Source organism: Iodobacter arcticus (assembly GCF_042664895.1).
GTDB classification, from domain to species: domain Bacteria; phylum Pseudomonadota; class Gammaproteobacteria; order Burkholderiales; family Chitinibacteraceae; genus Iodobacter; species Iodobacter arcticus.
This window is the reverse complement of record NZ_JBHTBQ010000012.1, coordinates 115,344-173,014: the sequence shown is the minus strand read 5'-3', so window position 1 is coordinate 173,014 and position 57,671 is coordinate 115,344. Positions and strand designations below refer to the sequence as shown.

The window sequence follows — 57,671 nt, the reverse complement described above, 5'->3', positions numbered from 1 at the left end:
GCCTGCACCAATTAAGCCGGTGATGACTTCAGGAATCTCATGGAATGTGCCGATAAACATAATAAAGGCAAGCGCACCAATTGCATAAAATGCGCCATGTTCCAGGTATCTGAATTGATCGAGTGTTTCTTTCTCAACAAACATAATGGTGAGTGAACGAACGAACATCGCGCCAATACCCAGACCAATTGCAATAATGAAAATATTATTGGATAGCGCAAATGCACCAATTACACCATCAAAACTAAAACTGGCATCGAGTACTTCTAAATACATAAATGCAGAGAAGCCTGTTCTAACTACAGTTGCTTGGCCGTGGTTTTCTTCACTACTTAATAATGAACCAAAACCATCAACAATAATGTAAGTCACAATCCCGATAATGGACGCTAAAATAAAACTAAGCTGCTCGGCACTATTGAGTTGAGTAGAAAACGCATAGGCAAGAATAAGGCAAAGGCCAATTTCAATACCGCCCATTTTGCCCATTTTAACCAAAGGCGATTCAACAATATGTAGCCAATGAACCTCTTTATCCTGGTCAAAAAAGAACTTCAAAAATACCATCATTAAAAATGCACCACCAAAGCCTGCCACCATGATATGAGATGAGGTTAATGCTGCGGCGTATTGTTCTGGCTGGCTAACGGCCATCATTAAAGCAGCCCAAGGGGTAAGGTGTGCAATCACAGCCACAATCAGTACCGGAAAAATAACCCGCATCCCGAATACGGCAATGAGCATACCCCAGGTCATAAAACGTTTGCGCCAAACAGCATCCATGTCTTTAAGTACGGTTGCATTGACCACTGCATTATCAAAAGAAAGGGACACTTCTAATACAGACAAAATGGCGGCAATAAACATGGCCTTAGGGCCGCCTAACCAGTAGGCAGCGGCTAAACCAAGAAAAGTGACGATGAAGGAGCTTCTAAAAAAGCGCAGATTGGAGAGCATTGATAATCTCGGTGAGTAATATTGATGATCGATCACGCGATTCTAGCAATTGCTTTATGTTTTGGGGTATTTATAATATTTCAAAAAAAATGACTTGTAAGTGATTATACTTAAATTGGGCAAAGTTTAGAGCGTGTTAAGAACCGGACACCCTCTGGCCCTTCTAAAGAAAACATTCCCCCTCGCCCTGTAACAACATCAATTATTAATTGAGTGCGTTGCCAGTAAGTAAATTGTGCTGCGCCTATATAAAACGGCATACCCCCAATTTCGCCCAGTAGTACGTCATTATCTCCAATGATGAGTTCCCCAGCCTGAAAGCACATGGGCGAGCTACCATCACAACAGCCCCCAGATTGATGAAACATCAGCGGCCCATATTTGACTTCCAGCATTTTAATTAAGGAAAGGGCGGCTGGAGTGGCACTCACTTGATTGTTCATGGGGGCGGCACACTCCTAAACCCCTCCCGCAGATGGGGGAGGGGGTAGTTTTGTTTACGTGTTCTTGGCTACGTACTGCTTTGTTTAGAAAAAACCCAGCGCGTCGGGGCTATAGCTCACCAGCAGATTTTTGGTTTGCTGGTAGTGACTGAGCATCATTTTGTGGTTTTCACGGCCAATGCCCGATTGCTTGTAGCCGCCGAAGGCCGCATGGGCGGGGTAGGCGTGGTAGCAGTTGGTCCATACTCGGCCTGCTTGAATTTCGCGTCCCATGCGATAAGCAGCATGCGTGTCCCGCGTCCACAGGCCAGCACCTAGGCCGTAGAGCGAATCGTTGGCGATTTCTAAAGCCTCGTTTTCGTCCTTAAAGGTAGTCACTGACACCACGGGGCCAAAGATTTCTTCTTGGAAAATCCGCATCTTATTATGGCCTTGGAATACAGTCGGCTGGATGTAATAGCCGCCCGCCAATTCGCCCGCAAGCGTTGCGCGAGCGCCGCCTGCTAATACTTTTGCGCCCTCTTGCTTGCCGATATCTAAATAAGCGCTGATTTTTTCCATTTGCTCCATAGAGGATTGCGCGCCCAGCATGGTGCTGGCATCCAGCGGATTGCCCTGCTTAATGGCGGCAACGCGGCTGAGGGCGCGGTCCATAAAGGCGTCATAGATGGACTCATGAATCAATGCACGGCTAGGGCAGGTGCAGACTTCGCCTTGGTTGAGCGCAAACATCACAAAGCCTTCGATGGCCTTATTAAAGAAGGCATCGTCGTGCTTCATGACATCAGGCATAAAGATATTGGGCGATTTGCCACCTAGCTCTAGCGTAACCGGAATCAGGTTTTGCGCCGCGTATTGCATAATCAGACGGCCAGTGGTGGTTTCTCCGGTAAAGGCTATTTTGGAGATGCGCTTGTTAGATGCCAGTGGCTTGCCTGCCTCTAAGCCAAAGCCGTTCACAATATTCAGCACGCCTTTGGGTAGCAAATCGCCGATCACTTCCATCAACACTAAAATGCTCAGTGGTGTTTGTTCGGCAGGCTTGAGTACCACGCAATTACCCGCAGCCAGCGCCGGAGCCAGCTTCCATGTGGCCATCAGTAGTGGGAAATTCCAAGGGATAATCTGCCCAACCACGCCTAGCGGCTCATGAAAATGATAGGCCACGGTATCGTTATCGATCTGGCCGATGCTGCCTTCCTGCGCCCGAATCGCCCCGGCAAAGTAGCGGAAGTGATCGATGGCTAAGGGTAAATCGGCGGCGCGGGTTTCACGAATTGGCTTGCCGTTATCCCAGGTTTCTACCGTGGCCAGCATGTCTAGGTTGGCTTCGATACGATCGGCAATTTTATTCAGAATATTGGCGCGTTCGGTGGTCGATGTTTTGCCCCATGCGTTTTTGGCGGCGTGGGCGGCGTCGAGCGCCATTTCGATATCGGCGGCATCAGAGCGCGGGATTTCGCAAATCACCTTGCCAGTGACTGGGCTGATATTTTCAAAGTATTGCCCAGCCAGCGGAGCATGCCATTCGCCATTGATATAGTTGGCGTAGCGTGTTTTTAATTGCAGTGGAAAACCATACTGGCCTGGAATCAATGCACTCATGCTTATCTCCTGATGCTGTAGTAGATGGTGTGCTCTGCAAGTGGTTTAAAATAGATTGAAAACAATATGAAATAATAGTGAAAGCATGTGTTGGTGTATGTAATATTTTAAATAAATATGCAAAAAAGGCATAAATTATTTTTTTTAAAGTAAATTGAGTAATTTTATTGTGAGTTATAGTGCTAGAGCAGGGCTGCAGGCGCTTATTTGGGGGAATAAGTGTTGGCTGTATGTATGAAGACAAATACAGAGAGGCCATGCCGGTTATGGCCTGAAAACCAAGTGCTTGGCTGCATATGCCTATGTGTCAGATGGCGGCGCTGCTTAGTGAAACCCGATTGCTTTTAGCGGGCTCTTGTTAATACGGTATCACTATTAAAACACTGCACAATGCCTTCCCATTTACCGCCCGTTAAAGTGTGCTCGTCAAAGCCAGTGGCAAACTCGGCAATAAGCCGCCGCCAAAACAATTGTGCCTTATGGTTATCCGGCATTTGGCCTACTTCCCAGCGCCCCTTTAAAGTATTGAATACCTGTATCGCCAGTGATTTTCCCAGACCGATGCGGCGGTATTTTTTCAGGATAAAAAACTGATCCATCCAGTAGCCGTGGCTGCCTACTTTCACTTGCTGATCTACAAGGGCAAAGCCCACATAATGGCCATTTACCAAAGCCACAAAGGCGGTGCATTCGGGGTGGTTCCAGTACCGATCGAGCGCATAGCCATACTCACCCTGCGCGTTTAGATCTTGATCCCATATGTTGGATAAATCATATTGGTAAAGTTCAAGCATCCGTTGTACTGGCAGCTGATCGCTCGCTTGGGCAATACGGATTTGTAATGGTTTTGGATTGATTGCGCTGCTCATTATGCGGCTGTGTTGCTTGTGTGATGAATAATTGGGATCGCTACTTATTCGGATTTAAATACCCGTACTTCTGCGTCACTTGGCACAGGAGCGCTAGGGGCAGGCGTGATATAGCTTGCGGGCGCTACGGCTGGCGGTGGTGGTGTGGGTGAGCTGCTTAAAGCATCGACTGCAGCGCCACCTACGGCGGTCACTCCAGATACACCCGCTTTACCCACATCCCAGGCCACGCCTACTGCGGTGCTGGTTACGCTGACTGCGGCAGCACCAACGGCAACAACGGCGCAGCCGCTCAGGCTAATGGTTAAGGCCATTACAAAGATGAAGGTTTTCATGGTTATATTTCTCTAATTGCGGAGTGGCTGGCGTTTTGTGGCTGATCAATCGGGTGTGTGGTGTTTTCATCGCCCCATTCCCCCGACTTGTTGTGCTAAATAGGTAGCGTAGTTATCGGTCATGCCGCCGATAAAGTCGAGCACGCGGCTATAGCTCTCATAAAGAGGCCATTCTTTTTTTGGCGCGTTGTATTCCATTAAATCGAGAATCCGCTTCATTCTGAAGCTCATCTGCGGGGATACTTTTTGCTGGTAGGCCGCATTGCAAAAGGCGTTGAGCAGGATGTCCAGACAGGTAAACGAGCCTACTTCGATTTCTATTTTGCGTCTTTCATTAAAAATACGATCACGGGCGAGTTGTTTGGCGGCGTTAATGCCATCTCGCATGCCGCTGGGGGTGGCATTGAGTAGATCACCCTGAAATTTGCCTTCCATAATAGCGGTGTAATGCTGCATAAAGGTTTCACTGGCATCCAGCACGCAGCGCTCTATGGCTTTACCGCGTAGCAGCGATATTTTGCGTCTGGCAGAAGGGGCGGCAGCAATTTCCAGCTCGAGCAGATCTTGCTTACCACCGCAAATTTTAATCAAGAGCGGCTCTACTTGCTCGTAAGCCAGCATGCCGATTTCTATGCCGTCTTCTAAATCGAGAATGGCGTAGCAAATATCGTCGGCGGCTTCCATCAAATAGGATAAGGGGTGGCGCGCCCAGCGGTTGTTGCCAAGTTTAGGTAGCCCCAGCTCGGTGGCGATTTCTTCTAAGATATTTTGTTCTGACTGGTAGCAGCTGAATTTGCCGCCGGGCGTGGCATCGCTGGAAGTCCATGGGTATTTAAGGGTCGTGCCCAGCGTGGCGTAGGTTAGGCGCATGCCCCCTTCAAAACGGTGGTTTTCTAGCTGGGTAACCACTCTGAAGCCTTGAGCATTGCCCTCGAAGGTCATTAAATCCAGACGCTCATTGGCGCTAAGGTTTTGTAGCAGATAGGCGTGCTGATCGCGGCAAAACCAATCACGAATTGCGTATTCACCAGCATGGCCAAATGGCGGGTTGCCAATATCATGGGCAAGGCAGGCGGCTTGCACGATGGCGCCAAGATCGTAAGGGGTAATGTGCTGGGGGAGGGTGTATTGCAATCTTTGTCCAACTAAAATCCCCAAGCTGCGGCCTACGCAGCTGACTTCAATCGAGTGGGTAAGCCGGGTATGCACATGATCGTTTTCGGTGAGCGGGTGAACTTGGGTTTTGCGGCCAAGCCGGCGAAATGGCGAAGAAAAAACAATCCGGTCGTGGTCTTTATGAAAATCGCTGCGCCCTGATTCGTGAGGGAGTAAATCATTACGTACCGCGCCAAGTCGCTCAGCGCTGAGCAGCTGTTGCCAGTTCATCATCCATTGATCTCGTAGAAATACTGCTTTAAATGGGGCGGTTGCAAACGCTTATTGCTGCGCTTCAAAAGGCTGTAATGCCCGATAAAATTGCAGCAAATCGTTGGGTGCAAGCGGGTGGCTGAAATAATAGCCCTGGATTAAATTGCAGCCGTAAGCCATAAGTGTTTCAAGTGTTGCATGGTCTTCAACGCCTTCTGCTAACACGCTAAGGCTGAGGGTTTGCGCCAGTTTGATGACGCTTTCAACAATATGTGCATCGGTATCGGACTGAGTAATAGTGCGAATAAAACTTTGATCAATTTTTAGCTCGTCAATGGGCAGACGCTTTAAATAAGAGAGCGATGCATAGCCCGTGCCAAAGTCATCCAAGGCCAGTTTACAGCCCAAAGCTTTCAGTGCATATAAGCTGCTAATGGTGGCTTCAAGCTCGTCGATGGCTGCTGATTCGGTAATCTCAAAAATAACTCGCTCACCGGGGATGTTCCAAAGAATCAGCGCGTTTTCTACTTCCTGGGCCAAACGAGAATCTAGGATATTGGAGGGCGTGAGGTTAATACTTAGGCTGCCAGTCAGCCCTGCCTTGCTTAGCTGGGAAAACTCCCGTAGCGCCGCATGGATCACCCAGCGGGTAAGCTGTGGCATCAGGCCCAGCTGCTCTGCAACCCGCACGGCTTCATCGGGGCGAATATCGCCAAGCTCTGCATCGTGCCAGCGCAGCAAGGCTTCTGTTCCCTTATAAATGGGCTGCGCTGAAGTGGGCTGAACTTGCGGCTGAAAAGCGAGGTAGAAGCGATTCTGGGCTAGCGCTTCACGTAGCGGCTTTTCTAGTTTAGCGAGTAAGCGGCCCTGAATATCACGCTCTGCCTGATAAATGGCGGGTTCTTCATTACTGCATTGTTTGGCGGCGGTTTGCGCGGCAAGCATTAATGGCTTGTAATGCTTACCATGTTCCGGCCACAAGGCAATACCGATACGCGGGCTGATCGCGCTTTCTGTACAGGAATCTGTTAACAGCGTTTGTGCGCGGCTGGCGGCCAGAAGTGCATGCCCTTCACCTGCCAGATTGGGCAAAATAAGCAGCAAGCCACTGTCTAAGGGATAGAGCTTATCTTGCGGGCGCAGCATTTCATGCAGCTGTTGGGTGGCGGTATGCCGTAAAGATTCGATATGGCCAAATTCAATATAGATCAGGGCAATATTGCGCTCGGCTAGAGTATGCGATTTAGCGCTTTCTAAGCCTTGAGCAGGCGAGTTGACCTGCTGAGGCTTCAAGTTTTGAATGTGTTGCCGAGTTTTTTCCAGCTCAGCAAAGCATAAGCGGTTGACCAGTGCTTCAGCTTTGGTGGGCAAGTGCTGCAAAATCAGCGTTCGCCAGCTTAAAAGCAGTAAGGTGGATAAGTTTAAGCCGTGGGGTGTGAGTTGTGGCCACGGGCTGGATGATTCCCCCTGCATCAGCCCCAGAAAGTAATCGCTATAGAGGGCATCGTCGTTAGATTTTTCATGGCAATGGTTTTGTAGCAATACGTCGAGCGTCTGGCTCAAAATATCGATCTGGTTTAGTTTATAGCTTGCGAATACACCGAGGTCATGCTCGGTGGCAGGCGAGTTTTTCATCCTTGAAAATACTCTTGCGGATTAATATTAAAACTACCTTGCGGCCATTCTTTGCGGATGGTGATTTCTTGACCGGCGTTCATTACCGGATTAACCATTAAATCCAGCAGGTTGGGGCGTGCGTGTGGCAGCTTATCCGGGCCTAAGATCAGCAAAATTTTAGGTTTTAGTCTTCTGCTACGATTTTGCCCCGCCACAATGCCAATATCGCCGGTACTGAGCTCGACCAAGGCACCCACAGGAAAAACACCAATGCACTGTGCAAATTGCTCAACCAGCGCGTGGTGAAAATATTTATCACTCCACTTATATAAAAGCTGCAAGGCCACGTGAGAGGTTTTGGTTTCGGCGTGATTGCGGTCGCTGGTCAGGGCGGTAAAGCAATCAACAATGCCTGCCATGCAGGAAAACAGCCCGATACTTTCGCCTTTTAAACCCAGCGGGTAGCCGCTGCCATCGATGCGCTCGTGATGGCGAGCCACCATATCGTAAACATCAAGCGGCACTTCTTTAATTTGATTCAGAATATCCAAGCTATGCCAGACGTGGGTTTTCATCATTAAAAACTCGCCGGGCGAATAGGAGCCATTATGCTGCAGCAGGCTTTCCGGTAATTTCATTTTACCAATATCAAGCATTAATCCGGCAAAGCCAAGCTTATGTAAATCCTCCTGCGGATAACCAAGGTGCCTGCCAAATGCCAGCATATAAATAGCGGTATCAAGCGCATGACCATAGGCGTAATGATCGGCTGCTTTTAATTGGGTCAGCCAAAGTAAGGCGCTGGGGTTGCGAATAATGGAGTCGACCATATTACTCACAACATCATTAATCGCTTCGACACGCGGCTGCAAATCTTTGCTAATCGCCTCCATAGCGGCTTCGATGACATCGCTGGCGAGCCGGTGCACGGCCGTAGCTTGGGGTATTTCCCGTTTAATCGGTGTGCTATCCGCATAAATAATAATTTGCGGCTCGATATAGGGCGTGTCTGTTTTGCTGCTGTTTTTACTTTGTGACCAAAGTGCAAAGCACTGCCGTAATTCTTTAAGCAGAGTGATTTGCTCTTTGATTTCTACTGTCTGATATTGAACATGAGGGATAAGTGGCTGTTGTGTATTTAGCTTTTGCTCACTGAGAAAGCCCCACCGAGCTACGCCTCCTGTTGAACGATCAATATCAATGGTTACAAACTGGCAGTATTCTTGAAGAAGAGCGAGTTGTTCGGGCGTTTCCAACAGAAAGCCTTCAATCAGAAAGGGCGTGTCCAGCCACGGGCGATCTAGTTCGCTGATAAATAAACCAGCTTGCAAAGCTGAGACGGGAAGTCGTGTTTCCAATTGTTTAGGTCTTATTTTACTAAGGGTTTAGGGCTGTCTGACACTTATCCATTCGCTTGAATGTGCAAGCTAGAGCTATTTTAAAAGCCAATTAAAGATGCTCGGCATTTGCCTATGATGCGTAAAATGTACATAGTGTAAGCAAATACTTACTCTTGTTTGAAATGCAGCCACCGAGATGATTGTAAGTGATTTATAGCAGAATGGAGCAGACGAATCGATATTAGGCTATTTTTCTACTCAAGATAAGCTGCATCTAATACGTATGCTTTTATTTTATCTGCTGTGTTAATGCGAGTAGCTAAGGCCGATCCCTTGCTTATTATTCATTTTTTTAAAAGCAGGATAATAATGTTTTAATTTAAGTGTTTATTATTACTACATGCATCATTTACTTTAAGGGCGATAGCGTGCTTATACAATGTAAACTGTAAATGAGTTGATTTAACTACACTTTTTGTTATACCTGCCGCATCAGGTATCTGAATGGCATTTTTAAAGGACATGTGGTTTACTCATTTTAGATTACTAAAGAGTAAAGCATAAGGCTGATTATGTGCAATACAGGGGACATAATGATCGTATTTACTTATGTAATTTCGGTGAATATTTCCCTCAAATATTGCCAAGTCATCATTGGGCAATATTTTTACGGGCTAAGTGCTTGCTTTTAAATCAGACTGCATAATATTGCTAATAGATTTTAAGTTTAAGCGTTAGCTTTGCCGTTAGAAAAACACCCCCTAAGGTAAGTTTTTGTTAAAATGGCGACCGTTTTTTTGTGAGAAGACTATGGCCCTGCTGGAGATCCGTGACGTCGTAAAAACTTTCGGCGATTTCACTGCCGTTAATCATGTGAGCTTGTCGGTGGAAGCCGGTGAATTCTTTACTCTGCTCGGCCCATCGGGCTGTGGCAAAACCACGCTTTTACGCATGCTGGCCGGTTTTGAGCAGCCCGATTCCGGCGCTATTTTGCTCGATGGCAAAGATATGTCCACCGTGCCGCCAGAAAAGCGCCCTGTGCACACCGTTTTTCAGAGCTATGCGCTGTTTCCGCATATGAGCGTGGCCGATAATATTGCCTTTCCTTTGAAAATGGCGAAGGCCTCAGCGGCAGATATTAAAGCGCGTGTGGCAGAAATCTTGGAAGACGTGCGCTTGCAGGAATTCGCCCATCGTTTTCCGCATGAGTTATCCGGCGGCCAGCGTCAGCGTGTAGCCATTGCCCGATCCTTGGTGAATCGCCCACGCCTTTTGCTGCTGGATGAGCCTTTATCGGCGCTGGATGCCAAATTGCGCGAGCAAATGCAGATGGAGCTGATCACCCTGCAAAAAGAAGTGGGCGTGACCTTTGTGTATGTCACGCACGATCAGGGTGAAGCCTTGGCTTTATCGCATCGGATTGCGGTGATGAATAAGGGCCAAGTAGAGCAGCTTGATGCGCCTGAAACCATCTATAGCTACCCCAAAAGCCGCTTTGTGGCCGATTTTATCGGCCAGTGCAATCTGCTGGATGCCACGATCACTTCGATTGCAAAGGACCGTATGCAGGTAGAAATTGCTGGCGTAGGTGTTGCAGAAACGCTGATCGTGGCAGGGGCCGTGGTCGGCCAGAAAGGCACGCTGAGCTTGCGTCCGGAGAAAATCAAGCTGGCTGCCCAGTTGGATGAAGGCGATGCGAATGAAGTGCACTTTAAAGGCACGGTTGAAAACTGTCTGTATCTTGGGGATGTCACGATTTATATCGTGAAGCTGGATAACGGCCTGCTGGTTGAAGCGATGTTGCCTAATTCTGCCGCGGGGCGCGCTAAATTCTTTGATGACAACGATGCAGTAGAGCTGGCGTGGCGTTATGACGCTGGTCACTTCCTGCTGTCTTAAGGGGGCGTCATGCAGAAAGTAAAATCGCCTAGCTTGGCGAAGTGGCTGATTTCTGGCCCGCCACTTTTGTATTTATTGATCTTTTTTGCCGTACCCACGCTGATCATGATTTTCTCGGCGTTTCGTTTTCCGGGCGAATACGGCGGGCTTATGCCGCTCTTGGAAACCAACGCAGAAACGGGTGCACGTGAAGTCTTAATCAATTGGCAAAATTGGCAGGATTTCTTAACGCTGGAAAACTTCAGTCGTTTTTTTGAAGACGGGGTTTATGTTGAATTATTTATTAAGTCGTTTTGGTATGCGGGCCTGACCACGCTGATTTGCATTGCGCTGGCCTATCCTCTGGCATGGCTGATTGCGCGTAGCCCGAAGAAATACCGCGATTTGCTCGTTTTGCTGGTGATTTTGCCATTTTGGAGTAATTTTTTGATTCGCGTGTATGCGTGGATGATTATTCTGGGGCCTCAGGGTTATTTTGCCATGACGGTGAATAGCTTTTTAGCGTGGTTTGGCATCGGCCCTCAGCAGTTTCTATTTACCCATTTTGCGGTGATTGTGGTGCTGGTGTATGTGCATTTGCCGTTTATGGTTTTGCCGCTCTATGCCAATTTAGAAAAACACGATATGGCGCTATTGGATGCAGCACAAGATCTGGGTGCATCGGCCTGGCAGCGTTTCTGGCGTATCACCTGGCCGCTCTCGTTACCCGGCGTTTGGGCTGGGGCTGCTTTGGTGTTTATCCCTGCACTAGGTATGTTTGCCGTGCCTGATCTAGTGGGCGGTACCGATGGCATTATGGTGGGCAATTTAATTAAACAGCAATTCTTGGATAGCCGCGATTGGCCATTTGGCGCCACGCTATCGATTATGCTGACTGCCAGCGTTTTATTTCTGGCAGCATTGGCCACACTGATTAGCCGCAAAGGAAAGTCATGACTAAGCAGAATAAATGGTTGTGGGCTGCTGCTTTGCTGACCTACGCTTTTCTATATTTGCCGCTCGTGATTGTGGTGGTGTATTCCTTTAATGATTCGCGCCTTAATGCCGAGTGGGTCGGTTTTACTTTTAAGTGGTATCGGATTTTATTTAATGATGAACAAATGCTGCTGGCAGCAAGAAATTCATTATTAATCGGTGTGATTACCAGCGTTTTTGCCACGATTTTTGGCACTCTGGCAGGGATGGCAATGTATAAATACAAGCTGCGCCTTTTACCTGTTTTAGTGCTTACGCCGATTGCGATTCCAGAAATCCTGATGGGTGTATCGCTGCTGATGTTCTTTGTGATGCTGAATATGACGCTGGGCTTGGTTTCTGTGGCGCTGGCGCATATCGCATTTTGTATTGGCTTTGTAGCGATTGTGGTGCGCTCGCGCTTACAAGGTATGGATGAATCTTTGGTAGAGGCCGCGCGTGATTTGGGTGCAACGCCATTGCAAGCATTTCGTTTAATCACCATGCCTTTAATTATGCCGGGGATTATTGCAGGCGCTTTAATGGCGTTCACTTTATCGATTGATGATTTTGTGATCACTTTCTTTACGGCAGGAGCGGGCGCTTCTACCTTGCCATTGCAAATTTACTCAATGATCAGAATTGCCGTTACACCAGAAGTGAATGCGATTTCTACCCTGCTGATGTTGTTGACTCTGGCTCTGATTTTAATTGCGGGCAAATTAGCGCCAGGGGCTTTAAGAGCGAAGTAATTACGCTTTGGCATACCTTATTTTATGCCTGAGTAATAAGCTTGAATTGCTGCTTGTTGCTGGCCAAAAAATAATTATGGATGGCATGCAACAGCAGCGACTCTGCCTGAAATGCATCACAAAAAATAAGGCATAATCTGCCTGCTATTTTATTCAACTGCTCTGGAGTGTTTGAGACATGAAGAAATTATTACTCACGCTTTTACTGGCCGCCAATATGGCGAATGCTGAAGAAGTGCTCCACGTTTATAACTGGAACAATTATATTGCGCCAGAAACGGTCAAACGCTTTGAAGCAGATTGCAAATGCCGTGTGGTACAAGATTATTATGGCGCAATGGAAGAAATGCTGGCCAAGCTAAGCGCTGGAGCCAAGGGCTACGATGTGGTTGTGCCTACGGGCTTTGCAATGCCGCCTTTGATTAAGCAAGGCATGGTGCAACCGCTCGATAAAGCCAAGCTGCCTAATGCTAAAAATGTGAATCCGGCATTTTTAAATAGCCAGTTCGATCAGGGTAATAAATTCTCACTGCCTTATTCATTCACTACCACTTTGCTGGGCTTTAATCAGACCAAGCTAAAAGAGCTGGGCATTGAGCCAAACTCTTGGGCTGTCATTTTTGATCCAGCTATTCTTGCCAAGATCAAAGGCAAGGTGACCGTGCTGGATGATGCCAATGAATTATTTGCGGCGTCCTTGATGTATAACGGCTTTTCTGCAAATTCAACCAAGCCGGAAGAATGGAAAAAAGCGCAACAAACCATTATTAAAGCCAAGCCATTCTGGGCTGCGTTTAATTCACAAAGCTATATCAAAGAATTAACGCTGGGCAATATCTGGGTAGCGCACGGTTATTCCAGCGATATGTTCCAGGCGGCCACCGATGCTAAAACAGCCAAGCGTGCCTTTACCGTGAGCTACGGTCTGCAAAAAGAAGGTAACACCTTATCTGTGGATAATATGATGGTGCTGAAATCTGCCCCTCGCCCCGACCTCGCGCATAAGTTTGTTAACTTTATGCTGGAAGGCAAAAACTCCAGCGAGCTGACCAATATGGTGGGCACAGGCAATCCAAATAGCGCGGCTGCGCCATTTGTGAATGCGGAAATGAAGAAAAACACAGCGGTGTTTCCTGATGCCGCTGCGCTTAAAAAGTTAGAGCAGCTTAAGCCGCTGGATACCAAACAACGCCGCGATTTAAGCCGTTTGTGGACGCAAGTTAAAACCTCTAAATAAGGGGTATAGAGGGGCCCCTCTGTAATGGGGCTCCTTTCCTTGAATGAAACAATCTCTCACCATCAGCTATCTTGCCCGGCGAATCACTCCGACCCGAGTGCCTCGCTATATTGCGTTTTGCTCGCTGTTGGTGATTCTGGTGGTCAGCCTTTATCCCTTTAGTGGCTGGCGTTTTACAGGGGAGCCGATTTGGGCGTTTTACGCCTACCCTCTGCCTTACTATTTCACTTTTTTTGATAATACCGTCAATGTGCTGGCCTATTTGCCTCTGGGCATGAGCTTGGCAATTTCTTTGCGGCATCTGCGCTACGGCAGTGTTTCTGCCGCTTTGATTGGGCTTGGCTTATCGGCCACGGTAGAGTTTATCCAGCAGTTTTTACCCGGCCGTGTGGCGTCTAATTTAGATATTTTAAGCAATGCCTTTGGCGCTGTTTTAGGCGTTTTGCTGGCGCAAATTTTGGGTAATCGTTATTGGCAGAATCGTTGGCTGGCGGCGCGTCATGCATGGTGTGCACCCGGGCCTGCGGTAGAGTGGGGAGTCACCTGGCTGGTGCTGTGGTTTATGACCCAGCTTGATCCTTCGCAGCCTTTTTTGGGCGTGGTGGTTGAGTCCCCTGGCTTGCCCCAACCTTTTGAATCGCCGATGCAAAATGCCAAGCTTTTTTTAAGGCTGCTGGAAGGCGGCGGCATGATGCTGCACTTCTTGGGGGTGGCCTTATTTGTTTCGGTTTTGGTGCGTCACACTTGGCAAAGCCCCAAGGCGATTCGTTTTACTCTGCTCACCGCTCTGATGCTTAAGCTGGGCTTTGCGGGCCTATTGCTCAAACCTGCGCAGTTCTTTGCCTGGATTAATATCAATATTGTGGTGGGTGGCTTGCTGGGTACGTTGGCTTTAGTGCTGCTCTGGCGTTTAAATCGCCGCCTCAGGGCTTTAGTGGGGGCGCTGGCGCTGATTGCTACCTTGGTAATCGGCTGGTTCTGGCCGCTTACACCGCAGCTATCGGCCACTTTGCCGCTGTTTCGCTGGCATTACGGACATTTGCTGCACTTTAATGGCTTGTCTGCCGTGATTAGTGATTTATGGCCCTATGGCGCGATTGCGCTACTGCTTTGGCTGGCCGCTCGTGCCCCGCGTGAGGAATCCTGGTAGGGCTTTCTTATTTACGCCGTTTTTATAGTGTCTTTATATGCGGGCCTGTTTTATTTACCGCATTTTTATAAGCAGATCTCTAGCATTCATACCTAGATTTTCCTTTAGGAAGGATGAGTGCGATGAGTCTGCTCTATGGTTCGATGGTCTCTACACGTCGTGAAGACGTTCCCCAAGCGGCGCCAGTGCGCTTTATGCTGGTTTCGCGTTTTAGCGCTGGCTCGGCTGGGTCTGTACCTGAGCTCAGGCCGCTATTGCAAAAATTATATGGCCGTATCATGGCCAGCTTGCGCCAATTATGATGCAGCGCTTACTTTTATCCTCTTTCCTCTGTGCCAGTTTTGCCAGCCACGCCGCAGAGCCTGCTGCATGTAAAACCGTGCGTTTTTCTGATGTGGGCTGGACCGATGTAACCGCCACCACCGCGCTCACCAGCGAGCTGCTCACTGCCTTGGGTTATCAGCCCGAAGTGAAAATGCTGTCGGTGCCTGTTACCTTTCGCGCGATGCAGACTCAGGATATCGACGTTTTTCTGGGCAATTGGATGCCCACCATGAAAAACGATATCGATCCCTATCTAAAAAACGGCAGTGTAGAAGTGGTCCGTACTAATTTAACGGGCGCTAAATACACTTTGGCCGTGCCTGAGTACGTGTATCAGGCGGGCGTGCATCGTTTTGAGGATTTGGCTAAATTTGCTGATCGCTTTGGCAAACGGATTTATGGCATTGAAGCGGGCAATGATGGCAATCGCCTGATCGCCAGCATGATTAAAGACAAGGCCTTTGGTTTGCAGGATTTTAAATTGGTGGAATCCAGCGAAGCAGGCATGCTCACCCAGGTCAAACGGGCGGCTTTAAAACAGCAGTGGATGGTTTTTTTGGGCTGGGAGCCGCACCCCATGAACCGCAATTTAAAGCTGCGTTATCTGGAAGGGGGTGATGCTTATTTTGGTCCTAATCTGGGCGGCGCTACTGTGCATACCACCACCCGTGCGGCCTACGCTAAGCAATGCGTTAATGTGGGGCGCTTACTTAAAAATCTGGCATTTAGCACTGAAATAGAAAACAAGCTGATGGGGCAAATTCTGGACCAGAAGCAAAGCGCTAAAGTGGCTGCCCGCCAGTGGTTAATCCAAAATCCAACACTCTGGGGCGTTTGGTTAAATGGCGTAAACAGCTATGGCGGCCAGCCTGCCGTGCCGGTGCTGAAAGCGTGGTTGAATCAAGCCGCTGTGGTATCGGATGCACGCTAATGACTGAATTTGCAAGCGAGCTTAAAGCTGCAACAGACCTTAGCAAGGCCGCTGATTCTTTTGGGGGGCATCGTGGATAAATTGCCGATTGGCCAGTGGGTAGCGACTGGTGTGGCCCACCTGACCGAGCCTGCTGCAGGTGGCGTGGCGTTTTTTAGCGATGGTTTAGAGCAGGTGGTGCAGCTTATCACGCGTGTTTTAGTTGATTGCCCGCCACTGCTCTTACTTTTTGTAGCGACCTTACTGATTTATCGTTTACGGCGAAGTTGGGGGCTGGCGCTGTTTTCTGCGCTAGCGTTGATTCTGATCGATAATCTGGCTTATCGCGAAGCCACTTTGCAAACGCTGGTGCAAGTGGCACTGGCCTCTGCAATCTGTATGTTAATCGGTGTGCCTTTAGGCATTGCGGCGGCGCACCGGCCCTGGGTGTATCGGGTGCTGCATCCCTTGCTCGATTTAATGCAGACCATTCCGACGTTTGTGTATCTGATTCCTACTTTAATGTTGTTTGGTCTGGGCATTGTGCCTGCCATGATCTCCACCATTATCTTTGCCCTGCCTGCCCCTGTGCGGCTGACTTATCTGGGCCTGCGAGATATTCCTCCCCCTCTTTTAGAGGCCGCTAAGGCCTTTGGCTACTCGCCGCTCGCTCGGCTATGGCGGGTGGAATTACCGGCCGCCATGCCTAGCATTGCCGCGGGTTTAACCCAGTGCATTATGTTGTCGCTCTCTATGGTGGTGATTGCGGCCTTGGTGGGGGCTGAAGGATTAGGTCAGCCTATTGTTCGCGCTTTAAATACCGCAGATATGGCCTTGGGTTTTGAGGCGGGTTTAGCGATTGTTTTATTGGCGATCATGCTCGATCGTCTGTGTCAGTCCAATTCTTTATCAAGAGAGAAACGATGAGCGCCATTTGTTTTGACCATGTGGATGAAGTATTTGGCGAGCAGCCTGAAGCCGCATTTGCCTTGATGGATCAATCGCGCTCACGCGATGATATTTTTGATCAAACCGGCCAGCTGGTGGCCGTGCGGGATGCCTGTCTGCGGGTAGAAGAGGGGGAGATTTGCGTATTGATGGGCTTATCCGGCTCAGGCAAATCGAGCTTGCTGCGGGCGATTAATGGTTTAAATCCAATCAGCCGAGGCCAGCTTACGGTGCGCTGCGCCGGGGCTGAAGTCGATATGGCGCATTGCTCGGCAAGGCAGTTGCAGGAGGTAAGAACCCGTGGCATTGCCATGGTGTTTCAAAACTTTGCGTTGATGCCTTGGCTGAATGTAGAAGAAAACGTTGCCTTTGGTTTGCATGCTTTGCAACTGAGCGCAAAGGAGAATAAGCGCCGTGTGGACATGGTGCTGGAGCAGGTAGGGCTGGGGCGCAGGCGGCATGCTCTGCCTGCCGAGCTATCGGGCGGTATGCAGCAAAGGGTGGGGCTGGCACGCGCCTTGGTGGTAGATAGCGATATTTTATTGATGGACGAGCCTTTTTCGGCGCTTGATCCGCTGATCCGTAATCAGTTGCAAGATGAATTGCTTAGCCTGCAAAAAGCGCTGCGTAAAACCATTGTTTTTGTGAGCCATGATATGGACGAAGCTTTAAAGCTGGGCTCGCACATTGCCATCTTACGTGATGGGCAGATTGTGCAAAATGGCACACCGCAAGACATTATGTTTAAGCCTGCCGATGATTATGTTCGCCAGTTTGTGCAGCATAGTAATCCGCTGAATGTGTTATCGGCCGCCAGCTTAATGCAGCCCGGTCATTTTCCTAGTTTAGAGGGAATGGCGGCTAAAGAGCTGGCCCGGCCTGCTTTGCAATACTGGCACGCATCCGAGCCTTTGGCTTTGCTGCGGGCAAAGCCCACGGTAGTGGATGCCGATATCCGGCTGCGTGAGGCATTTGCGGTGTATGCCCAAACCGGCTGCGAGCTGATCCTGGCGCAGGATGGCAAGATGGTCGGGCGTTTATCAGGCGCGGAAATGTCGCGAGCAATCTTAGGGCAGGTGGCTTAAAAATGGTCGATTAAAGGCCCGATAGAAAGCAGTGCCAGGATAAGCGCCAGTATGATTGTTGAGCTAAATCCCAGATGGCTAAAGCCGTAAGCCCCCAGCACCGCACCGCAAAAAAATGCCATCACTAGGCTGCTTTGCACCTTGAGGTGCTTACGATCACAAAGCACTTTGATGTGATCAGGCGTATCGGGATTGCGGTTCCAATAAAATAATCGCCCAAGCTCAATACTGATATCGGTGATTAAGCCGGTAAGGTGGGTGGTGCGTATAACGGCCTTAGAAATCTTGGTAATGATGGCGTTTTGCAGGCCCATAATAAAACACAGCAGCAGCATGGTGAGCGAGATCAGCTTGCTGGAGTGAGAATCAAGCTGGCCACCGAGTAAGCCAAAGCACAGCAATAGCAGTGCTTCCAGCATGAGTGGCTCGGCATATAAGCTGCGGCTGCCTCGGCGGCGCGCCCAGTTAATCAGCAAGGTTGAGGTGATTGCCCCCGCCATAAACATCAATACGCTCGCCATTGCGGCCATAATCAGCGTTGAGTTTCCCAGCACCCAGTTATCAGCTAGCCCCGATAAAATCCCGGTCATATGCGAGGTGTACTGGCCCACGGCTAAAAATCCGCCTGCATTGGTCGCCCCCGCCACAAAGCATAAGGCTATTCCAAGGTGAAAATTATTGCGCTCGTTGCGCTCTGGGGCGGTGAGTTCACGTAAATAGCGTAAGGGCATAGCGGTCTGCGGGTGCTTGCTGAGCCTTGATTATACTCGTCTTCATGCCCCTGCCATTTTGCCAACATTACCTTTGCTGATCGGTAGAACTGCTGTGGTGATGGTCTTAAATAATGTGCATGGCATGGTTTATAGCTTGTTTTGTTATATATAAGTTATTTAATATTTCTTCTTTGTGTGAATAATGCTTGTTAGACTTCAAACAGATCAAGACATTCAGCTAGCCCCACACTCTATCTAAGGAATTAAAATGAAAAAAACTCTGGTTCTTAGCGCTCTGGCGGCTTTATTAGCAACAGGCTTTGCACAAGCAGCAGAAAAACTCACCATTGCAGCAACCGCTGTACCTCATGCAGAAATTTTGGAATTAGTAAAACCCCAATTGGCCAAAGAAGGCATTGATTTACAAATCAAAGTATTCACTGATTATGTGCAGCCTAATTTGCAAGTTGATCAAAAAAATATAGATGCTAATTACTTTCAAACCAAACCTTATTTAGATAATTTTAATAAAGGCAAGGGCACTAATCTGGTGATTGTGGCTGGTGTGCACGTAGAGCCATTTGGCGCTTATTCGCGCAAATATAAATCATTAAAAGACTTACCAAACAGCGCAACCGTTGCTATTCCTAATGAAGGCAGTAATAGCGGCCGTGCTTTATTACTGCTACAAAAAGCAGGTTTATTAAAACTGAAAGACCCAACAAATGCTTTGTCTACACCTAAAGACGTGGTGGATAATCCAAAGAAACTGAAATTCCGTGAATTAGATGCAGCCATGCTGGCCCGTGTTTTAGATCAGGTTGATTTAGCGCTGATCAATACGAATTACGCATTAGAAGCCAAGCTTAATCCGGTTAAAGATTCATTAGCGCTGGAAGATCGCAGCTCGCCCTACGTGAATTACCTCGTCGCCCGCCCGGATAATAAAGACAGCGCTGCCATTAAAAAACTGGCTGCAGCTTTAACCAGCCCGCAGGTTAAAGCCTTTATCGAAGGCAAATACGCAGGCGCGGTGGTTCCCGCGTTTTAATTGCTTGCTGTGTAGTTGTGTACTTGTAGGTTGAGTTAGCTAATTATCACTGCAGCTTTTAGCTGTGATAATTAGCGTAACCCAACATGCTCAAGTGAGAAAAATGTTGGGTTACGCTGATTTATCCGCCCCAAACAGGCGAATAAACCAGCTAACCCAACCTATAAGTACCAACCTACCCACCTGCAGGTCGTTCATTTCAAACCTGTTTTTCTCCGTGAAACTCCGTGTGTCCTGGGGCCTCCGTGCTTCAATATTTGGGTTTTTCGGCAGTAATCAATCAAGCCATTAACTTAATTTAAAATGCGCCACGGCTAAATCCATACGGCTGGCGAGATCCCTTAGTGAATGCGCGGTATGTGCCGATTCTTCTACGGCGCGGCTGTTTTCTACGCTCATTTGCGCGATGCGGTCTACATTGCCTGCCATATACCATTTGCCCTCGCCCTGTTTGAGCATGCTCTCGATATAGCCTTGGGTATCAGGTTCTTTAAGTAAATTTTTATTGCGCATGGTGGGGTGGACCAGTGCTTTACCTAGGTTTTTACCTGCATCAATAATCAGTAATAACCGGTTTCGCCTAGCTTGATGGCGGCGACTTTCTTTTTTAAATTGGCCATGCCCAGCGAGAAGTTTATTTAGGTTAATCCTGTAACCAATTACTTAATTCTTTAATTTTTGAATGGAATAGTCTGTAATTTCATTCGTAAAAATTACAATAATAGTTATTATTCAAAAAAAGTGCACTGCAACAAAGATGAGGCGGAGTGCCGTATAAGCGGTTAACGAGCCGAAGAACGGCTTTGGTCGGCTACTGCAGCAAATAACTACAGCAAATTCCGATAGCCATTCACCAAAACAAGGCCAGCAAACCAGAGGTAAAGCAGGGCCGATAGCAGCAGGCAGCCCTGAGTAAAGCGCTGACCAAATAGCTTGGCGCCGTGGGTGGCGCTATAAACCATGAGTAAAGTCCACGCCATGCCGCCGGCAAAAAAGCCGCAAAGAAACCGTGCGGTAGAAAGCATGCTGCCATCGGTGGCTTGCGCAATCAGGCTGCCGCCCACGGCAGCAAACCAGAGGATGGATGTGGGGGACGCCATAGCCAGCATCATGCCTCGGCCAAACATGCCTCGTCGGCCTGCTTGCGGCAAGGTTGTGCTTTCTATTTGCTTGGCATCTTGCCATGCTTGGCGCGCCATTTTGACGGCGAGGAAAAGTAAGAGCGAGCCACCGCCTAGCCAAGTGATCCATTTAACTGCCGTGAACTGCAGCAAAATACTCATCCCTAAGAGGGAAACCACGGCCCATACCATATCGCCAAAACAAGAGCCCAGCCCCATCCATAGTGCGGGGCGCGGGCCGTGTTTCAGGCTAGTGTCGATGAGTGCTACGTTGACAATGCCAAGATCAAGGCAAAGAGAGATCGACAATAAAAAACCGGTGATAAAGACATCCATTTTAAGGCTCTGTAGATCGCTGTTGTGTACGGTAATGGTCCGGGTGAGCCAATACAAACGCAGTTTAACAGCTTACAGCAGCCCCTTAAAATGGCGTATTACCTTAACACGCCCAGCTCTGCTTAGGATTTCCAGAAGGCACGAGTAAATAAGATCAGCAGGGAAAACACTTCTAATCGCCCAAGCAGCATGGCGAAGTTGCAAATCCAGATTTGAATATCGCTGAGCACGCCGTAATTGGAGGCCGGGCCAACCACGCCAAGGCCGGGCCCCGCATTGTTGATGCAGGCAATGACAGCGGTAAAGCTGGAGAGAAAATCAAGCCCTGTGAGTAGCAGTAAAAAGGTGAGCCCTACGATACTCATGGCGTATAAAAAGACAAATCCCATTACCGCAAAAATAATCTGATTGGGGATCGCCATGCCATTGACCCGCAGCGGATGCACGGCGCTGGGGTGCAGCAAGCTAGACATTTGCCGGCTGGATTCTCGCAGCATAATCAGGGTGCGAATCATTTTAATCCCGCCACCAGTAGACCCTGAGCAGGCGGTGATGCAGGATAAAAATAACATCAGGAGCGGCACAAAAATGGGCCACATGCCAAAATCTACGCTGGCAAAACCAGAGTCTGTAGCAATCGATACCAGATTAAATGCCACATGCCTTAATGAGGTTAGGTAATCGGTATAGGTGTTTTGCTGAACCAAATACGCGGCGCAGCCCAGTGTGCTGATCAGAATCAGCAACAGCATGGCTTTGAATTCAGAGTCTTTTAAGTAGGTAGATAGTTTGCGGCCACTCAGCGCTACATAGTGCGTAGCAAAGTTGGTGGCGGCGAGCAGCATAAAAACAATTAAAATGGCTTCGATAATGGGGGAATTAAAAAACCCCACACTGGCATCATGCGTAGAAAACCCGCCTAGACACATCGCAGCAAAGGCATGGCACACCGCATCCAGCCAGCTCATGCCACCTACAAATTTAAGCAGCAGAATGCAAGCTAGTGTGAGCCCTGCGTAGACCATCCACAGATTACGTGCTGTTTCCCTAATGCGAGGGGTGAGCTTGGCATCTTTGATTGGGCCGGGGGTTTCGGCTTTAAAGAGCTGTAGCCCGCCTACACCCAGCATGGGCAAAATGGCAACGGCCAGCACGATAATCCCCATCCCGCCCAGCCAGTTAAGCAAATGTCGCCATAAATTAATCGAAGGGGGTAGCTGATCCAGCCCCGTTAGCACGGTTGCTCCGGTGGTGGTGAGTGCCGACATGGTTTCAAAGTAGGCGTGGGTGAACGAGAGTGATGGATTAAATAGCAGCAGTGGTAGAGCAGAAACGGCAGGCAGTACCGTCCATAGACCTACTACCAAAACAAAACCATCCCGCGCTTTCATTTCCCGCTTATAGCCGTGAGTCAGAATGGCTAAAGCCAGGCTACAGAGCAGCAAGCTGGCTAGCGAAATAATAAAGGGGGATAGGCCATCATCATTGCCAAACCATGCCACAGCAATGGGGAGCAAAATCCACAGCGAAAACATGCCTGATACACGCGCCAGAATATTGACGGTGGGGAAAATACGTTGGGCGAGCGACATTAGAAAAACCCCATTTTAACGGCGAATAGTTTTTCTATTTCGCGGATATGGGCTTTGTTATCCACAAATAAAATCACATGGTCTTCGGCTTCGATGATGGTGTCGCCGTGGGCAATCAGCACTTTTTCTCCTCGTACAATGGCGGCCAAATCAGCACCGGAAGGAAGCTTGATATCATCCAGTTTTTTACCAATCACGCGGGAAGTGGCCGATGTGCCGTGCACAATGATTTCCATTGCCTCGGCGGCACCCCGGCGCAGGCTGTGCACCGCCACTACATCACCGCTTCTGACATGGGTGAGCAAGGAGCCGATGGTGGCAATCGCGGGTGAGATCGCCACATCAATTTTGCCGCCCTGCAATAAATCGACATAGCGTGAGCGATTGATAATGGCGATGGTTTTGCGTGCACCCATTTGTTTGGCTAAAAGGCTGGACATGATGTTGTCTTCATCATCCGAGGTGAGCGCAAAATATAAATCGCAGCGATCAACTTGCTCGCTTTCCAGCAGGGCTTCATCGGTAGCATCGCCTCTGAGCACCAGTGTATTGGACAGCGCTTCGGCCAGCCAGTTTGCACGTTCACGGTTCGATTCGATTATTTTGACTTGATAGTCATTTTCTAAAGCTTGTGCCAATCTAAAGCCGACATTGCCGCCGCCAGAGAGGGTAATGCGCTTGATGGGCTTTTCTGTGCCGCGCATTTCCTTGATGACATCACGGATATGCTCGGTGGCCGCAAGGAAAAACACCTCGTCCCCGACTTGCAAAATGGTATCGCCATCAGGATGAATGCGGTGGCCTTTACGGTAAATAGAAACCACGCGTCGATCAATTTTTGGCAGGAGGCGATTTAAGGTCGCTAAATCCTGCCCGTCCATATGCGCGCCTGCTTCAACCCTTGTGGCCACCAGTTGGGCTTTGCCATCGGCAAAATCTAATACCTGTAAGGCTTCGGGGTTTTCAACCAGACTCACTAAATAATCGGTGACGATTTGTGCAGGGGTAATGACATGATCGATTGCAAAGTTATTTTCACTAAATAATTCGGGCCGGGCGAGTAAATCCGGATCACGAATCCGAGCTAAGCGGGTTGGGATATTAAATAGCTCGTAAGCAATTTTGCACGCCACCATATTCAGCTCATCAAGCGGAGTGACGGCCAGCAAAAGATCAGCATCTGCTGCACCTGCCGCTGCCAATACGGCAGGGCTGGCTGCATGGCCTACCACGGTGCGCAGATCAAGCCGGTCAGCGAGCGGTTTTAAGTTTTCAGGGTTTTCATCAACAATGGTGACGTTATAGCGCTCGTGAACCAGCTGCTCTGCAACGGATGCGCCAACACGGCCAGCGCCAAGGATCAGTATATTTGACACAGTAGTTTTCCATCTTTCGGGGGGAGGCATCAATGCCGGGAGGACACAGGCCCTTTTTGCCCGGGGTTGTGTACCTTTTGCTATTTTAGCGATGTGCTTGATCTGCTGCGTAAAGAGTGCGGCAAAATGATTGATTTATGATCACGGTGGATTGATGCCCATTTTAAAAATGAGCCAAACCCTCCGCGTGCGAGGGGTTTTCCTCGCTCAGCGATGGGGCTGGGCCGGAAAATGGCCATTCACTGCGTTATGCTCCTCGGGAATAACTAGTTATTGCCTTCGTCGCATGCCTTGTGACTGGCCATTTTCCGGCCCAGCGCAGGCGCGAATCAAACGTCAACAGACCCTAGGGCGTTGAAGCATTTTTTTATATTGAGCAAAGGCAATTTCGTGGATTTTTGCCGCTGCGTTTTCTTCGAGGCCGGTACAGGCCAGCAATAAGGCGTGATGGGTTTTGCAGAGTAAATGCGGGTTTTGCAGCTGAGTGGCTAAGGTGAGCGCCTCATCTAATTGGATGCGTGCATTGTGCCAAAGCTGCCCGGCCAGATCACAGTGGGCCAAACCAAGCAGGCTCATTGCTTTATGCCAAGGGTTTTCTTGCAGGAGGCAAATTTTTAATGCGCTTGCAAAGTTTGTCCGTGCGTTTTCTATATCGCCTTGCTGTAGTAGCAGTAAGCCGCTGATGCGATAAATTTCGCTTTCATTATCTAAGTGGCGAATGGATAAAGAGATATCTCGCGCTCTTTGCAGCATGGTTTCTGCTTCACTTAAACGCGCTAAGCTATACAAATCCATGACGATATTGATATACACCTGGCAGCGAAGTACAGGGTCTTTGCTGGTATAAAGAAAATCAAAGGCCTTGTAATGGCATTGCAAGGCCGCTTCATACTCTTCAAAACCAAAATGCACTTGCCCTAAGCCGATCTGCGCTTGAATAAACACGGTGAAGTGTTGGTTTTCCAGTGCAATCTGAGCGCATTCGCCCCAGATTTTGGCGGCTTGTGGGGTATCGCCCAAATCATGATGGCTGCGGGCCATTTGCTCTAATAGATTGGATTTTTCTAATGAGGAGGCTTGCGCAATAGTCAGTGCCTGCTGGAAGGTGGCCAGCGCAGCTTGCTGCTGGCCAAGGATGAGTTGCGCGCTGCCCAGCAGTAGACCTGCCCGTGCTTCCCCTTGGATATAGCCGATGGTTTTGGCTTGCATCAGAGCATGCCTTGCCAGCTGCAGGCCTTCATTAGCCTGCCTGTGCAGAATTTCGTCCGCACTGGCAATCAAGCGGTCTATATCGGCGGGAAGAGGGGTGGGCCTTGCTAACATCACTCTTCCTCAGTGCTTCGCTGTTTTTTTGGCACGGCAATACCGAGTTGCTTTAATTTACGGTAAAGATGGGTTCGCTCCAGGCCGACTTTCTCAGCTACCCGGCTCATATTGCCGTTGGATAGGTCGATTTGCCTTTCGATATATAGCTTCTCAAATTGATCACGCGCTTCACGTAGTGGCAAGCTCAGATCAATATTGGGCAAGCCCGACGCATGCTGGTTGTGGCTTTCGGTATTGACGTTGCCATTGGGTGCAAACTGAGACAATAAGCGAGCAAGGGGAGCGCTATCAATTTCCCCGTCGCGGCTGGTAATGGCCACGCTTTTTACCACATTTGCCAGCTCGTCCAGATTACCCGCCCATACTTGCCGTGCTAAAAGCTGCAAAGCCAGCGGGCTAAAAAAGCGCGGGCCTAGCTTATGTACGCCAATGGCATCAGAGAGAAGCTTTTCTGCCAATGCAGGGATATCTTCACGGTGCTCTGACAAAGACGGAATGGCGATGCTGAGCTGGGAAATAAAATTTAAAAGCTCAGGCTCAAGCTGGCTTGCCAACACACTGAGTGGTTTGCTTGAGGCACAAACCAGACGCACGCGTTGTTTTTCCAGCTTAGGCAGAATGGTTTTCAAGCCTTGCTGTGCGCGGCGATCGAGCCAAGCTAAATCGCGCAAAAATAAGATGCCACCCGTGGCTTTATTGAGCAGCTCTTGCGGCGCCTGCGCTAAATCTTCATTAGATGGCGGCGAGACAAAGGGTGCGTTAGGCACATTCAAAAAGCGTGCACAGTGCTCGAATCCTACTCCCGGCTGGCCGAGTAGTAAGACAGGGCCAGGCCTGCCACGAAGCGGGCTAAGGGTTGATTGCAACTCTTGAATGGCAAGGCCTGCACCTAAGCGCTCTAGTGTTGGGGCGCGTACTGCCGTTTCGCTAGGTAAGGAAAGGGCACGCTTCACCGTTGCCAATAGCTTTTGCAAACCAATTGGTTTTTCAAGGAAATCAAGCGCGCCAATTCGGGTGGCCTCAACTGCGGTATCAATGGTTGCATGTCCGGACATCATCACCACAGGCATGGTGAGCTGGCCATTTCGCGACCATTCTTTAAGCAGCGTAATGCCGTCAGTATCTGGCATCCAGATATCGAGCAGCACCAGACGTGGCTGAGATTGATTTCTGATTTTACGGGCAGCCTCTGCATTTTCGGCCAGCACAATGCCATAGCCTTCATCTTGCAGAATTTCTGACAATAATTCACGAATGCCGACTTCGTCGTCGACGATCAAAATATCCTGACTAGCCAATTGCTTCCTCCGCGAGGGGCAGCTCGATTCTTACCCAAGCGCCACCTTCATCCCTGTTGCCGGCCTGTATTCGGCCCTGATGTTCTTCGATTATTTTTTTTACAATGGCTAAACCTAAGCCTGTTCCCTTTATCTTGGTGGTGACATAGGGTTCAAAAATCCGTGATAAGAGTTCATTTGGAAATCCACTGCCACTATCTGTAACGGTTAGGCTTGCATAGTGCTCATTTTTTTCCATCTTAAGGCAAATCCGCTTAGGACTTTCGGAATTCTCTTGCCCTGTAATGGCGTCTTGAGCATTTTGCAAGAGGTTATGAATCACTTGGCGTAGCTGAGTGGCATCGCCAAGCACGATTAAAGGCTCCTCACTCATTTGGTTTAAAATCAGCGGAGAGGCTTCGTACAGCACTAAAATTTCAGTGAGTAATTGCTGTAAATCGAGTGGCTTTTTCTTGCCACTTGGCTGCCTTGCGTAATCACGAAAGGCATCCACCATATCTTTAAGCGCGCCAACCTGGCGCACAATGGTCTGGGTATTTCTTGATAATAATTCCGCGCTGGCGGTATCTAGCTTATCGGCCAGCTTATGCTCCATACGCTCTGCTGCAAGCTGGATGGGCGTGAGCGGGTTTTTAATTTCATGTGCTAAGCGTCTTGCTACCTCACCCCATGCCGCATCACGCTGGGCTGAAAGCAGATCAGTAATATCATCAAACACCACCACAAAACCAGTGTGGCTTTCGTCTTGTTGATCGAGTAAATGTGTGCCACGTACATGTAAAACACGTTTGGTATTCACCAGTTCTAACTGATGCTGCCAATGGTCTTGCTCAGATAGTAATCTATCTGCGATCTGAGCACAAAAGGGCGTAAGTGCCGGATAGAATAAATGCCAGTTTGTGAGTGGCTCCTGGCCTATTCTTTCGGGGTCAATTCCTAAGATACGCAGTGCGCTTTGATTGGATGAGCGCAGCTGCCAAGCATTGTCAAATGATAATACCCCTGCCGACAAAGAGCCCAAAATAGCGCCTAAGTGGGCCCGGCCCGCTGCTTGCTCGGCCTGATGCATTTCTAGTGTGCTGCGCGCTTCGGAAAGCTGGCGTGTCATGCGGTTAAATGAGTGCGTTAATATTCCCAGCTCATCGCGGCTGATCACGGGCTGCATTTGCGAGTAATCGCCTGCTGCGACGGCTCTGGTGCCCTCAGCCAGCACCGAGAGCGGTGCGGCTAGCTTGTCAGATAAATAAATGGCTAAGGCTAGTGCACCAAGTAAAGCCATCAAGAGCGCCAGCGTGAGTGTAAGGCTGTAAATTAATTTAAGCCCTCGCCTTGATTGCGAAAGCTGTTTGTAATCACTGCGTACTTTTTCGACCAGCTCAGCATCGGCAGCCAATTGCTTGGGCACGGGTTGTACCAGCTGTAGCAGCCGTGTTTTATCGCCAAAATTGCTGGCGCGTACGGCCACCAGCACACGCATGGTCAGCCCTTGATCGCTGATGGGTTCTATGATTTTAAAAGGGCTGCGTAGCGCTTGGCGTAGCTGGAGGCGATCGGGCTGAATAGGGAAAAGGCTGGCATTCTCATTGCCAATATGAGCTAAAGTCTGGCCACCCTCGTTAAACAGGGATAACTCCTGTACGCCGGTTTGCTCACGCAGTCTGCCAAGACGCAGCAGCATGCCGGAGCTGTTGTCATCGCTGATATCCATCGCAATCACGGCGGCTTTTCGGGCTAGATCATTGAGCTGATAATCAATGGCGTTATGGCCTAAATTAAGGCCGCGATCCAGAGCGTGATCAACTCGCACGTCAAACCAGTTTTCAATACTGCGATTCAAAAACTGCACCGATAGGGTGTAAACCAGCGTGCCAGGTAAAACGGCGACCAAGGCAAACATCAAGACCATTCTTAGTGTGAGCCGCGAGCCAAATACTTTGGCTTTTACTTTTTTAACTAAATTAATGAGCCGAAAGCTCACTAAACCCAGCAGCCCGCCTAATAGTAATAAATTAAGAACAAGTAGCAAGCCGTAATATTCGGCGAAGGCGGAGGTGTTGCCACTGGCTGTAGCAAGCAAAAAAATCAGAATAGCGCCCAATGAGGCGAGCAGTAATAGTTTGGGTTTACTCATTGGTGGTGATGTCTTCAGGACGTGCCTTCGATAGCTCTACCCACGGCGATTCTAATTGCCATTCTTCATGGCCAAAGGCGGTGAGTTGATACGTTTTAGGAAGGCGGGAGCGATCTAGTTTTAAGCGCACTTTGCCAGCAAAATCAGTATTTCGATCACGCGCAAGGCTGCTGTCATTGAGTACGCCCCAATTACGCACAATGCCTAGCGCAGCTAAGGCGTCGTTCACACTTTGAAAATTGCGGTAAAAACTACCAATATGCAATCGGTATTGTCTTGTCAGGGCGTGGTAGGACAATTGATAGCTGAGCATGGCATTGGGGCCAAAGCCATCGGATACTTGCCGGTACCAGGAGTAAATTCGTGGGCGGGTCAGCTGGAATTCATAAACAAAAGTCAGTGAAAGACCGTTTTTAAGCGCTTCTTGTAAATCATTAGAAAGCGAAACATCAAATTTTGCCGCAATCTCGATTCGATTATCGCCAAAGCTGGCTTCTGCTTTTTGCGCCTTGATATCGCCAGCATCTGCCCATACCCATGCACAAAGCAGCCATCCCATGCACAACAAAGCCAGCATTAAAAGACGAGGCTGGCTTTGCGCATGGCGGGCGGGCATGCTGGATTTCAGCATGGATTAAATCGCAATACGTAGCGATTAAGCCGTTTTTTCAAAAAGGGCGTAGAAAAAGCCATCATGTTCCGGTGTTGGCAGGAGTTGACCATCTGCGGGAATAAAATCGGGTAAAGGTAGCTGTTTTGCGTTGGCATGACGAGCCGAAAACGCACTCGCTGCTTCGGTATTTTCCGCCGCAAAAACAGAGCAGGTAGCGTACAGGAGTTTGCCGCCCGGCGCTACGAGTGGCCAAAGTGCGTCGAGCATTTGAGCTTGCTGACGAGCGAAATTGGCGAAATCTTCAGGGCGGCGCAGCCATTTAATATCAGGGTGACGGCGCACCACACCGGTGGCCGAGCAAGGCACATCGGCGAGGATGCGATCAAATGGCTGACCATCCCACCAGGTATCAGGCTGGCTGGCGTCGCCCAGTTGTAAGGTGGCAGTCTGTCCTAAGCGATCTACGTTTTCCTGCACCCGTCTAAGGCGCGCCGCATCGTTATCAATCGCGGTTAAATTTACCTTTGCCAGCTCTAAGATATGGCCACTTTTACCGCCAGGCGCTGCACAGGAATCCAGTACACGCTGGCCATCCGCCAGATCCAGAATTCGGGCTGCGTATTGCGCGCCCAAGTCTTGTACTGAAACCCAACCGTCAAAAAAGTGTGGTAAACGATCAACACCCACCGGGTTTTGCAGCTGGATAGATAAGCCATCGCTAGAGCTGGCAACGATTTCATCGAGAGCGAGCAGGGCAATATAGGCGTCGCTGGTGGTTTTGTTTAAGTTCACCCGCAGTGTCATCGGTGGATGCTGATTATTGGCCAGCAAGATGTTGCGCCATTGCTTGGGGTAGGTTTTGCGCATGGCCGAAATCCACCAAGCAGGGTGTGAATACTGGCCATATTCGCTATTTTGCGCCATTTTGAAAAGATCATCTTTTTGGCGCAGGAAGTTACGCAGTACGCCGTTTACCAAGCCCTTGCCGTGGCCAGCCCCTGTTTGCATGGCCACGGTGACGGCGTGATCCACAATGGCGTGTGGTGCTGAGCGGCTAAATTGCAGCTGATAGATAGCCACCAGCAGCAGTGCTTTTAGCTCAGGCTCGTGCAGCGGCTTTTGTAAAAGCTGCTTCAGGATGCTTTCGATTAAGCCCAGCTGGCGCAAAGTGCCGTAGCTGACATCTTGAATCGCTCCTTTTTGGCGTGGCAGCAGGCTAGGGTCTTCGCGCCATACTTTATTCAAGGCTTCGTTTAGATTTTGACCAGCAAGTACACTGGCAACAACACGGCTGGCAAATTTTTGGGTAGCAAGCAAAATAGTCTCTTAATGGCGAGGTGAAACATGATCTTTTGGTGTTCACGGGTATGGGGCTGCGAATACTGGCCTTGAATGCCGCCTAAGAAGTACGGCTGGCACTCGTTGCGTGAACTTCGTGTTTATTGACCGCGGGCAATGGCATGCAGCCTTGCTACGCGCTCGGTTGTTTGCGGGTGGGTACGAAATAAATTGGATAATCCACCGCCAATCAGCGGGTTGATAATCATCATTTGTGCGGTTTCGGGGTGGGCATCCGCAGCGTGCATGGGAATACCCTGTGCGTAGGCCTCAATTTTTTGTAAGGCGTCGGCCAATGCCAGTGGATCGCCAGAAATACGTGCGCCACCTGCATCGGCTTCAAATTCACGGGCGCGCGAAATGGCCATTTGGATCAGCGACGCCGCAATCGGCGCCAAAATAGCCAGCGCGATGCTCGCAATCGGGTTCATTGACCGGCCATTGGCATCTCGCCCACCGAAAAACATTGCAAAGTTGGCGAGCGCTGAAATGGCACCAGCCATGGTGGCTGAAATGGTTGAAAGTAAAATATCCCGGTGCTGAACGTGCGCTAGCTCGTGCGCCATCACGCCGCGTAATTCGCGGTAAGAAAGCACCCGCATAATGCCACTTGTTGCCGCTACGGCTGCATTTTCTGGGTTGCGGCCGGTAGCAAAGGCATTGGGCTGGTCTTCATCAATGACATACACTTTAGGCATAGGCAGGCCCGCGTTTCTGGCCAGCTCTTCCACCATGGCATAGAGCTCGGGTGCACTATGGGCGTCAACTGGGTGAGCGTTGTACATACGCAACACCATTTTGTCAGAATTCCAATATGCCCACACATTCATTCCACCGCCCAAAAGCAGCGCCAGCAGCATGCCGCTCATGCCTCCGATCATGCCGCCTATCATGGCAAAGAGGGCGATAATCCCCGCCATTAGAATGCTTGTTTTTAGCCAGTTATTCATTGCGTACCCAAGTAAATCAAATTGATTCTCTATCAGATCGTTGTTTTTTAAGAAAATTCAATCTCTATATCGTACTTATTCAAAACCAGCGGCGCACATGGCGATACAGGCTTTATCTGAAGCTTAAGGTGCTGTGGCTGTGTTACGGATGCAGTAATATTTACTCCCCCAGCTTTAGCCCTGCTTCAACCCCGTTCCCGGCTAAAAACGCCGCTGCCGCAACGCGTTTACTGCCTGCTTTTTGTAGCTCAGTAATGCGTAGCGATCCGCTGCCACACGCGACGAGCAGCCCGTCTTTATCTGCCGCAAGCACCGTACCCGGCGTGCCACTGTCTTGGCTGATGGTGGCTTGCCAGATTTTCAGCGCCTGCCCGGCCAGTAAAGTTTGAGCCGAAGGAAACGGATTAAAGGCACGAATCATTTGATCGAGTTCGACCGCTGATTTTTGCCAATTAATTTGCGACTCTTCTCTCTTTAGCTTATCCGCGTAAGTGACGCCAATTTCTGGTTGCACTTGGCGCGTTTGCTGAAGCTTAGGTAAATCTGCCAGTGCGGCTACAAGGGCCGCTGCACCTTGCTCTGCCAGCTTGTCGTGCAGGCTGGCGGTGGTGTCGTGTGCCTCAATAGGCGTGCGATGGATAGATAGCATATCGCCGGTATCTAGCCCCGCATCCATTTGCATAATGGTAATGCCTGTCTCGGTGTCCCCGGCCAAAATGGCGCGGTGAATCGGTGCAGCACCACGCCAGCGCGGCAAGAGCGAGCCATGAATATTGAGGCAGCCCAGCTTAGGCAGATCAAGTACGGCTTGCGGCAAAATAATACCGTAAGCGGCTACAATCATTACGTCAGCCGCTATGGCTGCCAATGGGGCTTGTTGCTCAGGCGTACGCAACTTTTCTGGCTGATAAACGTTGATGCCATGCTGCTCTGCCAGTATTTTTACCGGAGATGCACTTAGCTTCATTCCGCGGCCAGCAGGGCGATCGGGTTGAGTTAAAACCAGAGCAATTTCATGCCCCGCCGCGATGAGTGCTTGTAAAGCACAAGCGGCAAAGTCCGGCGTACCGGCAAAGATGATTTTCATTTTTTAAAAGCCACAGTGTGCGGCTATCCAGCCTGAGGCCCTGTCCCTGTGACAACACGGCATCTCAGGCTTGAAAGCCACTGGGTGATGAGTTACATGGTTTTACGCTGATTTTTTTTAAGTTTTTGCACAATACGGCTCAGTTTTAATTTTGAGAGCTTTTCTACAAAAACTTTACCGTCCAGATGATCTAATTCATGCTGGATGCAAATCGCGAGCAAACCATCGGCGGCCAATTCAAAAACCTGGCCCTTGCTATCAAAGGCCCTGACCTTTACTCGCTCGGCGCGTTCTACTTCTTCGTAGATGCCAGGCACAGAAAGGCAGCCCTCTTCCCACATGGTTTTTCCATCCATCGTCATGATTTCAGGATTAATCAGCGCCATTAGGCTATTTTTCTCTTCAGAGATATCGATAACAACAACGCGCTCATGAACGTTGACTTGCGTTGCCGCTAAGCCGATCCCTGGAGCCGCGTACATGGTTTCACTCATGTCGCGAACTAGCTGCTGTAAGCGATCATCGAATACCGTAACAGGCTTTGCAATGGTGTAGAGCCTATCATCGGGGTAGTGCAGAATATTTAGAATGGCCATAGTAGTCTGTGCAAGTAAGAACTGTGATTGCTACAAGCAATTTTCTTGCTAGTAGCTGTAAAATATGCAGTAATCAACATAAACATGTTCCGAAAAACTGATGTAAGCACTCGGCTAGCATCTTTTTCGGCGGAGAGAAATCGCCATCATGCGAAAAACAATTATATCGCTACTTTGGGCAAGCGTACTTTTATCTGGCACTGCAGTTGCAGATAGTCTTGCAATGCAGGATAACGCGCCTGATCGTTATGTGGTGGTAAAAGGCGATACGCTTTGGGGTATCTCAGGCCATTTTTTGAAGCAGCCTTGGCGTTGGCCAGAAATCTGGCAGCTCAATAAAACGGATATTAAAAACCCGCACTGGATTTATCCGGGTGATGTGGTCTTGCTTGATAAAAGCAGTGGCGAGCCGCGTCTGCGCTTGCTTAAGAACGAAAAAACAGCTTCGGGTTCTGCTTCTGGCAAGATGTCGCCGCGTATTCGATCGACTTCTTTAGGTGATGGTGCAACGCCTAGTATTCCCTTATCGGCAATATCACCTTTTCTGAATAAACCCTTGGTAATCGATAGCGAAACCTTCGCTGCCGCGCCGCGTGTTGCTGCTGGCCCGGATGAGCGTGTGATTTTTGCCAGTGGCGACAAGGTCTATGCCGTTGGTTTAGTCGGTGAAGTAGGGGACAACTGGCAGGTATTCCGGGATGGCAAAAACTTAATCGATCCAGATGATCCGGATAGAAAACGAGTGATTGGCCATCAGGTGGAGTATTTGGGTGATGCTCGTTTAGAAGTCACAGGGGACGTAGCAACATTGCGTCTGACGTCTTCCAAAGAAGAAATTCTGGTGGGCAATCGTTTGATTCGCGCCAATGAAGCACCTTTTGTAAATTATGTGCCTCATGTGCCCGAGCAGCCGGTGAGCGGCCGGATTGTTTCTTCTTATGCCGGTGTGGCTGAAGCGGGCCCATTAACAACGGTAGTGATTAACCGTGGCTCAGAGCATGGTGTTGATGTGGGCAGCGTGTTTTTTAATTACAAAGCGGGCCGCTTAATTCGTAAAGAGAGCAGCAGCGAGCCTGATCGTTACACACCAATAGAAAAAAACGGTAATTTGTTTATTTACCGTGTTTTCCCCGGTTTTGCTTATGGCCTCGTGCTCGATAGCACGCGAGCGGTGAATGTGGGTGACGAGGTGAAAACGCCTTGATGAGCGAGGATGAAGTGCGGCTTTGGCTGCGCTTCACCACGATTACTAAAGTGGGGCCAAGAAAGCAGATTGCGCTCTTGACCCGCTTTAAAACGCCCGAAGCAGTGTTTACTGCTACGCCAGCAGAGCTCGCTGAGGTGTTGAGCACGCCCGCATTAGACGCTTGGCTGGATGGCCTTGATCTTGAAGAAACCATCCAGCAAACCCTCGCTTGGCAGCAAGAAGCAGGCAATACCTTGCTCTGCCTTGGTGATGCGGCTTATCCGCCCCGGCTTTTAGATTTACCTGATGCGCCAACCTTGTTGTACGTAAAAGGGCGCTTAGAATTATTAACCATGCCTGCGCTCTCTGTTGTGGGTAGCCGTAATGCCACCCCTCAGGGTCTAGACAATGCAGAGCAATTTGCCCGCTGCTTTAGTGAAGCAGGGCTGACCATTGTGAGTGGCCTTGCGGCAGGCATTGATGCTGCGGCACATCGCGGTGGATTGGCGGCAGCTTCGTCTACGATTGCCGTAGTCGGCACAGGTTTAGATCGGGTTTATCCCGCCAGTAACCGTGAGTTAGCCCATCAGATTGCCAGCGATGGTGTCATTATCTCTGAGCTGGCTTTGGGTAGTCCACCCAAGGCGGATCATTTTCCAAGGCGGAACCGAATGATCGCCGCTCTGGGGCTGGGATGCTTGGTGGTAGAGGCTACCGTAGGCAGTGGCTCCTTGATAACTGCCAAACAGGCCGCAGATATAGGCAGAGAAGTGTTGGCAATTCCCGGCTCTATCCATTCACCATTGGCACGGGGGTGTCATCAGCTGATCAAGCAGGGCGCTAAATTAGTTGAGTCAGCAGAAGATGTTTTATCTGAGCTGAGCTGGACGAGTTCTGTGCAAGCACCAAGCAAGCAACGCGCATCAAAAAGCAGTCCTTTTTTACAAAATATGGGCTTCGATCCTGTGGATATTGAGACATTGTCACAGCGCAGCGGCTTGACGACAGACAGGCTATCCGCGATGCTGTTGACCTTGGAGCTTGAAGGTTGCATTGTCGCCCTGCCCGGTAGTCGCTATCAGCGGATTGCCTGAGTAGGGCGTAAGTATTTTGAGATTCCTTTTAAAGGAAGTGCCCTTCTCGTTATTCCACTCGATTTCCTGCTATATCCATAGAGCTTATTTTTTTATCTATGGATAGGCAAAATGCCGTGAGATGCGCTGCCTTTAGCGATAGTCAGTGATGTGTTTTTTGTGATTTAAACTTTTGTAAAAACAAAGGTTTACCGCCATAAACGGATACGCTGCTTGCTACTGGGACAGTCCTTTAATTTATATATAAACGTGCCGGGGACCCATGCCCGCAAATCTATTGATTGTCGAATCGCCGTCTAAGGCGAAAACGCTGCTGAAGTATCTTGGTAAGGATTTCCAGATCCTTGCTTCCTATGGTCACGTCCGTGGTTTGGTCAGAAAGGACGGCTCGGTAGACACCGAGAATGACTTCAAAATGAAGTACCAAGTCATCGAGCGCAATAAAAAACATGTCGATGCGCTGGTTGCTGCCGTAAAAGAATCGACTAACATCTTTCTGGCAACTGACCCGGATCGCGAAGGTGAAGCGATTTCCTGGCATATCATGGAAATCTTGCGCTCTAAAAAGTTGCTGACGGCGAGTCGCACTTTTAAGCGTGTGGTGTTCCATGAAATTACCGAAACCGCCGTGCTCAATGCTGTGGCTAACCCACGTGATATCGATAACGATCTCGTGAATGCACAGCAAGCACGTAGCGCGCTGGATTATCTGGTTGGCTTTAATTTATCCCCACTGCTTTGGCGCAAAGTGCGTTCTGGCCTATCGGCTGGCCGCGTACAAAGCCCGGCACTGCGCCTGATTTGCGAGCGTGAGATCGAGATTCGTGCGTTTACGTCGCAAGAATACTGGTCGGTACACCTCGATACTCATCAAGGCCGCAGCAAGTTTGGTGCAAAGCTCACCCAGTGGCAGGGCAAAAAGCTTGAGCAATTTGATATCCCGGATACGGGCACGCAAGAGAGCATTCTGAATGCGCTGAGCGGCCAGAGTGCTGAGATTCAATCGGTAGAAAAGAAAAAGAAATCGCGTAGTGCTGCTGCGCCGTTTACAACCTCTACCTTGCAACAAGAAGCCGTGCGTAAGCTGGGTATGACTACTGATCGCGCCATGCGTACAGCTCAGCAGTTGTATGAAGGGATGAGTATCGGCGGCGAAACCGTCGGTTTGATTACCTATATGCGTACTGACTCGGTGGCCTTGGCCAATGATGCGCTGGATGAAATCCGTGCGTATATTGGCGAGAAATTTGAGAAAGAATACCTGCCTAATGCGCCGGTTGTTTTCAAAAATAAAGCCAAAAATGCCCAGGAAGCACACGAAGCGATTCGCCCAACTTCGATTTATCGCTCGCCAGATGAAGTGAAAGCCTACCTAACGGCCGATCAATTTAAGCTGTATCAAATGATCTGGAAGCGCACCTTAGCCAGCCAGATTGCTGCGGCCAAGTTTGATACCGTGGCGGTTGATATTGCTGTTGGCCCGGACGCTATCTTCCGCGCTACCGGCCAAACTTTGGTATTCCCCGGCTTTATTGCGGTTTACCAGGAAGATACCGATGATGAGGAAGAAGAAGACGAAGCGCGTCTGCCGGTACTGAATGTGGGTGACAAGCTGCCGGTAGATAAGCTATCTGGTGAGCAACACTTTACCCAGCCGCCACCGCGCTTTACTGAAGCATCTTTGGTTAAATCTTTGGAAGAGTTCGGTATTGGTCGCCCGTCTACTTACGCGTCGACCATTAAAACGCTGAAAGATCGCGAGTATGTGATTCTTGATAAAAAGCGTTTTACTCCGACCGATACCGGCGAAGTGGTGAATAAATTCCTGACTGAGCATTTTACCCAGTATGTGGATTACAACTTCACCGCCAAGCTAGAAGACAAGCTCGATGAGATTTCCACCGGTAAACGCGATTGGATTCCGGTGCTGGCTGATTTCTGGAAAGGCTTTCATAAGCAATGCGAAGAAAAAGCAGGCTTATCGCGTAAAGAAGTCACCCAGGAAGAAATGGACGAAGACTGTCCAAAATGTGGCGTGGCAAAGCTCGCGATTCGCTTAGGCAAGCGTGGCCGCTTTATTGGCTGCACCACTTATCCGGAATGCGATTACACCCGTAATCTGGGGGATGATGCCGATACTGCACCTACTGAGCCGGAAGTCGTACCGGATCGCACCTGCCCTAAATGCGAATCAGCATTGCATATCAAGGTAGGGCGTTATGGTAAGTTTATTGGCTGTTCAGCCTATCCGAAGTGTAAGCATATCGAGCCACTTGAAAAACCACGCGATACCGGTGTGGAGTGCCCGGAATGTAAAAAAGGTAGCCTGATCGAAAGAAAGAGTCGCTATGGCAAGCTCTTTTACTCGTGCAATACCTACCCGGATTGCAAATACGCCACTTGGAATCCACCGATTGCCGAGGCTTGCCCGCAATGTAAATGGCCAGTGATGACGATTAAAGTCACCAAGCGTCGGGGCACTGAGAAGGTTTGTCCGCAAAAAGAGTGCGGCTATGTTGAAGTAATTGAAGGACCCGCGCCAAAAGCTGAAAAAGCCGAGGCGGAGTAAGGTGTTGGGGTGGGCTTGATGCTCACCCTGAATACTTTTGTAGGGCGGGAATAACCCGCAGCTTAGTTTCAGAGCCCCCGGGGTAGCATTTCGGGGCGCTCTTCAAAAGAGGTTTGCCGTGCAGCGCAATGTATTATCTGATCCTGATTTCGAACTTCGGAGCGAGCTTGGGTTGTTGCAAACTTATTTTGAAGCTTTTGACAGCATGGTCGCCGCTTTGCTGGACACCGGCAGAGAAGGCATGCTGGATGCTTTACATATCTTGGCTGAAGCCTCTAAAAGCAGTGCGGCGTGTTTTTATTTAAATACGCCAGACAATCAGGCTGCGCATTTAGTGTCGGCCTGGCGGGATCCCGATACCCGTTTAGCTGATTTTACCCCTGATCCTTGCCGCTCTCTCGATTACAGCGCTTATCCCTTGCTGGCAGACACGCTGGCTGTAGGTATGATGCTGAGTAAATCCCTCTTAGAATTACCCCTTGCTGAACAAATGTTGATGGCACAAATTGGCGTGCGTCAGTTGCTGTGTATTCCCCTGCTTGAGAAGGGAGAACCATTTGGTTTTCTGTGCTTTTTAAATGACACAGAAGTACAACGCAGCCGTAGCGAGCTAAGGCTTTTAGCCATGCTGAGCAATCATGTGGCTCAGGCTTTAGTGAAGCAGCGGGTTGAGCAAGAGCTGCTCTGCAATCAGCAGCGCTTACGTGCTTTGGTGGGCGTACTGCAAGATATGGTGTTTGAGTGTAATCAGCAGGGGGTGATTATCAGTGTATGGTCTGGCCACCCTGATTTGCCATCCGCTGAAATGTTGCAGGGACGGGCAATTATCAGTGTACTGCCCTATGAGCTGGCTTCCGAGCTGGTGCATTATTTGCCGCGTATTTTAAAAAATAAAGAAAGCGCCCAGTTTAATTGCACGGTACAAACGCCGAATGGCCCTGTTTATTTGCTTATACGGCTGCAGCCTGTGCAAGCGCCTAATGGGCAAAACCATGCGGTTGCTCTGGTGCATGATGTGACTGTACTGATGCTTGAAGATGCGCAGCGTAAAACCATGCTGGATACGCTGAACTTGCTTGAAGAGGCGGTGATTGATTTATCACCCACAGGCGAGTTGGTGCGCACCACGCCTGCTTGGGCCAAATTACGCGCACTTGATTTACGAGAAGTTGCCAGCGATTTGGGCCAGCCCTTATTTGCCTGGGTTCATCCCAATGATGGTCTTGCAATGGTCGAGGCCTTATCAAAAATACTAAAAACCACAGAGCCTGTTACCCAGCGTTTCAGGCTGGTGCAAGCCAATGGCGAGCATATGTGGGTGGAGGCTAGGTTGATTGCCCACCGTACCCCTGATGGTTTGTTGTCTGCTATCCGTGGTGTGCTGCGCGATGTCACTATCACTCACTTAAACGAGCAGCATATTACCCAGCTGGCGCTTTATGATTCGCTAACTAAATTGCCTAATCGCTTGATGCTCGATAGCGAAATTCATAGCGCGATTGATCGAGCACGGGTGGAAAACACCAAAGTGGCCCTGGGCTTTATCGATCTGGATCACTTTAAGCAAATCAATGATGCCTTTGGCCATCAGATTGGTGATGAATTACTGGTGAATGTGGCAAGGCAGCTGGCAGGTGTTTTACGTGAAAATGACGTATTAGCACGCTGGGGCGGTGATGAGTTTGTGATTTTAATGCCCGATCTAACTGATTTAAACGTCATGAGAGAGCTTGCAGATCGCCTACGCACCGCAGCAAGGCAGGGGGTAACCATTGATGGCATGGAAACCCAGCCTACTATTTCGCTAGGGTTTGCGGTTTTCCCCGACAACGCCGAATCGGGCGAAGAATTACTATCCGCCGCCGATCACACCATGTATCACGCCAAACATACTGGCCGGAATAATGTCTGTTTTTACAGCGATATTGTGCATTTAAAAGCGCTTGGGCGTGAGCATGTGGCGATTCAATCGCGTCTTTCAACGGCGATTCGTAATAATCGTTTGCAAGTGTTTTATCAGCCGATTGTGGATGCCAGAACCGGAGAGGTGATCTCGGTTGAAGCGCTTGCCCGTTGGCAGGACGAGCAAAGTGGCTGGATTAGCCCCGAGCTGTTTATCCCTATGGCCGAGAAAGTCGGTTTGATCCAGGAGCTGTCTGAGCTTGTGATTCAGCAAAGTTTTTCTAAATTACGCGAATGGCGTGATGCAGGTTTAACGCAAAAGCTGATGATTAATATCTCGCGTAGCCAGCTGTTTCAGCCGCAGTTTGTGACTCAGCTTAATGAAAGGCTGATGCAACACCGTTTGCGCGCCGAGGATGTAATTCTTGAAATCACTGAATCAGTGGCCCTCACCGATTACTCGCGCCAGCTGCGGCATTTACGCCAGCTGAACGCCTCGGGCTTTGAAATTGCGATTGATGATTTTGGCACTGGCTATTCATCGCTTTCCCAACTGCATGAAATGCCCGCGCAAATGATTAAAATTGATGTGTCTTTTGCCCTGCGTCTGCATACCGAAGATGGCCGCCGGATTATGCAAGCTATCGTGCAACTTGGCTTAGGGCTTGGGCTGGAAATTGTGGTGGAAGGCGTGGAAAACCTTGAAACGGCGCGCTTTTTACAGGGCTTAGGCGTGCAACGGATGCAAGGCTTCTACTTTAGCGAGGCCGTGCCCAGCGGTGTGGCCGAGCTTTGGATGAGGTTGGGCTTGCAGGCAAAGATTTAGCGAGGGAAGTCTTTAATTAAATAATGTGCAATTTTGTAAAAAGCCGCCTCTTTTTTCTAAAGAGGCGGTTTTTTATTTAGCGAATACTGTGTTTAAGCTGCTGACCTTGATTTGCGATTAAGTAGCCGCCTAATCCCGTTCCGATGATGCTAAGTAGCAAAAGATAATAGCTGGGGGCCAGCACATCGTATTTAATCCAGAAGGATAAAATCACCGGCGTAAGCCCGCCTGCAAAGGCATAGGCCACATTATAAGAAAAAGACAAACCGCTAAAGCGGATCGCTGCGGGGAAGGCTTTAATCATTAAGAGTGGCACTGCGCCAACAATGCCCACGGTAAATCCCATCAGCGGATAGAGCAGGGCGAGCTGGCTCGTGTCATGGCTCATCGTGTGATAAAACGCGTAGCTGCTGCTGCCTAGCAAGATGCTGCCGATCAGGATGGTCAGGCCAGTGCCTAGTTTGTCTGCTGCCCATCCTGCCACCACACAACCCAAACTCAGCGCCACGATGGCGTAGCAATTGGCCCGTAAGGCATCCACAGGCAATACTGCAAATTGCTTTTGTAAGTAAGCCGGCGTCATCAAAATAGCAACCACAATCGCCACCGCAAGTAAAAAGGTGGCCAGCATAGAAACAGCAATGCTGAGGCGATGATCACGCAATACTTTTTTTAGCGGCAGCTCGTCAGCAAGATGCTTTTTAGCCTGCAGCTCTAAAAAAACCGGCGTTTCATGCAGCCATTTGCGTAAATACATGGCGACCAAGCCAAATACACCGCCAATTAAGAAGGGCACACGCCAAGCCCATGCTTCCAGCTCGGCTGGGCTAAACAGGCTATTCATCGTCATAGCAATTAACGCGCCTAATAAAATACCCAGAGTTAGCCCGGAAGTAATCATGCTGCAGGCCAGCCCTGTATGGCGCTCGGGCGCATGTTCGGCTACAAACACCCATGCACCGGGCACTTCGCCACCAATCGCCGCACCTTGCAAAATACGCAAAGCAAGCAGGCATAGAGGGGCCCAGATGCCGATTTGCTGATAGGTGGGCAGTAAGCCAATCATCAGCGTGGGCAGGGCCATCATCAAAATACTGAGGGTGAACATTTTTTTGCGGCCCAGCAAATCACCAAAATGCGCCATCGCAATGCCACCCAGCGGGCGTGCCAGATAGCCTGCGGCAAAAATACTAAAGGTCTGAACCTGCCTGAGTGCATCAGGCATATCAGGAGGGAAAAAGAGCTTGCTTAAAACAACGGTGAAAAATACAAAAATAATAAAATCGTAAAACTCTAAGGCACCACCAAGTGATGCCAAGCCCAAGGTTTTATAGTCCTGCCTATTTAAAGGCCGAGCCGCGAAGGCATTTCCCTGCTGAATTGGATCTCTCATTCAATATTCTCTTATGTATCTGATTTGGCAGAAAACTTCTGTTTTCTCGAGATTACTGGAGGAGATATGGTCAAGCAAGATTTATTGTAAGCTGGTTGGATATCTGTACCGTTTGGTGTAGAACATTTTTGCCCGCGCGGGGGCATAAAATGGTGTTCTCTGTACTTGGCTTACGGCAACAACTCCACCATCACCTGCCTGCTATCGCTCCTGCCATGATCGTCCACCACGCTAAGCTGATGCCAGCCACCCGCTTGTGGCCGCCATGCTAGGCCGCTGGATTTTGCGCTGCCCAGATAAATCTGATTATCAAACCAGTAGAGCTGCTCACTGCTGGCGGCGGCTTGCAGGGGGATGGTTTCGTCGGGTTTGGATAGGCGTAAGGTGTAGCTGAGGCCTGCTAGCGGTGAGCTGATTTTGGGTGCTTCGCCAAGGCTGGCCATGCCGCTGCAATCGAGATGCGGAGGTTTGCGGCGGGGGACGCCTGCTTCTTTAAACAGCCTTGCCATATCGCTGCTCCAAAATTCAAAAACTTCTGTTTTGGTATGGGCTGGATCGTAAGGCGGGCAGACGGCGAGGCCGCTGCGGGTGTCGATGTGTACTTGCTGATGCAGGCTGCTGACGCGGATAGGCGATTTGCCAGGGATAAACCATGTGCTGCTTTGCTGCGGACAATAAGTATTGGGTAGGTCGCCGCTGGCGGTGCAGATATTGATACGCTTTAAGCCCATCGGTGTACTGCGTGGCTGTGGTTTATCGGCGGGTTTTGCTAAGGCCAGTGCATCGCTGATGCGAAAGAACAGCGGTGCTGCGGCTTCCAGCCCGATCAGCGCCGGATTACCTTGCCCATCAAAATTGCCCAGCCAGACCACCAGCACATAGGGGCCAACTACGCCTGCTGTCCAGGCATCGCGAAATCCCCAAGAGGTGCCGGTTTTAAACGCCACCGGCCAAGCATTGCTACCGCCATCTGGCCGCGGATTTTTGCTCAGCATATCCAGCGCCAGCCAGCTGGCTTCCGGGCTAAGCAAGACTTCGCCGCGAGGCTTTGGGCTTTCTTTTAAGTAGCGCAGCGGCTTTAAGCGGCCCTCATTCATCAGCATGGTGTAAAGCCCGGCCAGCTCGACCATGCTGACTTCACCACCGCCCAGCACCAGCGCCAGCCCGTAGTGATTTTCTGATTTCAGCTTACTAATGCCTGCCAGCTGCAAAAAATCGTAAAAGCTGGGGTTTTTAAGCTGGCTGGCCAGCCACACGGCGGGGATATTGCGGCTTTTGATCAGTGCTTCGGTGGCGCTTAAGGGGCCGACAAAGCGCCCGTCAAAGTTTTCTGGCTGATAAGGGCCAAAGGCGCTGGGCGTGTCGCGCAAAATACTTTGCGGGTGAATCACGCCCTGATCCAGCCCCAGCGCGTAAATAAATGGTTTTAAAGTGGAACCCGGTGAGCGTTTGGCCTCGGTGCCATTCACCTGTCCGGCAATGCTGGCGTTGAAATAATCCGCCGAGCCAACTAAGGCGCGTACCGATTGATCTCGCGTATCGACCAGCATGGCGCTGGCGTTCACAATGCCACGCGTGCCGCTTTGTGCCAGATATTGGCGGATTTGTTTTTCCAGCAGGGTTTGCAATTGCAGATCGAGCGTGGTGTGGTGCGTGCTTTGCTCGGGCGAATCGGCCAGCCTTTGTTCTACCCAGTGCGGCGCACGGAATGGCAGTTGCTCGAGGCGCTTTACCGGCAGCGGCAGGGTCATTAGGCGGATTTGCTCTGGGCTAACGGTGTAGCGCTTTTGCCAGCGTTGCCACAAGCGCTGACGAGCCTCGGTGAGCGATGTGCCGCTGCCCAATCGTTGATTAGGCTGCTGTGGAATTACCGCGAGAGTTAGGCTTTCTGGCAGGGTGAGCGCTTTGGCGGGCTTACCAAAATAGGCAAGGCTGGCCGCTGCCGCGCCTTCAATATTTCTACCGTAGGGAGCGAGGTTTAAATAGGCCTCTAAAATATCGTGCTTGCTATAACGCGCCTCCAGCCACAGCGCCAAGCCAATTTGCCTGAGCTTGCCGCCGGGGCTTTTGGTATTGAGCCGATATTTAAGCCGTGCTAATTGCATCGTCAGCGTAGAAGCCCCTTGCTTAGCCCCGCCACCATAAGTGGCCGTAATAGCACGAAGCAGTGAGATGGGGTTAATTCCAAGGTGGTAGTAAAACCAGCGGTCTTCCTGCAATTTAAGCGCGTCTATCAGCGTGGGGGAGAAGTCCTCCAGCGGCAGCCACAGCCGGTAGCGCTGATCGGGTGCAAGGGTTAGCCGCAGCAACTTGCCATCTTGCGCCAACACGGCAGTCGATCCAGCAACGGCCAGCGATTCATGCGGCCACAGGCGGATCAACACCAGCGGGCTGAGGATCAGCAGGGCAAGGATGAAGCGTTTGAAGAGCCGATGTTTCAACAAGCGGTGTTTCCTGCTTTAAAAACCTAAGGTCTGTGGGCATAGAGATCTCTGAGAACACAGAGAAAACCGTAAGGGTATAAATATCTACACACAATAGGCGGTACTTCAGTACTGCAGCTTCCCCCTTTGTAAAAGGGGGATTGAGGGGGATTTGCTGTGGCTTGCTGCCTTGTTGTAAAGGTATGCAATGTTAAATCCCCCCTAGCCCCCCTTTTTCAAAGGGGGGAACAAGTGCATCAACATTGATGTAGACACTTATCGCGTAAGCCAAGCTACGAATGCTTGGTTTTCTCCGTGTGCTCTGTGTTCTCCCTGCTCTCTGTGTCTACAGAACTTTTCCGCAGTAGATTTGCAAATCAGCCACTCGTAACTCGTACCTGCCCGGCGCATAGATTATTGATTTCTTCTAGCAGTGCTGTGGTTTTGTCTTGGGCGAGTTGCAGTTGTAAATAGGCTTCGATATTGCTGTAGTGCACGCCTAAGACAAGGCCTTCGTTTTGGGCGACGAAGCGGCGGATGCGGCCTTCGTCTGCGAAGGGTAGGGCGATTTCGATATTGTTTTGGGCGACGCTGATGATGTATTCGGCATTCAGCAGAGCAGTGGCGATGGCGTCGGTGTAGGCGCGGGTTAGCCCGCCAGCGCCCAACTTTATGCCGCCAAAATAGCGCACTACCACGCCTAGTACGCCTTCTAAATGCTTGTGCTGCAAGACATTCATAATCGGCTTGGCCGCTGTGCCCGATGGCTCGCCATCGTCATTCATCCCCGATTCACCGCCCGCCAGTAAAGCCCAGCAAACATGCCGCGCTTCGGGGTGTTGCGTCCAATATCCATCGACCAAGGCCAGCGCCTCAGCGCGGCCGCTCACAGGGTGGATATGGGCAATAAAGCGGCTTTTTTTAATGATGATTTCTGCGGAAACGGCAGTGGCAAGGGATGTAGTCATGGGTGAATGTGGTAGGGCGCACTCGAAGCTCTGCGTGCAACTCGAAGAGTTGTTCAGCGAAAGCGCAGTGCGCCATGCAGATCAGGATTAGAGTGTAATAGTTTAGCTGATCCGTGGTTTGTTTGGCGTATTGCATGGGTGGTCATTTTTTGGGGGGGATTGGTTTGGATTGGCTGGCTTGGCGCACTGCGCTTCGCTTCGAGTGCGCCCTACGAATTACCCACTCCCAACTCCCCAACATCAAGGCTTCACAATCTCCAGCTTTCCAGCCACGCCACGGCCTTGTTGTTTGCTGTACATGCCTTCTGCGTAAGGCGCAGGGCTGGTGAATAGGCCAGCGTGGGTGGCGCGTAGGCGGTAGACGAAGGTGGCGGCGTCTTTGCTGATGCTGCCGTACAGCACGATTCTGTCGTCGCGCATATCGAGGTAATCCGGCCGCCAGTTTGATTGTTTTTCACCCAGAGGCGCTTGCCACGTCGGGCGTTGTGGCGCTTCTCCCTCGCCTTCTCCCTCTATCACTTCTGGCGTTTCTTCTTTAGGCGATGGCACGATTTCTACGCCGCCGGGAAGCAGCTCGACAATCGCCATTTGTGAGGCGGCCTGATCTGCGCGCAGGCGCAGGCGGACTAAAAACTCTTCGCCTATCTTCACCTTGCTGATTACTTTACCGGTGAGGTCCGTGTATTCACGGATTACTTCCACGCCTTGCTTAATGGGGCTGCTTGGCGGGGTTTTATCAAAGCCCGATTCGCTGAGCAGATAAAAGCCGGGCAGTGCGCCTTCTTTGCCGAAGCGGGCGCGGTGGGCGCTGGTGGATAGCGCGGCGCTGTTTTCCAGCTTACTAACCTTGCCGCTTTTATCGACTTCGGCCAGCGTAAATGTGCCGGCATTGCCACCGTAGGCCTCAAGGCCCAGCATCAGATAGGCCGCAGACAGCGAGTGGTAGTTTTGGCTGCTGATGGCCTTGCCTAATTCGCTGAGCTCGCTGGCAGGCACGCTGCTCAGCTGCTCTTTAAAGTGGCGGGCCAGCAAATAGAGGCGTTGTGCATCGTGCACGGTAGGGTCGTAATAGGTTTCGGCCTGATTATTTTTACCAATCAAGCGCCACGGCACGGCTTTAAATAATTTATTCGCCAAGGCATCTTGTTTGAGCAGCTTGTAGCTGGCGGCTAAGTAGGCGGCGGTCAGATCTTGCTGCCAAGTCTTGGCGTGATGCGCGTCCAGCTCCTGTTGCAAGGAGGCGATCATGCCGCTGGTCATGGTGCCTTGGCGGCTGAGGAGGTAGATCGCGTAGGCACGCTCTCTGGCCTCGGCCAGATTTTGGCTGCTGCCGGTGGCCAGTTGCTCCAGCCAGGCATTGCTTCTGGCTAGCATATCGCGGCTAACCGGCAGGCCGCGCTCTGAGGCTTCCAGCAGATAATGCACGGCGTACACCGATGCAAAGCGCGAGATATCGGGATTGCTGGCCCAGAGGCCAAAGCTGCCGTCGTCATTTTGCCGCTCGGCAAGAGTCTGGATCAGCTTGCTAAACGCAGCCTGCGTTTTGGCTCTGTCCAGATTTGGGAGTAGCAGGGCGGGGAAGCCCTTGCTAATGACCTGCTCGGTGCAGCTATAGCCGTAGCCATCCAGATAGCTGGCCAAACCCTGAGCCCAAACCAAGGGTGAACCCGCCACGCCAGCGATCACCTTGCGGTGCTCGTTAAACAGCACACGGCTGAGTGCGACCTCCTCGCTACTCTTATCAAAGCGCCCGACAGTCAGCTTGGTGGAATAAGGCACGGCCGGGCGGATGCTGACGGCATCCCGGGCAATGCCTTGCTTACCACCGCTGCTGGCGGTAAAGCGCAGCGAGCCAGAGCCGAGCACTGCGTTGGCTTTCAGGCGGAACTCGGCATTGGCCTCGCGCTGCCCGTCTATGCTCAGGTTTTGCAGCGCTGGTGAGATCAGCGTAAAGGCGGCATCGGCGTCCAGCTTTAGTTGCACCGCGGCCTTGCCAGGTGCGCGCAGATTATTAAACACGCCCACGCTGACGGTGAATTCGTCGCCGGGGGCCAAGGCATAAGGCACGTTCGGGCTAAGAATTAAATCGCCGCGCACCTGCGTGCCGCCTTCAAATACACCGATTTTATCCGCCGTTACCGCCACGGCCATCAATCGTAATTTGCCGTTAAAAGTATCCGGCACGGTATAGCTCAGCGTTTTGCCCTGCGGCCCCACGTCGATCAGCCCGGACCACCACGCCACGGCAGGCTGGCGTTTACGTTTAAACGGATTCAGGTGCTTGCCCAGCGCTCCTGCGGCATCCCCTCCCGGCGCAGCGCCTTGCATCAGGCGCGAGAATTCCGGCAGGATCAAGTCCAGAATCTGGCTGGTGCGTACATCCAAAGCGCGTTTCTGGAAGAAGAAATCCAGTGGTTGAGGCGTTTTATAACGCGCCACTTGCAAGATGCCTTCATCTACTGCAAACACCACCACGCGGGCATCCTGATTGCTGGATACTTTAAGCTCCAGCTTTTGCCCCGGCTTCACTTCTTTGGCGTTGGCGATTTTTACATCCAAGCGCCTTGCGTCTAAATTCACCGCAAACGGCACTACGCCGTAAGAAAGCGGGCTCATATAGACTTCATCGCTGCTTGGGCTGCGGATAAATTGCACTGATATATAGCCATTGCCTTCAAAGTCTTTAGGCAGGGTAATTCTTTGTACCGAGCTAGTTGTGTCGGCCTTAAACCAAACGTGGCTATAGACTTTATCGCGCTCGATGGTGATCAGCCCTGCGCCGGTATAGGGCGCGCGGATATTGATCTCGATTTCGTCGCCGGGCTTGTAGTCTTTCTTGTTGAGCGTGAGTTGCAGCTCGGCATTGCGCTCTAAAGAGCGGGCAATATTGGCCGCGCCCACCACGGTGTATTCGATGCGGTTTAGCTCTGCGCCATCTGGCCCTCTCACCACCAGCGCAAAATCACCCGGCTCCGCTGTGGGCAGTGTCAGATTGCTGCCGCTGGCGGGCAGGCTGAGCGGCTTGCTATCGCGGTTAATTTCTTTTTTACGCGATTGATATTTGTAAGTTTCATCGGGTTGCTTTACCAGCACCGACACATATTTTCGCTCTACCCAGCTAAGGGTGAGCTGCTCTGCGGCGATCGGTTTAAGGTTGGGCGCAATCGCCAGCCAGTGCGCGGCGCGTTTGGCATTGCGCTGGATATATCCAAGCTCGCCATCGCTTTTTACCCCGACTAAATAGGGGGCGGATGAAACCAGCACGGCGCTTTCCGCCGCCACACCGCGGCCAGAGCCAGATTCAAAAGCGCGGGCAGTTAAATGCAGCTGATAGGTAGAGCGGGCAAAGCGCGCCAGATTAAGCGTTAGCTCGGCGTCCCCCTGATCGTTGCTGGTGGCCGACGGCAGGGCGTCTCTAAATGGCTCTTTCAACTGGCCCGCTTCGCTAAAGCGATATTGGGCAAAGGCCGCAAAGGCAGGCACGCTAGGCGTTAAGATCATTTCGCCTTCTACACGCCGCCCACCGGCTGGGCTGCCAAACAGATGCATGACTTTTACATTGGCCTTGATGTCTTCGGGCTTAATCCAGCCTTCTACCGGTGCATTGCTCAGCGTGGCGTTCACCTTCATGCGGTCAGGCTCGAATTCTTTGATCTTGATGCTGCCGCTGCCAATCTGTTCTCCGCGCTCTTTGCCTTTGACCAGATAAACGCCGATTTGGTAATCGCCGCTGGGCGAGGTTTCGCTGCTGGCAAAATCAATGCTGTCAAAGCCGCTGGCCGATAGCTTGATTTTGTCTTTTTTAACAGTTTGCCCACGTGGATCGGTGATTTCGATTTCCAGCGGCAAGCCTGCCAAAGAGCCTGCCCAGTTGGCGGTGCGGGTAATGCTGTGGATATAGGCGGTTTCGCCGGGGCGATACATGCCTCGGTCTGAAAACACAAAGCTGCTGAGCTGCTGCGCCGAAACGGCATTGGCTACGCCGCCAATATCAAAGCGCGATAGATTTAGCTGCCTGTCGTAGCGGTTGATCGGCAGAAACGACACATCCTCCCCAAGTTTCACCAGATACATCAGCGGCGCTTTTTCACGGGCTAAATCTTTAAGCGCAGGGAAATGAGCGCGGCCTAGTGCATCGGTCTGGCTGCTGGCAACGGTTTGCCCGTTGCGGCCGATCACCTCTACCGTGGCAGCAGCAATGGCGTCGCCGCTGGAGATCGATTGCACAAACACATCGTTGCTATTGTCCACCGCTGTTTTGGCGAGCACACCTAAATCAGAAACCAGAATAAAGCGGCTATCGCTCGGCTCGTCTTCACGGTTTTTAGGCGCTTTAGGATCAAAAGGCGTGAGTTTCAGCATAAATACGCCGCGACGGTTCCCGGTTTTATCGGCCAGATAGCGGGTGAGATCGATGCTGTCGTAATAAGGCTTGCCGGGATCGGTGGCGGGCAGGGTGCGCTCTTCTGTGAAGCGTTCTACCAAGGTATCTAAATACTGATCGGCAATTTCAGGTTTGGCAAAGTTGCCATTATTTTGGTCGACCAAATGATGCAACTGATTAGGCAGCAAGCGGCCTACTTCGATACGAACACCGCTGAGGCCACGCGCCACAAAGGCTACTTTTTTATCCGACGCCATAGAAAGCAGCGCGCCATTGGATAAGAGCTTGATCGCTTTGGGATAAGGCGCAACCTGAAACACCCGCGTCATCACCTTGCCAGACTGATAGCCACCAAAAGCCTGCACACCGGCATCCACTTGTAAAAACACCGAACGCCCAACGGGGGCAGAGAATTTCCAGCTATGCTGCGTGCCGTGTTCTTCTTCACCCGGCAGCGCTTTCAGCGGCAGGGCTTGGGTGAGCACGGCCTGCCCAACTTGGCTGGCACCCCATTGATACACGCCGCGCTGATCTTCTTTTGGCGTATTGGGCGGATATTCCGGCAGCAGCCAGGCACGTACTTTGCCTTTGAGCGCCGCTTCGGAAACTGGCACATTGCTGCTGAGCATCACCACTTGCTCTGGCTCGTAGCGCTCGTTATCGGCCAGCAGCATTTGTACCTTATCAAAGCGCAGGCTGTAGAGGCCGGGTACGCTGATTTTGCTGATCAATTCTTCATCCAGTGCATTGCCGCCCTGCGCGGCTTGAGCGCCTTTGGCTAAGGTCAGCAGAATATCGCTGTCTTCTTTGGGCACGGTGAGCGGGGCGGAATGGATAAAGGCATTGAGCTTGGCTTTATCAAAGCTAATCGAATAAGGCGGAACCTTGTCGCTCTGATAGCCCAAACCGCCGCCTAGCTTCAGGCTGATGTTTTTCTGAATGCTGGTGGGGTCTACCGGATGGCTAAAGTGTAAGGTGGCGACCAGTTTTTTAAGATTTGCGTCGCGTGGGTCTTGGTAAAAGCGCGATTCGGCCACATTGGAGGCAAAGGGCGCGGTCTTAAAGGTAAAGCTGTATTCCTCTAGCTTTACGCTTTCGGCAAAGAGCTTTTTCTTAGCGAGCGACACTTCAAACTCGGCATCAATCGGCCAGTCGGCCTTGGGGCGGAACACCAGTTTTCTATCGCCTTCCCAAACCCAGCTTCCAGCCAGGGCTGGGGAGAGTTGCACGCCATCGCCTGCGGGCTGATCAATTTGCTTAAGTGGTGCTGCGGATTCGTTAAATTCCACCACCAAGGGCAAAGGCTGCGGCCGGTCTTTTTCATCATAAGGCGTGAGCGCGGGTGCGGTGACCACATAGCTTACCCGTTGCGGCTTAGGCTGAGCCTGATACCAGCGCCAACCCATCACTCCACCCGTTGCCATTAGGGCAAAAGCCAGCAGAGCAATCCCCGCCTGCTTGGGCTTGGCCCGCATCCAGCGAACGCCAGCCTCTAGCCACAGTGCTAACTTCTTGAGCCAAGTTGGCGCTTGCCAGTTCACCTCGCCAAATAGCAGCGTTAAAACCCAAGACGCCCCGCGAGATAAAAGCTGGAAAGCGGGCAAGCAAATCTGCAAGGCTTTGTTCATCATGGGGCTCGGCTAGGGGGCTGTGTGTTTTAACTTTGTATTGCTCGTGGGTTTCACCCCAATCCTATCAACTTAAGTGGCATTCGTAGGTTGGGTTAGCGGGTTTTATCGCGTAACCCAACATTTTGTTTACGCTTAAATGTTGGGTTACGCTGGTTTATCCGCCCCTAAAATAGGCGAATAAACCAGCTAACCCAACCTACAAAAGCGCCATTTCCCGTTGGTTTTGCTTAAGCTGATAGGATTGGGTTTCACTCGGCCTACAAAACTGCGCTTGATTTGCCAGCTCTTGAAATTGTATGAGCTAATCTATTGCCCTGCTTAGGAATGCGCTTTTTAAGGTAAAGAGTGTGCAAATTCGCCACTACTTGCATTCCACCCTGTGAAATTTGCAGTCTGCGCTAGCAAAACGGCAATCTGTCTTTCTGCCGTTTTCATTGATCTGCCATGGCGGCATACTGGGCTTATTCCAACTGAGGATATTGGACTTCGCGATGAAAAATATACTGATTGCAGTATTACTATTGGTGCTCGCAGTGTACTTGGGTGCAGATTTTCTTAATCAAAATATGAGCTTAAGTTTTAGCGGCGATGGGGATAATTGGCAATGGGCGAGTAGTGGTGCTGATATGCTGATTGCTATTCCCGTCTTACTGATTGTGGGCGCGATTCTATTTTTTGTATTTTCTGGCGTAGCCCTACTCATTTTAGCAATAGGCCTATTCGCCGTATTGGCCTGCCTATTGCCCGCGCTACTTTCATTGGCCGTGCCGGTATTGATGGTGTATTTGATTTATTTGCTGATTCGTAAAGAGAAGAGTGTGTAGGGCGGGTGCAACCCGCCAGATTTTGGCATGACATATTATGGAAAACGGCGGGTTGCACCCGCCCTACGTTTTATCAAGATAAAAAAAGAGCGCACCCTGTGCGCTCTTACTATTTCAAATCATCAAGATTTAAGCAGTCAGTGCCAGCAGTTTTACAAAGGCTTCGTCAAATTGCTTCAGGCCTTCGGTTTGTAGCTGCTCGCCTTGTAGGTTGTAGTTAATCCCCAGCTTACGCAGTGCAGCCATATTGGCAACAGCTTTGTCTGTGCCTGTTTCAAGCGTCAGCGCGGCTACGCCGTGGTCGCGGAATAGATCGAGCGTTGCATCTGGTACGGTGTTTACTGTTTCTGGGCCGATCAGGTCTGCCACGTACATCACATCGCTATAGGCTTTGTTTTTGGTGCCGGTAGAGGCCCAAAGCATGCGCTGTGGGTTTGCACCCAGTGCTTTCAGCGCTGCAAAGCGTGTGCCGTGGAAGAGCTTTTTGTAATGCTCGTAAGAGATTTTTACAAACGATTTAGCCACTTCACCACGCAGAGCTAGCGCCTCGCTGCTGCCAATCGCTTCCAGTTGTGGATCGATCAGGCTGTCTACGCGGGATAGGAATACGGACGCTACGGCGTGAACGCGATCCACTGGCAGGCCCGCAGCAACGCGTGCTTCTAGGCCGCGGATATAGGCGGTTAGCACTTCGTCAACGTGTTTAAGGTTAAACATCAGGGTTACGTTGATGTTTAGGCCAGAGGCAATCAGCTCTTCAATGGCGATCACGCCTGCCGAGGTAGCAGGTACTTTAATCATCAGATTAGGGCGATTAACGGCGGCCCAGAGGCGCTTTGCATTAGAGATGGTGCCCAAGGTATCGTGCGATAGCGTTGGGGATACTTCCAGCGATACATAGCCGTCTTTACCGTTGGTTTCGTCGTAAATGGCGCGGGTTACATCGCAAGCGGCTTGCAGATCGGGGATGACCAGCGCTTCGTAGCGTTGCTCGGCAGTTAAATCTTGTTTTTTTAATTCTGCTAAGTCACCCGTGTAAAGCGGATCAGAGCTGATTGATTTGAAGAAAATCGCTGGGTTAGACGTCACACCGACAATACCGTCTTCTTTCAAAATCTTGGCTAGATCGCCAGATTGGATCAGACCACGCGATAAATTATCCAGCCAGATGCTTTGACCTAGGGGCTTAATTGCAGCGATTTTACTCATGGGTGGCGCCTCAGATTAGAAATAAAAGAAATAAATGCTTCCTTGCAAATTATCCCCCATCCCGAGCTTTTTAGCATTTGTGATGAGACAAAAATTATTACTATTTTTTAAGATTCACGAAGGTTGACACAAGGTGAATTTCAGCAACCGCTTTATGCTGTTTGGCTAGGGGGAAGGAAATAAGGGAGTATGAGGAGTAGTTTGCGTGGGCTGGTGTGGCCCACGCAAGATAAAACTTAATTATTAATGACGCGTTGCGGTGGGAATTTCACAGAAAACAAACTTCCTTCCCCTGATTTGGATTGCACCAGAAGCTGCGCCTGATGGCGCTGAATAATGTGCTTGACTATGGCTAAACCAAGGCCGGTGCCGCCTGTAGAGCGCGAACGGCCACGATCTACCCGGTAAAAGCGCTCGGTTAGGCGGGGTACGTGTTCGGGGGAAATACCGATGCCCGAATCCTGCACACTAAATATGCCGTGATCATTATTTAGATGCCAAGCCAGTGTGATTTCGCCATCATTGGGCGTGTAGCGAATGGCATTAGACACCAGATTACCAAAAGCAGAATGCAGCTCGTCGTGATTGCCTATCAGGCGGATAGCATCTAAATGCCCAATGGTTACAATATGGCGGCCTTGGGATAAGCCTTCTGCTTCGGCGGCCAAAAGACGCATTAGCTGAGGCACATCGACTTCTTCTTCACGCATTTGCTGGCCGCTTTCCAGGCGGGAAAGGGTCAGTAAATCGTCAACCAGGCGCTGCATACGCTGGGTTTGATCGTACATCAGCTGTAAATGCTGGCCGCGGGTATGCGCATCGGTATCGGGCATATCGATCATGGTTTCGATAAAACCACCCACTACCGTCAGTGGGGTGCGCAGCTCGTGCGATACATTGGCCACAAAATCGCGGTGCACGGTTTGCACACGATCTAGCTGGGTGATATCGCGGGATAGCAGTAGCTTACGGCTAGAATCAAAAGGCACAAGTTGCACAGATAAAACTTGCTCCTGCGGGCGGTGAGTATGCAGCACTAAAGGATGAGCAAAGTCCTGGCTGCGCAAGTATTCTCGCAGCGATGGATGACGAACAATATTGCTGATCACTTGCCACACATCGCTCACACGGTTGATGGCCATATGCTGGGCGGCAGAGCGATTGCACCATTCGATTCTGTCATGCTCATCCAGAATCACCACCCCATCAGGCAGCGCTTCACTGGCATTGGTAAAGCGATCGAGCGTATTGGTAAGACGTTCTTTAATTTTGCTTTGCAGCCTGACCTGGTTATAAACCCGATCAAACACTTCCTGCCATAGCAAAATGCCACTGGGCACATTATCAACGCGTGAGTTTTCTACCCAGCGGTGTAAGCGGCCAAGATTTACTAAGTGATAGAGAACCGAGCAAGATAACAAGCCTATCGCGGTGGCCATGCCGTAAATCAGACCAAAAAGAGCACCAATAGAGGCAGAAAATATTGCCATTACAAGATAGTGAATCAGAGATCGTAGCCAAAGCATTCGGTTTTATATCCAGAGGAAAAACACTCGCCTTTTTTAAAAGCTAAGGCTTATCTTAAACGTCCAACATTTCCGCACAAGCAATCGGCAGTATTTTCGAAAAGCTTTATGTAAGGATATTATCGCTAAACGAGACAGGCTTGTCGTTAATTATTATGTGCAGAAAGGCGGTAGCCCGTGCCGCGTACTGTTTGAATTAAACGATCAAAATTGGTTGATTCTAAGGCGGATCGCAAGCGGCGGATATGCACATCCACCGTTCGCTCTTCTACAAACACATGATCACCCCAAACATGATCGAGCAATTGCGCGCGCGAATGGACGCGTTCCGGGTGGGTCATAAAGAAGTGCAGCAGGCGAAATTCGGTAGGGCCAAGATCGATGGTTTCGCTATTGCCAGTGACGCGGTGGGTGGCAGGGTCTAGGCGCAGGCCCTGTACTTCAACCGTGTCATCTGTAATTTGCGGTGCGCGGCGACGAAGTACAGCCTTAATCCGCGCTTGCAATTCGCGTGGGCTAAAAGGCTTAGTGATGTAATCATCTGCGCCCGTTTCCAGACCGATGACTTTATCTTGCTCGTCTGATCTGGCTGTTAGCATGATCAAAGGAATTTGCCGGGTGCGCTCTTCAGCGCGTAGCTTTTTGGCAAAATCAATGCCAGTCATGCCGGGTAGCATCCAATCGAGCAAAATCAAATCGGGCAGGGCATTACGTACAATGTTTTGTGCGCTTTCTGCGGAGTCGGCGCGCATTACATGGTGCCCGGCCTGGGATAAGTTGAAAGCAATCAACTCTTGAATGGCGGGTTCGTCTTCAACAAGTAAGATATTAGCGGGCATAGCGATTGACCTCGCGGAATAAAGTTCCACATTTGTTGCAAGATTAAGGCCTGAATATGTATTTAATATGACAAGTCTGGCAAAAGTGGTCTTATTTTTATTACTTGTGTCGTATTTTTTACACTAAGTGGCAGCGTATCTGGCCGCAAGCTGCTGTTAGCAGGGGCTCGCGCGGGGTATTATGCGGGTGTTACATCAAAGAGTTCTCCTGCACATGTCCGGACTATCAAAAACAACACCTTTACCCGTCGAGATAAAACTTCATCAAGCTTCAAAGCAGCTGGAGATTCATTTTGACGAGGGGAGCTGTTTTATATTGCCCTGCGAATACCTGCGGGTATATAGCCCTTCAGCCGAAGTGCGCGGCCACGGTGGCGGCCCCGGTACATTGCAAGTTGGTAAGGCGGACGTCAATATCGTTGATATTGTGCCGGTGGGTAATTATGCAGTGAAACTGGTATTTGATGATGGGCATGATTCAGGACTTTATTCTTGGGATCATCTTTATGAGCTGGGGCGTAATCAGGCAGTAAATTGGCAGAATTATTTAGATAAGCTTGCAGAGGCTGGAGCTTCAAGAATTAGGTAGGTTGGGTGCAACCTGCGAGCAATGCTGAAAAGTACGCGGGTTGCACCCGCCCTACGAAAACGATGATGTGACAGATTGCACGAGTAAATGTAGGACGGGAAAACCCCGCCATCTAATGAGAGAAAATAATGAGCGATCCAAGTACCCATTTTGGTTTTAAAACGGTTAACGAATCCGAAAAAGCGCAAAAAGTCGCTGAGGTTTTTCATTCGGTGGCTAAAAAATACGATGTGATGAATGACTTAATGTCAGGTGGTTTACATCGCATCTGGAAATTCTTCACCATTGAAACCAGCGGCGTGAAAGCGGGGGACAAGGTGCTGGATATTGCCGGTGGTACGGGCGATTTATCCAAAGCCTTTGCTAAAAAAGTAGGTAAAACCGGCCAAGTATGGCTGACCGATATCAATAGCTCGATGCTGGGCGTGGGGCGTGATCGCCTGCTGGATCAAGGCTATGCCCTGCCAGTGGCGCAGTGCGATGCTGAGAAACTACCGTTTCCGGATCATTATTTTGACTGTGTTTCGGTGGCGTTTGGCCTGAGAAATATGACGCATAAAGATGTGGCGTTGGCTGAAATGTGCCGGGTCTTAAAGCCGGGCGGGCGCTTGCTGGTATTGGAATTCTCTAAAGTATGGGCTCCGCTCAAACCTGCTTACGATATCTACTCGTTTAAATTGCTGCCATTTATGGGCAAGCTGGTGGCAAACGATGCCGATTCTTACCAGTATCTGGCTGAATCGATCCGTATGCATCCTGATCAAGAAACGCTCAAGCAAATGATGAAAGACGCAGGCTTTGGCCGTGTTGATTTCCATAATATGACGGGTGGCGTGGTTGCCCTGCATAAAGGGACAAAAATCTAATGCTACTGGCCGCCGTACTCAATCGCCTTTTGGCGCAGGACGCGGCAGCTAAGGCTGAGCTTGCGCAATTCGCTGGCCGTAGCATCAAGATTTCCCTGCCGCTAGTGAGCGAAACCTTGGT

46 protein-coding genes (2 of these 46 cut by a window edge) are annotated in these 57,671 nt (G+C 50.3%); 18 read left to right on the top strand and 28 right to left on the bottom strand.

Annotated elements, in window-relative coordinates:
- From ACFQNF_RS07855 to ACFQNF_RS07820, 8 genes are all read right to left on the bottom strand, one after another.
- On the bottom strand, window positions 1-957 hold the 5' portion of the coding sequence (locus ACFQNF_RS07855) for a DUF475 domain-containing protein (RefSeq protein WP_380187451.1). The gene continues 51 nt to the left of window position 1, outside the view; the window shows 957 of its 1,008 coding nt (coding positions 1-957); it begins with the start codon at window positions 955-957; the stop codon falls past the left edge of the window.
- Window positions 958-1,067: 110 nt separating this feature from the next.
- Window positions 1,068-1,400, bottom strand: a complete 333-nt coding sequence (locus ACFQNF_RS07850) for a DUF779 domain-containing protein (RefSeq protein ID WP_380187450.1) — start codon at window positions 1,398-1,400, stop codon at window positions 1,068-1,070.
- 84 nt (window positions 1,401-1,484) lie between these two features.
- Window positions 1,485-3,005 carry an aldehyde dehydrogenase gene (gene adh, locus ACFQNF_RS07845; RefSeq protein ID WP_380187449.1) on the bottom strand — a complete coding sequence of 507 codons (1,521 nt, stop codon included), beginning with the start codon at window positions 3,003-3,005 and terminating at the stop codon, window positions 1,485-1,487.
- A gap of 344 nt (window positions 3,006-3,349) precedes the next feature.
- Window positions 3,350-3,874, bottom strand: a complete 525-nt coding sequence (locus ACFQNF_RS07840) for a GNAT family N-acetyltransferase (RefSeq protein ID WP_380187448.1) — start codon at window positions 3,872-3,874, stop codon at window positions 3,350-3,352.
- 44 nt (window positions 3,875-3,918) lie between these two features.
- Window positions 3,919-4,209, bottom strand: a complete 291-nt coding sequence (locus ACFQNF_RS07835; RefSeq protein WP_380187447.1) for a hypothetical protein — start codon at window positions 4,207-4,209, stop codon at window positions 3,919-3,921.
- A gap of 66 nt (window positions 4,210-4,275) precedes the next feature.
- Entirely contained in the window at window positions 4,276-5,598 is a 1,323-nt protein-coding gene (locus ACFQNF_RS07830) for a deoxyguanosinetriphosphate triphosphohydrolase (protein WP_380187446.1), read from the bottom strand.
- Window positions 5,599-5,646: 48 nt separating this feature from the next.
- Window positions 5,647-7,212 (bottom strand): putative bifunctional diguanylate cyclase/phosphodiesterase, encoded by a 1,566-nt coding sequence (locus ACFQNF_RS07825; RefSeq protein WP_380187445.1) that lies wholly within the window; start codon window positions 7,210-7,212, stop codon window positions 5,647-5,649.
- The gene (locus ACFQNF_RS07820; RefSeq protein ID WP_380187444.1) at window positions 7,209-8,552 is read right to left on the bottom strand and encodes an HD-GYP domain-containing protein; all 1,344 of its coding nucleotides are present in this window, start codon (window positions 8,550-8,552) and stop codon (window positions 7,209-7,211) included. Before ACFQNF_RS07820 ends, ACFQNF_RS07825 begins: the two co-directional genes overlap by 4 nt.
- Window positions 8,553-9,344: 792 nt before the next feature.
- Between ACFQNF_RS07820 and ACFQNF_RS07815 the strand changes: the two genes are divergently transcribed.
- From ACFQNF_RS07815 to ACFQNF_RS07775, 9 genes are all read left to right on the top strand, one after another.
- Window positions 9,345-10,433 carry an ABC transporter ATP-binding protein gene (locus ACFQNF_RS07815; RefSeq protein WP_380187443.1) on the top strand — a complete coding sequence of 363 codons (1,089 nt, stop codon included), beginning with the start codon at window positions 9,345-9,347 and terminating at the stop codon, window positions 10,431-10,433.
- A 9-nt stretch (window positions 10,434-10,442) separates the two neighbouring features.
- On the top strand, window positions 10,443-11,369 hold the full coding sequence (locus tag ACFQNF_RS07810) for an ABC transporter permease (protein WP_380187442.1): 927 nt from the start codon (window positions 10,443-10,445) through the stop codon (window positions 11,367-11,369).
- Entirely contained in the window at window positions 11,366-12,139 is a 774-nt protein-coding gene (locus ACFQNF_RS07805; protein WP_046352442.1) for an ABC transporter permease, read from the top strand. The genes ACFQNF_RS07810 and ACFQNF_RS07805 overlap by 4 nt, the downstream gene beginning before the upstream one ends.
- A gap of 178 nt (window positions 12,140-12,317) precedes the next feature.
- The gene (locus ACFQNF_RS07800) at window positions 12,318-13,376 is read left to right on the top strand and encodes an ABC transporter substrate-binding protein (RefSeq protein WP_380187441.1); all 1,059 of its coding nucleotides are present in this window, start codon (window positions 12,318-12,320) and stop codon (window positions 13,374-13,376) included.
- A gap of 43 nt (window positions 13,377-13,419) precedes the next feature.
- Window positions 13,420-14,526 carry a VanZ family protein gene (locus tag ACFQNF_RS07795; RefSeq protein WP_380187440.1) on the top strand — a complete coding sequence of 369 codons (1,107 nt, stop codon included), beginning with the start codon at window positions 13,420-13,422 and terminating at the stop codon, window positions 14,524-14,526.
- A gap of 122 nt (window positions 14,527-14,648) precedes the next feature.
- Window positions 14,649-14,828 (top strand): hypothetical protein, encoded by a 180-nt coding sequence (locus ACFQNF_RS07790; RefSeq protein WP_380187439.1) that lies wholly within the window; start codon window positions 14,649-14,651, stop codon window positions 14,826-14,828.
- Window positions 14,825-15,781: a choline ABC transporter substrate-binding protein gene (locus tag ACFQNF_RS07785; protein ID WP_380187438.1), complete on the top strand. Its 957-nt coding sequence runs from the start codon at window positions 14,825-14,827 to the stop codon at window positions 15,779-15,781. The genes ACFQNF_RS07790 and ACFQNF_RS07785 overlap by 4 nt, the downstream gene beginning before the upstream one ends.
- Window positions 15,782-15,853: 72 nt before the next feature.
- Window positions 15,854-16,687 carry an ABC transporter permease gene (locus tag ACFQNF_RS07780; RefSeq protein WP_380187437.1) on the top strand — a complete coding sequence of 278 codons (834 nt, stop codon included), beginning with the start codon at window positions 15,854-15,856 and terminating at the stop codon, window positions 16,685-16,687.
- Window positions 16,684-17,793 carry a quaternary amine ABC transporter ATP-binding protein gene (locus ACFQNF_RS07775; protein WP_380187436.1) on the top strand — a complete coding sequence of 370 codons (1,110 nt, stop codon included), beginning with the start codon at window positions 16,684-16,686 and terminating at the stop codon, window positions 17,791-17,793. Before ACFQNF_RS07780 ends, ACFQNF_RS07775 begins: the two co-directional genes overlap by 4 nt.
- Here the strand turns inward: ACFQNF_RS07775 and ACFQNF_RS07770 are convergent.
- Complete coding sequence (locus tag ACFQNF_RS07770) at window positions 17,790-18,524, bottom strand: YoaK family protein (protein WP_380187435.1); 735 nt, start codon at window positions 18,522-18,524, stop codon at window positions 17,790-17,792. The genes ACFQNF_RS07775 and ACFQNF_RS07770 overlap by 4 nt on opposite strands.
- 250 nt (window positions 18,525-18,774) lie before the next feature.
- On the opposite strand from ACFQNF_RS07770, the gene ACFQNF_RS07765 reads away from it, so the two are divergent.
- Window positions 18,775-19,557: a MetQ/NlpA family ABC transporter substrate-binding protein gene (locus ACFQNF_RS07765; RefSeq protein ID WP_380187434.1), complete on the top strand. Its 783-nt coding sequence runs from the start codon at window positions 18,775-18,777 to the stop codon at window positions 19,555-19,557.
- A 288-nt stretch (window positions 19,558-19,845) separates the two neighbouring features.
- Here ACFQNF_RS07765 and ACFQNF_RS07760 read toward each other — a convergent pair whose 3' ends face one another.
- From ACFQNF_RS07760 to def, 12 genes are all read right to left on the bottom strand, one after another.
- Window positions 19,846-20,070, bottom strand: coding sequence for a hypothetical protein (locus ACFQNF_RS07760; RefSeq protein WP_380187433.1), 225 nt, complete (start codon window positions 20,068-20,070; stop codon window positions 19,846-19,848).
- 314 nt (window positions 20,071-20,384) lie between these two features.
- Window positions 20,385-21,014, bottom strand: a complete 630-nt coding sequence (locus ACFQNF_RS07755) for a LysE family translocator (protein ID WP_380187432.1) — start codon at window positions 21,012-21,014, stop codon at window positions 20,385-20,387.
- Window positions 21,015-21,136: 122 nt separating this feature from the next.
- Window positions 21,137-22,606, bottom strand: coding sequence for a TrkH family potassium uptake protein (locus ACFQNF_RS07750; RefSeq protein ID WP_380187431.1), 1,470 nt, complete (start codon window positions 22,604-22,606; stop codon window positions 21,137-21,139).
- Window positions 22,606-23,982, bottom strand: coding sequence for a Trk system potassium transporter TrkA (gene trkA, locus ACFQNF_RS07745; protein WP_465262206.1), 1,377 nt, complete (start codon window positions 23,980-23,982; stop codon window positions 22,606-22,608). The genes ACFQNF_RS07750 and trkA overlap by 1 nt, the downstream gene beginning before the upstream one ends.
- A gap of 336 nt (window positions 23,983-24,318) precedes the next feature.
- Complete coding sequence (locus ACFQNF_RS07740; RefSeq protein ID WP_380187429.1) at window positions 24,319-25,305, bottom strand: tetratricopeptide repeat protein; 987 nt, start codon at window positions 25,303-25,305, stop codon at window positions 24,319-24,321.
- Window positions 25,305-26,606: a sigma-54-dependent transcriptional regulator gene (locus ACFQNF_RS07735; RefSeq protein WP_380187428.1), complete on the bottom strand. Its 1,302-nt coding sequence runs from the start codon at window positions 26,604-26,606 to the stop codon at window positions 25,305-25,307. The genes ACFQNF_RS07740 and ACFQNF_RS07735 overlap by 1 nt, the downstream gene beginning before the upstream one ends.
- Complete coding sequence (locus ACFQNF_RS07730) at window positions 26,599-28,737, bottom strand: sensor histidine kinase (protein WP_380187427.1); 2,139 nt, start codon at window positions 28,735-28,737, stop codon at window positions 26,599-26,601. Before ACFQNF_RS07730 ends, ACFQNF_RS07735 begins: the two co-directional genes overlap by 8 nt.
- The gene (locus tag ACFQNF_RS07725) at window positions 28,730-29,368 is read right to left on the bottom strand and encodes a DUF4390 domain-containing protein (RefSeq protein ID WP_380187426.1); all 639 of its coding nucleotides are present in this window, start codon (window positions 29,366-29,368) and stop codon (window positions 28,730-28,732) included. Before ACFQNF_RS07725 ends, ACFQNF_RS07730 begins: the two co-directional genes overlap by 8 nt.
- A gap of 24 nt (window positions 29,369-29,392) precedes the next feature.
- Window positions 29,393-30,667, bottom strand: coding sequence for a 16S rRNA (cytosine(967)-C(5))-methyltransferase RsmB (gene rsmB, locus ACFQNF_RS07720; RefSeq protein WP_380187425.1), 1,275 nt, complete (start codon window positions 30,665-30,667; stop codon window positions 29,393-29,395).
- 122 nt (window positions 30,668-30,789) lie between these two features.
- Window positions 30,790-31,638 (bottom strand): zinc metalloprotease HtpX, encoded by an 849-nt coding sequence (htpX, locus tag ACFQNF_RS07715; protein WP_380187424.1) that lies wholly within the window; start codon window positions 31,636-31,638, stop codon window positions 30,790-30,792.
- A 160-nt stretch (window positions 31,639-31,798) separates the two neighbouring features.
- On the bottom strand, window positions 31,799-32,725 hold the full coding sequence (fmt, locus tag ACFQNF_RS07710) for a methionyl-tRNA formyltransferase (protein ID WP_380187423.1): 927 nt from the start codon (window positions 32,723-32,725) through the stop codon (window positions 31,799-31,801).
- 92 nt (window positions 32,726-32,817) lie between these two features.
- Window positions 32,818-33,321 (bottom strand): peptide deformylase, encoded by a 504-nt coding sequence (def, locus tag ACFQNF_RS07705; RefSeq protein WP_046352424.1) that lies wholly within the window; start codon window positions 33,319-33,321, stop codon window positions 32,818-32,820.
- Between the two features lie 148 nt (window positions 33,322-33,469).
- Here def and ACFQNF_RS07700 point away from each other — a divergent pair, with 148 nt between their 5' ends.
- From ACFQNF_RS07700 to ACFQNF_RS07685, 4 genes are all read left to right on the top strand, one after another.
- Window positions 33,470-34,525: a LysM peptidoglycan-binding domain-containing protein gene (locus ACFQNF_RS07700; protein WP_380187422.1), complete on the top strand. Its 1,056-nt coding sequence runs from the start codon at window positions 33,470-33,472 to the stop codon at window positions 34,523-34,525.
- Window positions 34,525-35,601: a DNA-processing protein DprA gene (gene dprA / locus ACFQNF_RS07695; RefSeq protein ID WP_380187421.1), complete on the top strand. Its 1,077-nt coding sequence runs from the start codon at window positions 34,525-34,527 to the stop codon at window positions 35,599-35,601. The genes ACFQNF_RS07700 and dprA overlap by 1 nt, the downstream gene beginning before the upstream one ends.
- 262 nt (window positions 35,602-35,863) lie before the next feature.
- Window positions 35,864-38,170, top strand: coding sequence for a type I DNA topoisomerase (gene topA / locus ACFQNF_RS07690; RefSeq protein ID WP_046352421.1), 2,307 nt, complete (start codon window positions 35,864-35,866; stop codon window positions 38,168-38,170).
- Between the two features lie 118 nt (window positions 38,171-38,288).
- Window positions 38,289-40,898 (top strand): EAL domain-containing protein, encoded by a 2,610-nt coding sequence (locus tag ACFQNF_RS07685; RefSeq protein ID WP_380187420.1) that lies wholly within the window; start codon window positions 38,289-38,291, stop codon window positions 40,896-40,898.
- Window positions 40,899-40,974: 76 nt separating this feature from the next.
- On the opposite strand, the gene ACFQNF_RS07680 is transcribed toward ACFQNF_RS07685, so the two are convergent.
- From ACFQNF_RS07680 to ACFQNF_RS07665, 4 genes are all read right to left on the bottom strand, one after another.
- The gene (locus ACFQNF_RS07680) at window positions 40,975-42,291 is read right to left on the bottom strand and encodes an MFS transporter (protein WP_380187419.1); all 1,317 of its coding nucleotides are present in this window, start codon (window positions 42,289-42,291) and stop codon (window positions 40,975-40,977) included.
- 170 nt (window positions 42,292-42,461) lie between these two features.
- Entirely contained in the window at window positions 42,462-44,732 is a 2,271-nt protein-coding gene (gene pbpC, locus ACFQNF_RS07675; RefSeq protein WP_380187418.1) for a penicillin-binding protein 1C, read from the bottom strand.
- 359 nt (window positions 44,733-45,091) lie between these two features.
- Window positions 45,092-45,682, bottom strand: coding sequence for an IMPACT family protein (locus ACFQNF_RS07670; RefSeq protein WP_380187417.1), 591 nt, complete (start codon window positions 45,680-45,682; stop codon window positions 45,092-45,094).
- A gap of 240 nt (window positions 45,683-45,922) precedes the next feature.
- A complete protein-coding gene (locus ACFQNF_RS07665; RefSeq protein ID WP_380187416.1) occupies window positions 45,923-51,697 on the bottom strand; it encodes an alpha-2-macroglobulin family protein in 5,775 nt (1,924 codons plus the stop codon).
- A gap of 491 nt (window positions 51,698-52,188) precedes the next feature.
- On the opposite strand from ACFQNF_RS07665, the gene ACFQNF_RS07660 reads away from it, so the two are divergent.
- Complete coding sequence (locus ACFQNF_RS07660; protein ID WP_380187415.1) at window positions 52,189-52,521, top strand: hypothetical protein; 333 nt, start codon at window positions 52,189-52,191, stop codon at window positions 52,519-52,521.
- 129 nt (window positions 52,522-52,650) lie between these two features.
- Here ACFQNF_RS07660 and tal read toward each other — a convergent pair whose 3' ends face one another.
- The 3 genes from tal to phoB all read right to left on the bottom strand — a co-directional run bounded on the left by tal (window position 52,651) and on the right by phoB (window position 56,095).
- A complete protein-coding gene (tal, locus tag ACFQNF_RS07655) occupies window positions 52,651-53,730 on the bottom strand; it encodes a transaldolase (protein ID WP_380187414.1) in 1,080 nt (359 codons plus the stop codon).
- A 236-nt stretch (window positions 53,731-53,966) separates the two neighbouring features.
- Window positions 53,967-55,256: a phosphate regulon sensor histidine kinase PhoR gene (gene phoR / locus ACFQNF_RS07650; protein ID WP_046352409.1), complete on the bottom strand. Its 1,290-nt coding sequence runs from the start codon at window positions 55,254-55,256 to the stop codon at window positions 53,967-53,969.
- 146 nt (window positions 55,257-55,402) lie between these two features.
- A complete protein-coding gene (gene phoB, locus ACFQNF_RS07645) occupies window positions 55,403-56,095 on the bottom strand; it encodes a phosphate regulon transcriptional regulator PhoB (RefSeq protein WP_380187413.1) in 693 nt (230 codons plus the stop codon).
- Window positions 56,096-56,309: 214 nt separating this feature from the next.
- Here phoB and ACFQNF_RS07640 point away from each other — a divergent pair, with 214 nt between their 5' ends.
- The 3 genes from ACFQNF_RS07640 to ACFQNF_RS07630 all read left to right on the top strand — a co-directional run.
- Window positions 56,310-56,684 carry a gamma-butyrobetaine hydroxylase family protein gene (locus tag ACFQNF_RS07640; RefSeq protein ID WP_380187412.1) on the top strand — a complete coding sequence of 125 codons (375 nt, stop codon included), beginning with the start codon at window positions 56,310-56,312 and terminating at the stop codon, window positions 56,682-56,684.
- Between the two features lie 128 nt (window positions 56,685-56,812).
- Complete coding sequence (gene ubiE / locus ACFQNF_RS07635; protein WP_380187411.1) at window positions 56,813-57,550, top strand: bifunctional demethylmenaquinone methyltransferase/2-methoxy-6-polyprenyl-1,4-benzoquinol methylase UbiE; 738 nt, start codon at window positions 56,813-56,815, stop codon at window positions 57,548-57,550.
- Window positions 57,550-57,671, top strand: the 5' end (the start) of a protein-coding gene (locus ACFQNF_RS07630) for a ubiquinone biosynthesis accessory factor UbiJ (RefSeq protein ID WP_380187410.1). The gene runs 430 nt beyond the window's last position; only the first 122 of its 552 coding nucleotides appear in the window; it begins with the start codon at window positions 57,550-57,552; its stop codon lies beyond the right edge, outside the window. Before ubiE ends, ACFQNF_RS07630 begins: the two co-directional genes overlap by 1 nt.

Bases quoted from the DNA above. Each gene is read 5' to 3' on its own strand.
- ACFQNF_RS07835 (WP_380187447.1), bottom strand. From the start codon at position 4,209: ATGAAAACCTTCATCTTTGTAATGGCCTTAACCATTAGCCTGAGCGGC.
- ACFQNF_RS07795 (WP_380187440.1), top strand. From the start codon at position 13,420: ATGAAACAATCTCTCACCATCAGCTATCTTGCCCGGCGAATCACTCCG.
- ACFQNF_RS07805 (WP_046352442.1), top strand. From the start codon at position 11,366: ATGACTAAGCAGAATAAATGGTTGTGGGCTGCTGCTTTGCTGACCTAC.
- ACFQNF_RS07730 (WP_380187427.1), bottom strand. From the start codon at position 28,737: ATGAGTAAACCCAAACTATTACTGCTCGCCTCATTGGGCGCTATTCTG.
- ACFQNF_RS07760 (WP_380187433.1), bottom strand. From the start codon at position 20,070: ATGCGCAATAAAAATTTACTTAAAGAACCTGATACCCAAGGCTATATC.
- tal (WP_380187414.1), bottom strand. From the start codon at position 53,730: ATGAGTAAAATCGCTGCAATTAAGCCCCTAGGTCAAAGCATCTGGCTG.
- ACFQNF_RS07790 (WP_380187439.1), top strand. From the start codon at position 14,649: ATGAGTCTGCTCTATGGTTCGATGGTCTCTACACGTCGTGAAGACGTT.
- ACFQNF_RS07825 (WP_380187445.1), bottom strand. From the start codon at position 7,212: ATGAAAAACTCGCCTGCCACCGAGCATGACCTCGGTGTATTCGCAAGC.
- adh (WP_380187449.1), bottom strand. From the start codon at position 3,005: ATGAGTGCATTGATTCCAGGCCAGTATGGTTTTCCACTGCAATTAAAA.
- ACFQNF_RS07840 (WP_380187448.1), bottom strand. From the start codon at position 3,874: ATGAGCAGCGCAATCAATCCAAAACCATTACAAATCCGTATTGCCCAA.
- ubiE (WP_380187411.1), top strand. From the start codon at position 56,813: ATGAGCGATCCAAGTACCCATTTTGGTTTTAAAACGGTTAACGAATCC.
- ACFQNF_RS07725 (WP_380187426.1), bottom strand. From the start codon at position 29,368: ATGCTGAAATCCAGCATGCCCGCCCGCCATGCGCAAAGCCAGCCTCGT.
- ACFQNF_RS07800 (WP_380187441.1), top strand. From the start codon at position 12,318: ATGAAGAAATTATTACTCACGCTTTTACTGGCCGCCAATATGGCGAAT.
- topA (WP_046352421.1), top strand. From the start codon at position 35,864: ATGCCCGCAAATCTATTGATTGTCGAATCGCCGTCTAAGGCGAAAACG.
- phoB (WP_380187413.1), bottom strand. From the start codon at position 56,095: ATGCCCGCTAATATCTTACTTGTTGAAGACGAACCCGCCATTCAAGAG.
- ACFQNF_RS07665 (WP_380187416.1), bottom strand. From the start codon at position 51,697: ATGATGAACAAAGCCTTGCAGATTTGCTTGCCCGCTTTCCAGCTTTTA.
- ACFQNF_RS07740 (WP_380187429.1), bottom strand. From the start codon at position 25,305: ATGTTAGCAAGGCCCACCCCTCTTCCCGCCGATATAGACCGCTTGATT.
- phoR (WP_046352409.1), bottom strand. From the start codon at position 55,256: ATGCTTTGGCTACGATCTCTGATTCACTATCTTGTAATGGCAATATTT.
- ACFQNF_RS07640 (WP_380187412.1), top strand. From the start codon at position 56,310: ATGTCCGGACTATCAAAAACAACACCTTTACCCGTCGAGATAAAACTT.
- fmt (WP_380187423.1), bottom strand. From the start codon at position 32,725: ATGAAAATCATCTTTGCCGGTACGCCGGACTTTGCCGCTTGTGCTTTA.
- ACFQNF_RS07700 (WP_380187422.1), top strand. From the start codon at position 33,470: ATGCGAAAAACAATTATATCGCTACTTTGGGCAAGCGTACTTTTATCT.
- ACFQNF_RS07785 (WP_380187438.1), top strand. From the start codon at position 14,825: ATGATGCAGCGCTTACTTTTATCCTCTTTCCTCTGTGCCAGTTTTGCC.
- ACFQNF_RS07830 (WP_380187446.1), bottom strand. From the start codon at position 5,598: ATGATGAACTGGCAACAGCTGCTCAGCGCTGAGCGACTTGGCGCGGTA.
- ACFQNF_RS07670 (WP_380187417.1), bottom strand. From the start codon at position 45,682: ATGACTACATCCCTTGCCACTGCCGTTTCCGCAGAAATCATCATTAAA.
- htpX (WP_380187424.1), bottom strand. From the start codon at position 31,638: ATGAATAACTGGCTAAAAACAAGCATTCTAATGGCGGGGATTATCGCC.
- ACFQNF_RS07680 (WP_380187419.1), bottom strand. From the start codon at position 42,291: ATGAGAGATCCAATTCAGCAGGGAAATGCCTTCGCGGCTCGGCCTTTA.
- ACFQNF_RS07850 (WP_380187450.1), bottom strand. From the start codon at position 1,400: ATGAACAATCAAGTGAGTGCCACTCCAGCCGCCCTTTCCTTAATTAAA.
- ACFQNF_RS07815 (WP_380187443.1), top strand. From the start codon at position 9,345: ATGGCCCTGCTGGAGATCCGTGACGTCGTAAAAACTTTCGGCGATTTC.
- ACFQNF_RS07750 (WP_380187431.1), bottom strand. From the start codon at position 22,606: ATGTCGCTCGCCCAACGTATTTTCCCCACCGTCAATATTCTGGCGCGT.
- def (WP_046352424.1), bottom strand. From the start codon at position 33,321: ATGGCCATTCTAAATATTCTGCACTACCCCGATGATAGGCTCTACACC.
- ACFQNF_RS07660 (WP_380187415.1), top strand. From the start codon at position 52,189: ATGAAAAATATACTGATTGCAGTATTACTATTGGTGCTCGCAGTGTAC.
- ACFQNF_RS07765 (WP_380187434.1), top strand. From the start codon at position 18,775: ATGAAAAAAACTCTGGTTCTTAGCGCTCTGGCGGCTTTATTAGCAACA.
- dprA (WP_380187421.1), top strand. From the start codon at position 34,525: ATGAGCGAGGATGAAGTGCGGCTTTGGCTGCGCTTCACCACGATTACT.
- ACFQNF_RS07755 (WP_380187432.1), bottom strand. From the start codon at position 21,014: ATGGATGTCTTTATCACCGGTTTTTTATTGTCGATCTCTCTTTGCCTT.
- ACFQNF_RS07775 (WP_380187436.1), top strand. From the start codon at position 16,684: ATGAGCGCCATTTGTTTTGACCATGTGGATGAAGTATTTGGCGAGCAG.
- ACFQNF_RS07770 (WP_380187435.1), bottom strand. From the start codon at position 18,524: ATGCCCTTACGCTATTTACGTGAACTCACCGCCCCAGAGCGCAACGAG.
- ACFQNF_RS07810 (WP_380187442.1), top strand. From the start codon at position 10,443: ATGCAGAAAGTAAAATCGCCTAGCTTGGCGAAGTGGCTGATTTCTGGC.